Here is a 57671-nt window from a genome sequence, read left to right as displayed (position 1 = left end):
GCTTCGTACGCACCTCTAATGTACATATCGCTGACATCGTTGCCTGAAAACTCGACCACCTTGGCTGTGCCGTTCAGCACATCCTCCCCTGTCCCTCCAACAATCTCAGCAGGCTCTCTCGGAGTCACAAAGCCCCCCAAAAGCTCAGGACAGATTGTCATAGCCTTCTTTTCCTCTACCAACTTCTGAATATGTACATCCAGGCTATCCGTCCCGTTATATCGTACCTTCATGCCCGCCAAACACGAACTTACCAGAATCATTAGTTCCACCTCATATCCATTGCATTCACTATTAAGTAGTTAAAGTATAAACAAATTTTCTCGTAGAGTCATCGTGCGAAAATTTAGACTCGCCACTACGTCCGCGTTCCGTAAGGTTATTCGTCCAGCTGATGTCATAATCATGATCCTGCGCTCTACCCATACCCTTTTGAATTCTGTTCGAAATACAAGTAATGAAAAAAGGCCCTGATTAGGGCCTTCAAATACTGCGGGAGTTCAACGGATCTCCTTTGTCATTTATCCCTTCTGTTTGACTTTCAATGGCCTTGATCAGTCCGATGGTACCGAAGGATATGAGGTCCTCCAAATCTTCACTGGTTTATCAAATTTAAGGAAGGCGGAACGTGTACTCATCCAAAATAACCTGATAAAAACAAGCCGGAGGCGCATGTTGGGCAGCACTACGGCTTATTTTTATTGTTGAGGTTCACCCTGCTCGTAAGTAAGATAAATTCACTCTTGCTATAAGTCGTAATTTAAGATATATTATTAATTAAATAATCAATCATTTAATTAATAAAAGTTTAGTTTAGAGAGAGGGGAATACATTTGGCAAGACCCATCAATGAAGAAAAAAGACTGGAGCGGCGTAAACGTATCCTAGAAGAAGCTGTTGTCCTGTTCGCAGAAAGTGGATATTCTAATACCACAACGGCAATCATTGCGCAGAGTGTAGGAGTGACTCCTGGAACCATTTTTCAATATTTCCCTAGCAAAGAAGCTTTATACTACGCCGCTGTTCTTGAGCCGCTTGCTGATATTCAGGCGAAATCGCTTGCTTGTCTACAACAAGAGGAGACGCCGGGCGTATTGATTAAGAACATGGTGGCAGAACAATTCAACCATATCTACTTCTATATAAATGAATTGCGGCTTGTTCAATCTGTCTTAGGACAACGAATAAGATTCCCTGAACTTACACAGAAGGTCCTTGAAAGTATAAAGGTAATGACAGATGCGATCGAATGCGTCTATGCCAAGGGACAGTTAATGGGAGAATTCAACAAAAGCTTTTCTCCAGCAATGATCTCTCGTGCCTATATCTCTTTCTTAAATGGAGTGGGCTTAACTCTTGCAGAAAGTATTATTCATCATCCCGAGTGGGAAAATCTGAAGGGGCATGCCTTTTATTTGTTCGCACCCATACAACCTAAAGAAAAACTGGAGGAGTCTGAATGAGTCAGGCATCATTACAACCCGATCTGACATTTAACGTTCGTGTAAAAAAACGAAAGAAAATTTTATGGAGCCTAGGGATCGTGCTTTTGCTTGTGATGGCTCTTGTATTTTTTATATCTTATAAAGTAGTAGACACCTTGTTGCACCATCCTAGAGACACTAATGTCAGCTACGGATTGAATATCGATAAAACTCCCTACGAAGAGGTCGAGTTCAAGAGTTTGAAAAATGATAATACGATTAGAGGCTCCTTCTTTCCTGCAAGCGGTCTTTCTGGTAAAGAAAGTAATAAGACAATTATTGTCGTCCATGGATATACGAGCAATCGTTTAGTCAAAGGGCGGACCCAAAAGTTAGTAGAGCATTTCGTTCCGAAAGGCTACAATGTATTGGCATTTGACCTCAGCTCACAAGGTAAATCCGATGGTGATTTGATTACACTGGGCCTCAATGAAAAATACGATTTGCTAGGAGCTGTAAGCTATTTAAAATCGAGAGACCATACGGGTGATAACATTGGAGTTATTGGCTTTTCAATGGGTGCTGCTACTACTTTGCTGGCCGCAAATGAAAATGATGACATCAAAGCCGTAATTGCAGATAGTCCTTTTCGTAATGCTGGTCTATTTCTGAGAGAGGGTTTGCCCTTCTTTTCAGGTTTACCTGCGTTTCCATTCAGTTATACATCGACATGGATGGCAAGTTGGGCCTTTAAGGTTGATCTTGATTCCATATCTCCTATGGATGCGGTAAAAAAGATGCAAGACAAGCCAGTTATGCTTATTCATGGTACTGGAGATCAGCAAATTAGTTATAAAAATACAGAAATTATTTACGAGTCCTTAAAAGATAACCCAAAAGCAGAAGTATGGTACCCGCAAAATACGGAGCACATCGATGCCATCAACCATTACCCCACTGAATATTTCAAAAGAGTAGATCGCTTTTTGGATGAGTATGTAGGAAAATAAATTCAATCCAAGAGAGCCAACTAGCGAAGGAGCTTGTCCTGATGAAGTGAAAATACCCAATAATATCAAGCATTTTTATCCTGTAGTGTAGAAAAACACTACAGGCTTTTATTTGCGTTTTAAATGAAAATACATAGCAAAATAGTTATTATTTAAGCGAAAAAAAACAGTGTACGAGTACTGAGCATGTTGATAAAAACAAAAAGACAAGCGTATGCTGTTCACTGGTCAGGAGAAGATCCTTTTTAGAGATCATTTGAACAAAGACCCGGAATCGAATTAATGAACTAGAAAACAACGCGTTCTCTACATGAGCAACAAAGAATAGTTCATCTGATATTCCCCATCTTGACAGTATTAAAGATATTCGGGAATTAAAGCTTATTGAACGAGTAACCACACTTATAGAAAAATTGCCTAGCGCTTTTCAGCGTAAAGGAGCAGTTGTTTTTATAGGATAGCCTTATATAAGAATATTGGATGGGCAGAGGGGGATGCAATTTAAACACGCCTCTGAAAAGAAGCAAGTAATTGAACTATGAAAAAGACCTAAAAAGGCCCTGTTAAGGGCCTCAAGCGGCTTCATATATCTCCTTATCCATTACCCCTTCTGCTTGTAAAATTCATGGTACAGCTTCATTAATGCACGCTTTTCAATGCGGGACACATACGAACGCGAAATCCCCAGCTCTCTGGCAATTTCCCGCTGTGTTCGTTCCTCTCCTCCGGCTTCTAGGCCGAAACGGCCAATCACCACTTCTTTTTCACGCTCATCTAAAATATCCAGGTTGCGATAGATTTTACTCTTCTCGATTTTAAGTTGTACTTTATCTACAATATCGTCCGCCTCGGTGCCGAGGATATCAATCAAAGTAATTTCGTTTCCTTCCTTATCAGTCCCTATAGGATCGTGGAGAGATACGTCTTTGCGTGTTTTTTTCAGAGATCGCAAATGCATCAGGATTTCATTTTCTATACAACGGGCTGCAAATGTTGCCAGCTTGGTGCCTTTCCCGGTCTGAAAGCTTTCAATGGCCTTGATCAGTCCGATGGTGCCGATGGATATAAGATCCTCCAAATCTTCGCCAGTGTTATCGAATTTTTTCACAATATGGGCCACCAGCCGTAGGTTATGCTCAATGAGTGTGTTACGGGAGTGTGCATTGCCTTCGGCAAACAGCTTTAGGTGTCGAGCTTCCTCTTTCTCAGTCAATGGCTGCGGAAAGGCGTTGTTTTTCACGTAGGAAACGAGTAGCGTCAATTCCTTGATGAACAGAGCGATAGCGCTAAATAGTCCGGGCACGGATGACACCTCCTGAGGTAGTTGCGAACTTACCGGCCTTTGTTACTTACCGGGCTTGCGGTCTGTTTATTGTATGTAGGCAGGTGCCCATCCGTGCCTGTACTCCGAAAACTGCTCCGTAACAATTTGCCGGATATCTTTCTGGAGCAACCTCCAATACTTAATTCGAAGCATAGAGATCTCTTCGACACAAATCAACGCACTCCATATAGCCAGAGGAAAACCCGGGATACGCTTTACATTATTCATCACTTGGTTTCCCCATTTTCTTTCAGTAGAGTATTAACTTCTTTCTAGATATGACAATGGAAGTGGCGAATAGACCATTGTATCTCCATCTTCATCTCGTTTTAAAATAATAGCAAACTCAGCACCATTACTTTCATCGCCTCTTGGCAACGGAAATATCATAGCCGGACAACGCAACTCATAATTATGAGGAAATTCTTTTCGAAAGTTCTCTAAAGCATAATTCAGAATCGCATCTATTTTGTCGGTAAGCACATTAAATCCACCTATTACAAAATCATTATATTCTTGGGAAGCGGTGTACTTCTCAAATAATTTTCTTTTATATTCCTCAACAGTACTAAAACAAACTTCCCAATCCAAAGGGAAAATGCCATCTCCCAAATAATAAGTGTATATTTTCATATTCTATCCATTTCCTTTCTCGCACCTCAACTAGTTATTTATATTCTAAACATGCAACCCCCCGCCCACAATGAACTTGCTTTGCTATTATGATGTTGGACCGCTTAAACACTAGTATGCATTCCATCATCAAGGAATATATTCATAGAGAGTTTCATATAAATGATATGAATCAACCTTTTCGACACATTCAAAAATTAAACTTAAGGAGGAATTTCAACATGGCAAAATTCAGTCAAAATCCAGACGACTATACTTTTTCCGTGGATCCTGTTGTTATAGCAGAGGAAAATGTTTCAACGAACGGAGATTCTAAAAATACTTTTCCGAAAAATGTTTTAATCGATAATAATCTATATTGGGAAAGTAGTTTAAGCGGTAAAGGTGGAGAAATCATCTTCAAATTAGATACAGGTAAGACAATCAATGATATTCTTTTAGCTCAGCCATCTTCTCGAGCTTTTATACTTTCATTTTCTTTTCACGGCTCTAATGACGGAGAAAATTGGTTTAGGTTAGGTGAAGTCGAAGCTTTGCCAACCACTGCAAAAACAACCTATCAATTTAGTAATGAGATTCCTTTTTCATATTATAAAATAATTGTACTTTCATCCGGGATGAGTAGTACAACCTCCTATTATGGTATACGATATATTCAGCTAAAAACCGCACTCATTAATGGCGTTCCTGCCTACAGAGCATCCAATATAAACCCCGCTATTGCGGAATAAGTTAAGTTAGTACACACAAAAAAAGGGGCTGGCCAACGCCGCCCCTTGATTCGTTCTATTTCATTTGAAGCATGTTATAAATCATCTCAGCCGCTTCCGCACGTGTGACCTCCTGCTTGGCCCGAAAGCTACCATCTGGATATCCTTGTACTAAATTTATCTCCGTTAGACCAAGCACATCCTTTCTGGCCCACTCGACAATTTGAGAGGAATCCGAGTATGCACTGCTTTCTTGCTGTGGTGTAGCCTTGATAATGTTATTCACCATTTTAGCCGCCTGCTCACGGTTAATGACCCGATCTGGGCCAAATTCTCTAGTACTAAACCCGCGAGCGACCTGATCTTTAATCGCCGTTTTGAGAAGATCAACGTACCACGCCGATGGATTGATATCCTCGAAACCTAAAGTCACATCTGTTTCGAGCGGTAATTTCAAGGAACGGACCAGCATAGAAGTGAACTCTATACGCGTTACAGGTCTGTTCGGCTCAAACAGCGTGTGGGTTATTCCCTTTACTATACCCAAATCGGCAAGCACATTTATTTTTTCTTTATTAAATATCCGATCAATGTCACTAAAATGATTTGGCTTCTTCTCAACGGTTGAATCCTGAATGTGCTCTGTTTCTATCGGTTCCTTTATAACAGGCTGAATCGGTTTTACACTCTCCGCCCCTCCTGCTCCGCCACCTACGTCCACAGTATTACCCGTTGTTTTTCCATGCGCTTGTTTTGCCTCTGTGCGTTTTCCTTGACTATTTTCTGCCCAAAGTTGAACTGTATACAACTGCTTCTCTTTAAGTTGTCTCCAGATATAGCTTCGATCCTTACCACGATATAGCTCTGTTCCTCCTTCACTGGCAAGGACGAAAATATCATTCTCATGGTCTGATTCCCAATGGATGATAAATTCACTATTCGTTGTTTCCGTCTTCAAAAACGCAAACGCTGGAGACGGCAGCGTCTCGACCTGACCTTCTGTCTGCTTACCTTCACCACTTGTGTTCACTGGCTTAATGGTAATACGATACACTGTAGAACTGTCCAATCCATCTACTTTAAATTCATGGGTGGTCGTATGACCGATAAGCACCTCGTTTTGGTAGACATTGTAGGCATCTGCACCCGAAGCTTCTTTCCACGTAACAACCAAATCGGTATCTGTTACTTCTTTCACTGTCAATCTATTGTCTGGTATTTGACCTGGCAAAGCGCGAAGCGTAAAGGGAGCTATATTACCTACCCCCGTTGTATTCACGGCCTGTATACCAAACGAGTAAATCATACCAGGCTGGATATCTGAAAGCTTAATATGGGCATCTCTGGTGTTAAAAACTTCCCCCGTATCTTTACGGGTTACAGTATATTGAGAAGAGCTCTTGATTTCATCCCAGCTCAGTGAAATCTGGCCACCCTCAAGTTCTGTAACATTAACATTTTGTACTTCAGGAGGAAGTGTCAGCAGCTCACCCAACGCTGGCTGGCTGAAACCACTACTGTTCCCACTGCTCACTTGAAAATCATAGTTTCTCCCACCTGTTAAACCAGATACAACCACACGTGGTTCCGTACTATAATAATTTTGACCGTTGATCGTTACCTTATATTGAGTTGCCCCATCAACCGGGGCCCATATCAATGTGGCATCGTGCTCGCGAACATCTTCAGCTGCAAGTTGCACAGCCGAATCAGGTAGTGTTAATGCCTTGATAGATGTATCTTTACCCGTGCCACTTCGATTGTAGGCTCGTATTTTAATATTGGCAGATCTACCAGCAGGCAAGCCCTCAAACGTATAAGAATGGATACCACGCGCAACCCGCACCTTCGGTTCATCGTTAACATTCAAGATGTATCCTTCAGCCCCCTGCACATCCTGCCACGAAACACCGATAGCATACACATCCTTCGTCACACTCGATAATGTCGTTACTCGATCAGGTAAAGTGATAACTCCCAGATGGGCATAGTCTCCGAATCCTGTTGCATTTTCAGCGGAAACGTTATAACCATACTCTGTTCCCGCCTGAAGATCAGTATCGGTGAATTCTGTATACACATCGTTATAAACCGATACTTCGTCACGTTCTAGGGCGTAGTAGGTGGCAGTGATTACAGAATTCCACTTCAAGTCGATTCCATCTTCTCTTACAGTTACATTCCGAAATCCGTTCGGGCTGTCTGGTAGACTTAAAAAAGATACATGCTTTGCTGTACCCTCTCCAGTGTCATTAATAGCTGATACAGAAACATCGTAATATTTACCAGGCTTCATTCCCGTAATTGGATTATACACATCCTGTGTAACCGTATCCTTAAATATGATTTCTCCCGTACTTACGTCTGCTGCTGTAATATTATATTTGTTAGCTGATGAGACTGGCGTAAAGTCAGCCATGATTTCTGCAGAATGACGAGAGACAGGTCGTAACTGGACATGCTCAGGGGCATCAGGTAACGTTAATATATGGACTCGATTGGAATAGGCATTGCCTCCTACATGATTACTAGAACGGACTTCATATTCGTATTGCCGTCCTCCTTGTAGCCCTCTATCTGTAAAAGAATTTGTCGGATGCGTAACATCCCAAACCTCATTAGTTGTTAGATTTCGGACTGTATAAACGTAACCATTATCAAGACCAGACGGGAGAGTCCACTGCAAATCAGCTTCTGTATTTCGTATGGATGTCGCAGAGAGCACAACCGACTGGGGCTGCCTTTGAATGCGAAGTGCACTGCTGACCGTTTCATAAATGTTACCCACCCTGTCTTTGACCTTGGCATGAACATACCATTCACCTTCATCTGAAAGATCCATCTGGATTGTTGTATCGGCTGAAGCATCCCAGTTTTCTGGTGAATCAGGGCTGTTCGTGATTTTATACTGCATTGTGGATGACTCAATCCCCGAATGCTGATCGGCATATCGTATCCTCACATGAATATGGGTATCTTTCCATTCACGCGAATCCGGCGTCAGTTGAATCGTCGGTGGTTCCAAATCAATATAAGATATTGCGGATACTGGATCACTTCGATTCCCAGCTGCATCTACAGCTTGAGCAGTCAATTTTACGATACCCGAACCATTTAATATTCCAGACGAACCAGACACATAGGTGCCAGAACCCAATTGATATTCATAATGTACTGCTGTAGTATCCGTCGCACCCGATAGAGTAAACTGCACTGGCTTATTGGTATATCCGGTAGGTATCGTCACCTCGGAAAACGTAACTTTCGGAGGCGTTGGCTTGGTTCGATCAATCATGACCGATTGAGTCACGATTGGACTAGACACGTCGAGATTATTGATCGTCCGCGCTGATAATTCGTAAATCCCTTCTGCATTTAATGTAAAAGTACCCTTGTAGGTCAACCACTCCCCTGATGGAATCAAGCGATACTGTGTCATCTTAATTCCATTTGTAAGGTCACTTCCTGAATCAATGGTAATATTCACATCATGGTTCGTTGGGCCTGTTTCACTAGCCCGGATGACAGGAGCAGTCGGTCCCTTTTTATCAATGGTGACTTCTTTGCTTACTTCTTGGCTCACATTACCGACGCCGTCAATGGAGCGTGCATGTACCGTGCTTTTGCCATCTTTATTCACATGAAACACTCCATCATAGTCCTGCCAATCTTGATTCACAACGCCCGTCAAACGAAATTGAGTATGGGCTAGTCCAGAATAATCGTCTGTTCCCGGTTGTAATGAAATCGTATAGTCATTACTGTTTCCCGTTGCGTTTAGGATGGGTGGAGTTGGTGGCATCTTGTCTATTCGGACATTCCCGGAAGAAAGACCACTATACTGGTTATTCACGTCTACTGTCCGGGCATAGATCGTATTTACACCGTGATCATATACAGTAAAGGGACCTGTGTATGGCTGGAATGCTCCTCCATTCAGGCTATATTCATAGTATTTTAGCCCTTCAGGAGCCACGTCCCCATTTATCCACACGGTTACAGGTTCTTTGGTCCATTCTGTGACAGCCTGGCCCTCAGCGCCTGCATGAATCTGCGGTGGTTTAGGCATGAAATCCGATTTGGGAATAACACGGATTCCAAACTTGGATATTTCATTGCTTGTCTGTTGGTTAGTTCCCATCGCTCTGAAATATCGAACATCCCTTAATGTAATAGAGTCGGTGATATCTATCCATTTTCCCTGGTAAAATCTATCGGCATAGAATTTCGTTACATTAGTCCATGTGTATAAGTTCGTTCCGTTAGGCCTCCAACTGTCGCCTGCTGCGTTATTAGATGTATATATATCAGTATGATACGACCCTTCAATGTAAACAAAAATTCTATAATCAGAAGTCTTAATAGATCTTCCAATATCAATAAAACGATTTGTCGGCTGCGTAGTACCATCACATTTATACCTGGCCGAACCCATGCCAGTGTATACTTCCGTTGCTCCTATCCCACTTCCTGACCAAGAGCCCCAACTGTCGCCTCCACCCGGCAAATTGTTTTGGCAAAAAGGTCCTCCCATGATCTCCTGAGTAGCAGCTGATACCCTTTCCGGAAATATGGGAATTATCGTTAATAGTAGGACTACAGCCAAAAATCCGTACACCCACTTCCTATACTTCCTTACCTTTCGCTTATTTTTTCGATACATACACTTCTCCTTACTTTATTTTATTTTCAAAGAGTTTTACAAACTCGCTTCGGATAAAATAGAAAAAGCACCTCAAACGAAGGCGTTAATGCCTAAGTTTGAGGTGCTTCCTCTATATCACGAGTATGTTTTGAAGCTATTATACTTCGTTCCGAGCAAGTTGTAAACAGAACTGACAAATTATTTGAAAGTGTTAATGGACCTGAACGCCTAAGTTCCGAAAAAATCCTCGCATATTCTGCATGTAAGAATCCTGAGTAGCGGAAGATTCCTTAAGAAGATTTTGCATACTGTTCATAAAAGCAGAAGCTGATGTCGTATCCGCTTTGTCAAACCGATTGTTTAGCGGTGTGTTATTGAGCAACTCTGCGTTCTGTCCCGTACGTTCCTTGTATTTCTCAATCCAATCGGGATGTTGAGGAACCTTTTGCGCAAAATTTAACAGTTGGCTCAGCCCATTTCCTCCACCTTTAATATCATTCATGTACGCAGTATATTTTTGAGGATCAACCTGCTTCATCACTTCCGACAGCTTGACATAATCCTCAGGAGCACCTGACGGACGATCTATTGGAGTCGTGTAGCTAATATCTCCGGTCTCTGGATCAGTGGATCGTGTCAAAGCAATACTAGCAATCTGGTTCATGGTTTCCAGAAACTCTTTGGCCTTGTCGCCTTCCATGTAATGATCGGCAATATACTTGGATTGAGTAACTCCCATCTCCAGCAGCACAGCTCGTTGACTCTCATCCGTTACTGTTCCGTCGACGATAAAATTAGATTCAATCATACTGTACACTGCATTAGACACTTCTTCTGGCTGACCTTCCAAAACCCGGTTTAATGAATCATTGATCTGTGTTGTACCGAAATACTTGGCAGCCTGTGATACAATAGCTCCTTCCGCCAACTGTCTACCGGCTTCACTAATCTCCACGGAGTCTTGAACTACCACTCTGGAGACCTGTTCTTCATGAAGCTGGGGTGGTGGAGCTTGCTTGCTTGTCGGATTGATCCGTAAGCTACTTGCATTAAGAATCGCTTGCTGTGCTCTAAGAGGTCCAAAATTCATTCTATTTCCTCCTGTCATGTTTGTAACAGGCAATCTAAGGCGTATGTATAGTGTAATGTGACCCTGTTTCTATATATATCGGACAAAGCATATATGGAATGAACATATGCTTTGTCCTAAAATTGAACAAATATTGAAACGAACTACTTTTGTTTCAGATATAAAATATTCAAGCAACAAGTTACCTTAAGTGTTAGCTTAATAACCCGTCCATCAGCCGCCATAAATACTATAGGCAAAGTGATATACAATATCTGTGTCTATAATCGAAGTACCTGACACCTGAACGGCTACCCCTGATAGATCATAGTAGTGTGTAAAACTGATGGCTCCAGACAGGTATTCCGCTATACTTCCAGTGGAAGATGGCAGGGAAAGAGTCACACTAAAGGCTCCATTCTGGTCCGTATAAGCTGTGCCTGTACGAGTACGATTTCCGCTGCTTTCAGTCCAGTTCTGATTCAACCAAGTCACATCAACAGGCGCATTTGCCACTGGATAACCATCAGTTGTCTTAACTACCCCCTTCACGGTAAGGTTGCTGCGTTGATTAACCCGATAATGACGACCATATGAGTAGTTCGGATAATCATTAGGACCATTAACAGAATCATAGCCGGTAATTTCAATTTTGCCAGCCCGAAGCACTGGCTTCAGTGTAAGTGTGTATAAATGATTGGGTGAATACTGATTGGGTGTGTACACTCGCACATAGTAGGTTCCTGTATTTAAGCTGACATTATGGTTCGTTTGCGGCAAAAGCGCCATTTGGTTTCCTGTAAGAGCTCCGTAGACTTCCGCTTTGTAGCCATAACCGTCCGAAACACTATCAAGCTTTACGTTCAAAGCATCATAATTGCGGCTGGCAGGGATCGTAACTTGGTACCAGTCATTATCAATGCCTGAATGAATGGAGCGTGAATTAAGCGATGAACCGCCCGTACTAAAGGTAAAGTTATAGGCATGGAAAGCACTCTCATCTGGTTCATATGCATCGTAGCTGGAGCTTGTATCGACCGTTAGATAGAAAGGATCATTGATGCTGGAACCCTTTTTGGCATGAACAGCAATCGCATATGCCTTTTCATATCCGGTAGCGTTACGGGTTCCTACGTTCTCAGGAAGTGAGGCAGCCCCCTGTTCATAATTGTTAAAATAAGTACCATAGGTGGATGCGTCAATGGCATTAGGATTAATGTCACCTGTCGTCATATCAAACTCATATAAGTATAAGTCATAGTCAAGCTGGGCTGAAAATGGACCATCCAACTGGGACTGCAACAATTCACCAGGCTGCAAATAGATCGGATATAAAAATTGTGTGCCTCCCTCTTGCGTAATCGTACCGGAATACGTAGCAGAGGAAACTGTGGCTGATGCAGCCATTGGGTTTGCCTTCAGCGAAGAAATGGGTTCCCTTTTCAATGATGTTGTCTCTGGTGTCTTGAAGTTGAGATTTTCTTGCATGACATAAACCGAAGACGTAACGTTGTCTGGCTTGTCTGCTCGCGTTAAACGCTTAATCACGTCTTCATTTCCAGTTGTTAGCTGAATATCGGATTCCACTTTAATCGCTTGATCCGATGTAGCCTCCGTACTTTCACTCGCATTCGCAGTCATTCCGAAAGCAAACAGGAGCATCATGCTTAACATAACTGCAATAGCCTTTTTGAACCTCTTCATACTGAAATCCCCTCTCAAATGGTTTAAGGAATTCCCGCTATCCCCGGATAAACCAGGGTGATTTCTAGGCTGTATGGCTCTATCATAAATCATCTTTGGTTCTATTGGAATATATTATGCAAAACAATTTCTATTTGTAATCTATGAAAACAAGACCATTTTCTTATTCTTGGTGAATAAACATGAAAAGTCGCTCTTTCAGAAATGGAAAGCCTCAGCTAACCATTCAAAAAAAGCGACTCTCATGAATCAAAACTACATTAAAGCATATCTTAATTTCGCAAGCTATAAGCAAACAGATAAACAATGTCCGTCGCACTAATCGAAGTTCCATCGACCTGAGCGGCAACTCCTGTAAGATCATAGTAGTGTGTGGAACCAATTTCACTTATATAATCTACATTTTTTCCTGTCGATTGTGGAAGAGAAAGGGTCACACTGAATTTACCGCTATCATCGGTGTACGTAGAAGCCGTTCTCGTACGGTTACCGCTGCTCTCGGTCCAGTTCTTATCCAGCCATACGACCGTGACAGGAGCATTGGGAACCAGTTGACCATCTGTTGTTTTCACAACACCGTTCACGATCAGACTGCTGCCTCCGTTAATACGATAATGACGACCGTAAGAATATGTCGGATAATCATAATAGCCATTGGAGTTATAGCCGGTAATTTCAATTTTGCCAGCTCGAAGCACTGGTTTAATCGATAGTGTATACAAATGGTCGGCTGAATACTGACTTGTGCTGTACACTCGTACATAGTAGATCCCTGTGTTTAGGGTAACATTATGATTGGTTTGCGGTAGAAGCACCATTTGATTGCCAGTAAGAGCTGCATATACTTCCGCTTTGTACCCATAGCTTTCCGAAGTGCTGTCCAGCTTCACATTTAATGCATCATAATTACGACTGGCCGGCACTGTAACTTGATACCAATCGTTGTCTTTAGCGGAATGGATGGTGCGGAAGTTAATCGAGGAGCCTTTGTCGTTAACCGTAAAATTATAAGCATGAAAGGCACTGTCATCGGGCTCATAGGCATCATAGTTGGAGCTTACAGCTACAGTTAAATAGAAAAGGTCATTGATGCTAGCCCCCTTCTTGGCATGAACCGCAAGCGCGTAAGCCTTTTCAGCTCCGATCGAGTTGCGAGCTCCTACGTTTTCAGGAAGAGAAGCAGCTCCTTGCTCATAATTGTTAACATAATTCCCGTAGTTGGAAACATCTATTGGATTGGAATTAATATCGCCTGTCGCCATATCAAACTCATACAGGTATAAGTCATAGTCAAGCTGGGCTGAAAATGGACCATCCAACTGAGCCTGTAACAATTCACCCGGCTGCAAATAGATCGGATATAAAAACTGTGTGCCTCCCTCTTCTGTAATCGTACCGGAATATGTAGCAGTGGACGCTGTCGCTACGGTCGCTGCGGCTTTAGATGATACTGAGTTTGCACTGGCTTTGAGCGAAGGGGTAACTCTCTTTTTCAATACAGATTTCTGTGGTGTCGCCAAGTTAATATTTTCTGTAATGGTGTACACCGAATCTGTGATACTGGCAGGCTTGTCCGCGCGTGTTAATTGTTCAATAACACTTTCCTTATCAGTTGTTAGCTGCACATTGGAAACTGCTTGAATCGTTTGATCCGTCTTCACCTCTGGGCTTGCACTCGCGTTCGCCGTCATACCGAATGAAAGCAGGAGCATTGAGCTTAGTGTAACTGAAACCACCTTTTTAAATCTTTGCATACTGAAATCTCCTCTCAAATGTATTAAAAAAAATCAACCATTCTCCAAATATATACAGGGAAATTCTAGGATGTCCTTTTCTATCATAAAGTAATTCTGGTTCAAATGGAATATACTTCTTAAAACATTCTTATTTGTAATTCCATGTGAATAGGTTTAGGTTAATCAACTTAATTTTGACACTATTTTACCATAAAAATCCTACCATTCTCTTATTTATACGATATAATCAAATAATATGGATAGTTCTTTAAGACTATTAAATAAATCGAATTACCCATAACATACATAAAAAAGGGGAATACAGATGAAAAAACTTAGCGTGTTTATGTTAGTATTATGTTGCTTCTCCATTTTGGCAGCCTGCTCTACCGATCCGATAAAAAAAGATTTAATCACGTATGTAAATGATGGAATGCTTCCTTTGGCACAAGATGAAAAAGCAGTTACTGATAAGTATGAAGCTGTGACTGGAGATAACTTTACAGATGATGTTACACTATATAATGCTTTAAAAGACGATATCATCCCGGAATACACCAAATTTGTTGATAAGTTAGAAGCTGTAAAGACGGAAACTCCTGAGGTAAGAGCCGTCCACGAAACCTACATCAAGGCCGCCAGTACTCAAAAGGAAGCCTTCATTAAGATGCTCGATGCGTTGGATAAACAGGATCTGAACTTAGTCAATGAAAGTAACACCAAGCTCAGCGAAGGTAGAAAGCTATTCAGAGATTTTGGTGAACAAGTCAACACACTTGCTAAAGAGCATGATGTGGAGATGAATAAGAAATAAATAAAAAACTCCCTTTATGGGAGTTTTTTTATACTTCAGGATTTTGCAAAATCCTCACTTATGAATATTCGAAGCAAATTACCGCTTTACTTAATTCTTGGTCGTAAAATAAATAGACGGTATCCGCCCCACACGCTTGAAAATAATACCCGGTAATGGAACCGATATAGGCAAAAGTCTCACCATTGGGACATTTAGGCACATGAAGCAGATTGGTTTGCTCGAACTGGAGCATCTCTTCCAGAGATTCGTCATATTCCTTGATATAACTCTGAGCCTTGTCAGACTGAAAAGCGATATCATCCAAAATTCCGTTAACTTCAGGGAAATTCAGCCCCCAACCGCTGGTTTGCTTTTCCTCAAAATCACGGGTGAGCTCTTCCACAGACTTTTGGGCCTCCCCAAAGGAGGAATATGGATAAATTTTATTGTTTTCCAGGAAAAATGCTTTGCGAGCTTGGTAGTCTTGTTCATTAGCCATGTACACCTGTTCCAGTCCGTCCAACGCCATAACTTCTCTCTTCATACGTAGGTACGCTTTATCCCCAGTAGATTTCAGCGCTTCATAGGTAGCTTCCAATTGCTCTTTCCGATGAAGACTAAAATAATTCCAGTCTGCTTCGAATTTGTATTTGCCGTCAATTACATCGAAACCCAGCATATCTTCCTTGGTATATGAGGTATGAAATTGCTGAGTATTTTCACCCACACAGCCTTCGTGGATTTCTTTTACGGAAACAAAATGAAGCCACTCATTCTGTTCTGGAAATAAGAACTGGAGATTAATTGAGCAGATTGGCAGAAAGTGCTTGCGGTGATGTTCAAGATTACCAATAAATACGTCCTCATATGCTGGAAACCGTTTGATAAATCTCTCTGGTATGTTCATGGATGCTCCCCCTAAATTGTACGATTCTAGGTTCTATGGTTGCTTTTCGATCCGAAACGTCCCTTCACTGGAAATCACGCTGTAAATTTCATCAAATCCTTCTTCGTAACTTGGGACCTCTAGTTTACTCATTACACTTTTAATACCGATTTCAGGAATATACTCTTTGCCTGTGCGCTGCTCATTACGCTTAATAGATTCTGCAAAATCGGGCTCAAAATAGTAGCCAATAATTTTAAACCCCTTATTTTTACAAGCATCGATATATTTCTTCCGTTCTATAACAGTGGCATTTGTATTGTCTACAACAAAGCGCTGCATTGTTTCAATGGAGGCTTGCAGATAAATATTTTCCCTATTCCGTGTTTTAAGCATATCAAGATTTATTCGCATATGTGTTTTGAAGAAATGTTCTTTATAAAATGTCGACTTGCCCGAAGCCTGAATTCCTATAAAAATGACACACTCCAAATCTACACATCCTTGTCCAAGTATACATATTGGTTAATATAATCTCTATTCTGTGAAAAAATCGGTGTCTCATGATCAACATCCCACTTGCTTCTGACGGCTTCGCCTTTGTTGTACTGTTGTTTGGTAATGCAAATTCCCCGCTTTTGCCAGACTGGAATATCGTTCCAGTTTAGCCCTTTTTCCACAAAAAGCTTGTCTTGTAGCTGATTTCCGTTCAATCCTTCTAATTCTGAATGCCTGAAATGGGCTTGAGCCACCATAGAAATGCTGTTTTTAGTAGCATCTTGCTGTCTCCATAGAAAGTAGTTTGTAACCTCATCCTGGGGCAAGACCCATGCTCTCGCATCAAAAGTGGCTAAAGGCTGACCTGGGTAAACCTTTTGGATCTCCTCATTAAATTTGGCTGTAGCCAGAGAAGCAGATATGGACACCATCTTTTGAAGATTATTTTCAAACCAGGATTGCGTCGTTAATTTGTCATAATTCGTAAGAAGCAGTGAAATTTCATCGCTCTGATGATACACCAGTTTACATCCCATAATGTTATAGGCCAAATATTTACACGTCTCCCATAATGCAAAAATTAGTTTCTCATCAAAAGGTTTCGTCATCCCACGTGTAAAGGTATGAAAATGCGCACCATCAATTCTGATGATTACAGGTAAACGGCGTGGTAGGCTTAATCTATAGGCATTTTCATATTCCTTCATCCTATTTCCAAAATCATTTTTTTTCATAAACTATGTAGGTTCCTTTCATGATCCGTGATTTGCGCATAGAGTAAAACAATGTCTATCTTCCCCAATTGACATATATAAAAATTGTAACAAATTGGCTGATACATCGCTAGGAATTAAGAAAGACAAAAAAAACTTAGCAGATGGATTTGCAGAGTCTTTCATTTTTTCTTGGTATCTATTCTCCAAATGTTAGGCTATAATAATTTCAGATTTTACTTTATTCCGATATGAAAAGGATGATATATATGAGCCAAAATCCATCTTCCATTCCGCGTCCGTTAGTCAGGGCTAATCAATGGGTAATTGTTTTATCTGTAGTTTTCACTTGGATCACAGGGGGATATGGGGTGCTAGTTATTCCTCTTATTGCGGGGTTACTCGGCGTCCTTTTTAACTTCAATCCGGTAATGCGGATAGCCAAGCTTTTCTTGAAGAAAAGCCCCTCCTCGTATGTGCAGGAGGACCGAGAGCAGCAAAGGTTTAATCAGCTTCTTGCCGTCTTTTTTCTGTTGGTCGCTTGGGTAGGATTTATGCTCCAGTGGAGTATTGTCGCTTATGTATTCTCGGCCATGGTCCTGGTGGCGGCCTTGGTGGCTATCCTTGGTTTTTGCATAGGATGTTTTATTCTCTACCAATGGTCCCAATATCAATATCGAAGAAGAAAAAACGTGTAAACAGAAACAGCTCTCTTTTCATTCCATTCCATTAGGACATCGTTAATTAAATCGAAGGTGCAGCCGAACTCTCCGACAATATGGATGCTACGTCGGTTCCACCTTCTTTTTATTTTGCAGCAATATTATCTTCAAATACAAAAACGGATATGGCTATATCTTCCTCCACTTTAATATCTGAAAAGAGGTGCAGCAGCCGGGAATCCATGTAATCCTCCAGTTCTTTATTGAAGTGTGTGGGATATATTTTTTGAACCATTTTGGTTCGGGCTGCATGCACCATCTCTTTCCCGGATTCTTCTTGTGCTAGAAACTTTTCAGATGGGGTTAAATTTCCATACAGCATCGTGATAGCCATATTATCTACAAAGGTCGTATGTATGCGTTCCGGGCCTTTCCCAAACAGCTCTTTACGTACTTTTCGAATAATTTCGTTAAAACCTGTTTCCCTTCTCATATCGCACCGCTCTCCTAAAATCTACTAAAATCCCTATTACTATTTCCATCATAACCGATTCCTATCATATAAAACAGAGACTAGCGAAAGTGATTTTTGGAACATGATTTTATCTGCAATTATAAGCGTTCATTAATTTTGATTAACATTTCCTCTAAAATTCGCTTCTCCTCTTCGGTCAGGGCTTGAACAATTTCGTCCTCCACCTTTTGGAAAGAGTCACTAAAAGCTTCAATCAATTCAATGGCTTTTGGTAAAACATAAATATTTTTTTGCCGTTCATTATTGGCCGGGATTTTGCGCTCGATGAATCCTTTTTGCTCAAGACCTTGAAGTATGCTTGTAATGCTGGCTCCGCGCAGATGAAACCGATCGGCAAGATCCTTCTGAATTAAATCATTTTCTTGATTCTCGTAGATATATTTAATCATTTTTCCTTGTTGAGCATTTAATCCCAACTCTTTTATGCTCTCGTCCGCTCTTTTCTTTAACTTAAGACCAATAATCTGAAACAAATCCAGATAAACCGTATCCTTTTGGGTTTTCATAATCATATCTCCTCAAATTATTAGAAGTCTAATTGTCAGTAAATAAACTATATAAATCTCTAAACTGTTTGTCAAATGAAAATTAGTTTATTGACAGTTATAAAACTAATAGTTAGAATTCTAAGTGTTTAAGATTGAACACTAAGGAGGAACGACATGAAGAATGTAACTCAAAGCTCTACGGTAGAAAAAGTTACAGCGATTACGAATGTACGTATTTTCGATGGTGAAAAAGTTATTGAGCCCAGAAATGTTGTCATCCATGGGGAAACCATTATTTCGGTAGGCGGAGACCTTCCGACACATGCAACGATCATCGATGGGGAAAATGCGACATTATTGCCCGGCCTGATTGATGCGCATGTCCACACTTCAATCGGTGGGTTACGAGATGCTTTAAAATTCGGCGTCACGACAGAACTCGAAATGAACGGCAGTTTTACAGAAAGAGGGCGCAAGATCCAGTTGAAAAACGTGAATGACGTCGCCGAAGTCCGTTCTGCCGGCACAGCGATCACTGCTCCAGGTGGTCATCCAGATGAATTATTGCAGGATGAGGATGAAATTCCGGAGTTCGTATTAAAGGAATTGGAGAAGTTACCTAAGGAAGACCGGGAAGCTATGCTAGCCGCCTACGCTCACGATCACGAAGAGGTGCCCCAAGTGACGACAGTGGAAGAAGCGATCAAACATGTGCATACCCAGGTGGAGAGTGGCGCCGACTATATTAAAATCATGATTGAAGAAGGGACGGTCTTGGGTGCCCCTGGACTACCTATTTTAAGCGACGAGATTTTAAAAGCAGCCGTGGCAGAAGCCCATAAATTCGATAAAATTGTCATAGCCCACGTCTTGACGGCTGATTCTTCGCAAACCGCCATCGATATGGGAGTCGACGGATTGGGTCACTTATTTCTCGACAGGCCCGAATGCACATCCGAGTTGGTGAAATCCATAGCGGATTCAGGTGCATTTGTTATACCGTGCTTAGTATTGAACTCATCCATTCTGGGGAATCCGGCATCAGAATTGGCGAATGATCCACGTGTTTATTCCAAATTAAGTCCGGAATGGATCGATATGTTGAACTCAAGCTTCCATACTTTCCCGCAAGGCAATTTGGAGAATAGCTTTAAAAATGTGATGGATCTTCACCGTGCCGGTGTGGATATTCTGGTCGGGACGGATGTCGCCCCCGTTCCTGTTCCCAATCTTGGCGGCCTTGCTCATGGAGCCAGCGTTCATCATGAAATGCAATTGCTGGTTGAGGCCGGATTTACTCCCATAGAAGCGCTTCAGTCGGCTACTGCGAAACCGGCCCGTTGCTTTGGGCTTTACGATCGCGGCTGTATTACCGAAGGTGCGCTCGCTGACCTTATACTAGTAAACGGTGATCCGACAACCAACATCTCGGATACCTTGTCGATCAAGTCCGTATGGTTCAAAGGTGTACAACAACTATGTTAATCAGAGCCTCTCGAACAGAAACAACCATCTAATCTCATTTGTACGACTTCCATTTTTACTTTCCGAGGATAGCTTAATCTTGTTGCCAACGCAAAAACACCTCCAAAGTTTATCCTCATATCTTACGACATGGGGATTCTCTTTGAAGGTGTTTTAATTGCAAGGAACATTGTAAAAACGTACAAGCAGCGGCCCCACATAGTTTCGCTATGCACTAGTCATAAAATATAAGGCTTACTCGTAGGCACCGATGTTCACCGCGGCTCCCTGTACTCTGGGCTTCCCGTCAATATCCAGTGTTCCAATGATGGCACGGTCCGTGTTTCCGGCATCGATCGCCGGTGACGAAGACTGCAAATGGAAGTCGCTGTTCGCGGCATTCACGAATTTAGGATCGGCAAACAGAGAATGCGTATCGTTGCCGGTCCCCGATTTGTACGCGGAGAATCCCGTATACTCTTTATTTTTCCAGATCCAGTTAGCTTCCGAACTGCCGCTCGGAGCAAAGTATAAGTTATAATCCACAACATTGCCGGAATTTTTGGTGTATCCATTGGAGATCAGCATATCTGTGGAGCTAGCCACGAAAATATTGTTTTTGATCACGTTGTTTCGCGTATCGTACTGAACCAAAAGTTGGCCGCTTCCGTCGTCAAACGTATCGTTCTTGTATAGCGTATTGTTCACGATCTTGCAATTTACCGTTGAGCCGCGCTCCTCATTGTATCCCCCCATGGCAATGCCAGTCAGCCGGTTGGTATATATCACGTTGCTGCGAACCGTAATATTGCTGGTGGCTTTGCCGGCATGCTCGGAGGCCATTTCGACGCCGATGTCGTTGTTGTAACTGTAGTTCTGCTCGATAATGCTGTCCTTGCCTCCATCTACATAAATACCGCCGGCCGAGTTGTCATCGCTCTTGTAAGATGGGTTATTTTGAACAGAATTATTATACACCCGGTTGCTCTTCACCAGCCCGTTTCGCGCCTGATCGTAAGCAGTATTCGGCGCAGTTCCCTCAAAGCCGATCAGATCAATCCCGATGTTGTCATTATCGTGAATGAGGTTGTCGGTCACCGCAAAGCCGTCCACGTTGCCGTTTAAAACGAGCGATTCGCTGGAGCCCAGCACGAGATTGTACAGCTCATTACCGCTGATCGTAAGGTCGTGAATCGAAGCCGGAGCTTTCGTGCCATAAACAGCGATACCGTGAGCGTCCCGGCCCAGCCGATCTTTGCCGGTCGGGGTGACCGTGTTTTTGATGTCATGGATTTTGTTGTTGGACAAATTAATGAAGCCGCCCGAACCGTGGACATAAATACCTACGGGCACCGTGTTCTTGGAAGCAGTGGTAAAATTACGGATTTCAAACCCCTGAACGGTAACGTGATTGACATCGGCCAGTTCGATCAGCCCTTCGTTCCCGCTGACCGAAAGTCCAGTGCCGTCAATGATGGCGGTCTCCGTCCCATAGTTGGTAAACACAATGGAACCCTGCGAAGCGGAGCCAGAGCGGGTGATCTTCAGTTTCTGCTTGTACACACCGCCCCGGACGTAAACCGTGCTGCCCGCAGGAACCACGTCGGCCGCGTGCTGCAGCGTCTTCCACGGCGCGTCGCTCGTTCCTGCGTTGGAGTCGCTGCCGCTCGTGGACACATAATATTCTGTATCGGCCGCGGAGGCGGCGGGAAGCTCCACATTTCCTACCGCCAGACCAAGCCCGAAAACCATGGCTAAACCTACCAGAAACATTTGCCCGAATTTCTTCATGGTTCCCCATCTCCCTTTGCTTATTTTTTTGTAAATTATACCACAAAAATTCACCGAATCTGTTACGCCTGCAAACGGAGTACCGCCTCGACCTTCCGCGAGTCTCCAGTACCTCGAATGCCAAGAGTTGGAGAGTGAATGAAGAAGTCTAAGAGTTTTATTTTCTCAAGACAAATAAAACACAGCCTACCCTATCGGCAGACTGCGCATGTTCTTACTCCAAAAGAGCTAATCCTTTACCAGTCGATTTGAAAGCATCAACATGATAAAAGAGAATAAAATGATGACAGCTACCCAGCTCCAAGAGAGTGTCATATTTCCGACCTCGGACGCGGTGTAAATCGCTGTAGGCAGGGTTTGGGTCTGTTCAGGAATATTACCTGCAAGCATCAGCGTAGCGCCAAATTCCCCTAACCCTCGGGCAAATCCGAGAATGTATCCTGAAATGAGCGGTCGGTAGGCAAGGGGCATCGTAATGTGGCGAAACACTTGCCATTCGTTGGCACCTTGCGCACGTGCAGCCTGCTCTACCTCAGGGTCTACAGCTTCAAAACCTGCTTTAATGGTACGGTAAGCCAGTGGAAAAGCAACAACTACGGCCGCCACCACTGCAGCTCCCCATGTAAATACAATCGTCTGCTGGAACAGGCTTTCGAAGGCTGTGCCGATCCAGCTTTTCCTTCCCAGCAAGATGAGCAAAATAAAGCCGACAACAGTGGGAGGCAAAACGAGCGGAAGAAGTAGGACGGTCTCGATCACGCTGGTTCCCCTCCGCGGCGTGCAGTTCGCCATCATCCGCGCTACCACAGTAGCTAATAAAAAGACGATGATGCTGGCGACGACAGCAACTTTAACAGATACGATAACCGGAGGAAGAAAAGCTGACCAATCCAACGGAACCCCCTCCTTTATCTGTGAATTCTATTTTCCCGTCATTTCTGTAGGGGCTGAAAATCCATCTTTACTGAACACACTCATAGCTTCATCTGTCCGTAGAAAATTAAGAAACTCGCCTGCTTCCTGGCTGTGTTTGGTTGCTTTTACAATGCCTTCAGGATACAGGATGGGTGCATGCAATTCCTCAGGCACTTCCAGTGCTATGACCGTTTTATCAGATGATTTGGCATCCGTCAGATAGACGAGTCCTGCATCGGCGTTGCCTGTTTCAACATAATTTAATACCTGTCTTACGTCCTTGGCGAATACCATCTTAGGTTCCAGCTTGTCCCATAGTCCAGCCTTCGTTAACGATTCTTTGGAATACTGTCCGGCGGGAACGGTAGTAGGCTCCCCAACAGCCACTTTCAGGTAAGAAGGACCCATCAAGTCATTGAGCGTAATGCTTTTGTTATCTGTGCTTTTCGCCTTATCTTGCGGAACAACCACAACCAGTTTATTTTGAAGCAACACGTTATCCTTTTCCACCAATGAAGCATCCGTTAATGCCTTCATTTGCTTCATGCCCGCCGAAATAAATACGTCAGCGGGTGCGCCTTGTTCAATTTGTTTTTGTAATGTACCAGATGAAGCGTAGTTAAAGGTAAGTTTGATATCTGGGTGCTGTTTCTCATACTGGTCCTTGAGCGTATTCAGACTATCTTGAAGACTTGCAGCGGCAGATACGACTAGTTCTGTCTTAGGTGCGGACTGTGCCGACTGTACAGCAGCCGGAGACGAGCACCCCGCCAGAACCCATGCCAACAATCCAACGAACGTGAATATGTACCCAAATTTCTTTTTCAATTTGTTCTTCCCCTATCCTATAAATTCCAAAATGAGATGACGAAAATGTGATAGCGAAAATAAGAAAACATTGTACATCTCATAACGGGTCGAATCTATTGGGTCAACCCAAATATTTGTGATAAATCGATCTCGCCTCAGCGATGTCCTTCGTCCCATGAATTAAGACGCGTCCATCCTGAAAAAGAACGATTCGATGCGTTCCGATAACAACGGATACCAGGTATGGATTATGCTCCACCTTGCCCCCCTGACGGGATAACAAACGTGCCGCTTCATTCAGATCACGTACAGTACCCGGGGCCGGGCGGATTTGAACCGTATCTCGTCCGCACAAGACAGCCGTTTTAGCCTGATGCTCCGATTGTAAAAAAGGATACACAGGGTACTCACCACATGTTGGACAATCAGCTTTCTTCATGGCGCTGATTTGGATCGCCTGATGCTGATTGTTCCACAGATCGAAGGAAATCAGCTTACCCTGTAAGGCTGATTCGTTCCCGGTGAGCAGCTTCAATGCCTCGGCGCTTTGATAAGCCGCCACCATCTGTACAGCCGGGCTAATCACACCGACCGTATCACAGGTCGCACCGCCGAGCGGTACGGTTCCGAGCAGGCAATGCAGGCACGGTGTCTGCCCTGGCACGATGGTAAAGGTTGTCCCATAGCTGCCCACACACGCCCCGTAAATCCAAGGGATTCGATGCTTGACCGCATAATCGTTCATAAGCAGACGTGTATCGAAATTGTCGGTGGCATCTACGATGAGATCCACCCCTGCTGCGATATCGTCGATTTCATCTAGCGAGACGTCCCGGACTAGCGCACGAATGTCCACGTCCGAATTGATTTGCTGCAATCGCTTCTGCGCGGCCACTGCCTTGGGGATCTGATCACGGGCATCCGCTTCGTCATAGAGCTGTTGGCGCTGCAAATTGCTCCAATCTACATAATCGCGGTCTACCAACGTCAGCCGTCCGATGCCCGCTCGCACCAGCATGTCAGCATTGGCAGTGCCCAGTGCGCCGGCCCCCACCATCAGCACGTGCTTACTACGGATATTTTGCTGGCCTGTCGGTCCAATTTTCGAGAATAATTCCTGTCTAGAATAACGGGCATGAGACGCATGCGCATGTGCTTGTGCAGCAACTTCTATTTTCTGGATTTTGTCCATTTCTGACATCGTTGGTTTACCCTCCATACTTATCCATTGATAGCTACAAGTTGATCAGACAAGCTAAAAGCTCAGATGTCCTCGTCCTTATTCGAAAGCTTTGGGGTATTTTGAGGATTCCAGCCACCCAGCTGATGCCCCTTCCATTCTGAGCCGTCCTCCCACACTTCCTTTTTCCAAATCGGTACGATTTGCTTTAACTGTTCAATGGCATGGCGGCTGGCTTCGTAGCAAGTATCGCGGTGTGCAGCAGAGACAGCAATCACCACACTCGTCTCTCCAATTCTGACCGTGCCAAGCCGATGTGTAATCGCAGTACGTGTAGAAGGCCAACGCTCTGCAATTTCGTCACCAATCTGCTTCATCGTGTTCATGGCCATCGGGACATACGCCTCATATTCAAGCAGCACCGTTCGCTGACCTTGCGTGAATTCCCGAGTCGTACCATTAAAGGTCAGCGAGGCGCCATGAGAAGGGTCGAGCACCTTTGAGGTTACTTCATCGGCATCAATCGGGTCGTACGTAATGGCAAATAAACCACATTTTGAAACGACCGTCTCCATCCCGGGTGCTGACTGATGAAGAGCAATTGCATCTGATGGAAGCACAAGTTCATCTGGAGAAGCCAGCTTTTTATGATGGGTAAAAAAAGAACCTGGCAGTTGTGAAGTCACTTCCGGGTACAGCTCATTCAGCCTTTTTCGAATGTCTGCCATGGTCACCGTTTCATGTGAAAGTTCTACCGTGATCACATCACCAAGTTGCTCCGCCATACCTGCGAATAGCTGAATACGGTATTGCATATGATCTGCCCCCTTGCACCTATTCTATCGAATTCATCTATCTATATAATAGAATTTACCCTCCTGAAACCGGAGGAATAATCGCAATCTCATCATGTATACTCACGAGGTCCTCAGAAGCGGCGTAGACTTGATTTCTGGCAACAAAAGAACCCTGCAACTGAGCTGCCGATTCAGGGAAACACTCGGATAGCAAGTCTTTTAATGCGGCAACGGTCATCGTTTCTTGCTCAGTAGGCACCATAATTATAGGCCCTCCCATCTGTTCCGCAAGTCCGGCAAATACTTGAATATGATAGTTCATTTAACATGCCCTCCTTTTCAGTACAGTGAATGTCCACCACATATGTACCAAGAAAAACCAACATGAATGAATACCCCGAAAGGTTTTATTCCATGCTGGTTAACTATGACGGTGTACATTGTAGATTTTTATATTATATTTTAGATTCGACCAGTTCATCAATCCGTTCAGTATGCGTATACACATTCAGAGAACGACTGCGTATAAAGCCGACGGTCGTAATCCCCAGATCCTCAGCCAACTCAAGTGCAAGCTCTGTAGGAGCTGACTTGGACAAAACAACTTCACAGCCAATCTTCGCAACCTTCAACAAAATTTCAGACGAAATGCGTCCGCTGAATACTATGATTTTGTCTTGTAATACAATATCATGTTTTAAGCAATGTCCATAGATTTTATCCAGCGCATTGTGTCGGCCGATATCTATTCTGGACAGGATCATCCCGTCTTTATCGCACAACGCTGCATTATGAACACCACCGGTCTGTTGGAACGTAAGTGCCGAGCTTTGCATTAAATTCATCAAGCGGAAGCAATCGTCAAAGGACAGCGTAACATGGGTGTCATTCATTCTTTTTGCCACTTTGGCATCATTCATAAAATAAAAGCCCTGTCTACTTTTTCCGCAGCAGGAGGTAATGTACCGTTTGGAATGAAAGTTTTGATAAAACTCATTCATTCGACGGGTTTTAATATGAACAAAACCTTCTTTTTCCTGAACCCAAATATCTTCGATATCATCGTACCGTTGAATGACGCCTTCAGAGGCCAAAAAACCTACCGCCATATCCTCCACATACTCCGGTGTACAAACCATGGTAGCAAATTCCTGCTGATTGATTTTGATGGTCACCGGATGCTCCGTCACCACAGTGTCTTCAAAACGCTTGATCTGACCGTCGCGATAACGTAGAATCTCACGTTTTACCTCAGCTGGCTTTTCCATGTGCTCCACTCCCTTGTTTCTGACAGGCTGGCTCTTCGGCTCACCCGCCGATGTGTGACATTTCAATTTTAGATGTTGCTTGCTGTGTATGATTCAGCCGTTCCTCTGAATAGCGATCGGTACGTTCTCTCCAAACACGCTCAATGTAAGCTCTAATCTCGGCATCGGACTGTTCGGAACGCAGCATCGCGCGAAGCTTGTACCCTTGCGAGGCAAACAGGCACGTGTACAAGGAGCCTTCAGCAGAAATTCTCGCTCGTGTACATGTGGAGCAGAAGGCGTCCGTAACAGACGAAATAATGCCGATTTCCCCGTCTCTGTCCTGATACCTGTAGCGCGTCGCCACCTCACCTTTGTACTGGGGTGGGACAGGCTCTAACGGCATATGCTCGTGAATGGCTTCGATGATCTGCTGCTTGGAAACGACCTGATCCAATTTCCAGCCATTGGTGTTGCCTACATCCATAAACTCAACAAAACGTAAAATATGCTTTTTCTTTTGGAAATAGTCGGCCATGGGAACAATATCCTGATCGTTAAAGCCCTTTTGCACGACCATGTTTATTTTCACCTGCATCCCTGCTTGAGCCGCAGCCTCAATACCATCCAGCACCGCCTTTACACTGCTTCTGCCCCCGTTCATTTGGCGGAACCGATCATCATCGAGCGAATCCAGACTAACCGTCACTCTCTTTAGTCCCGCCTCTCGCAGTGCTACAGCATATTTAGGCAAAAATACGCCGTTTGTCGTCATTGCAATATCCTCAACCCCATCGAGTTGAGTTAACGAATGAATAAGCGAGGATAAATTTTTCCTCAGCAACGGCTCACCACCAGTAATGCGCAGCTTCGTAACACCCAGCGAGACAAAAATACGGGAAAGGCGCGTAATTTCCTCAAAGGTCAATATTTTTTCTTTTGGCAAAAACGGATAGTCATGGCCAAATATTTCTTCCGGCATACAATATCGGCACCGAAAATTACATCGGTCTATGACGGATATTCTTAAGTCCCGTAACGGACGATTCCATTGATCGTCGCTCCGGTTCGCCATCCTGTTCACCTCAATCCGTCTTCATTAATAAAACTCTTTACACTCTAAATTGGAACGGTATTTCCATTCATTTTATACTGAACCAAAAAAACCGGCATCACAACAACTTCTTCGCTTATGAATATCGAAGAATCTGCTAAATGCCGGTTAATTTATCTACATCAGGATTTTACGAATCCCACATCATGTGATATAGAAAAATCAAACTAACAAGCGCTGCGACAAATAAAATATACGCGATTCCCACGTACACTCCATTTACGATTGCTCTGAAATAGGTTACATTCCTATTGTTAGCAATCCTGGAACGTTTGTCAATGATTTTTCGATTTCTCAGACGATAATCATTATCAATTAAAAAATTAATAATGTACCGTTGAACTATCTTAAATTTTACGTTATAGTTACACGAGATGACATGCAGAAAATGACATATCTAAGTTATTCAGAAGTTATTGATATACAGACGGTGCGTACTGTTTGTTATTAATACATATTCAAATGGCGGATTGGCCTCCAGGACCTAGAGCTTGGTCACTACTCCACCATAAACACAAGTGCTGGAACACGAGCACTTGTGTTTATGGTGGAGTTTTTTTATTCCTAATTTTTAAATTTAAAATCTGAAAGGAGCCTGAACCGTGACTGATAGTGCGATCAAAATTACATTAAACGGACAGGAACTGAAAACGAAGAACAGCGCAACGATTCTTGAAGTGATTAACGAAAACAACATCGCCCATCCCCAGCTGTGTTACGTTCCCGAAGTCGATCCGATCCGTACCTGTGACACATGTATCGTGGAAGTGGACGGAAAACTTATGCGTTCCTGCTCGACACTGGCTTCCGATGGAATGAATATTCATTTACATTCGGATCGCGCGAAAGCAGCTCAAACCGAGGCTATGGACCGATTGCTGGAAAATCATCTCCTCTACTGCACAGTGTGCGATAACAACAACGGTAATTGTACTTTGCATAATACAGCAGAGCTAATGGAAATTGAACATCAAAAATATCCGTATCAACCGAAAGTTGACCCGACAGAAGTAGATATGTCTCATCCTTTCTATCGATATGACCCCAATCAATGTATTGCATGCGGCCAGTGCGTAGAGGTATGCCAAAACCTTCAGGTCAATGAAACGCTCTCCCTTGACTGGGAAGCTGAACGCCCTCGCGTCATATGGGACGACAGGGTTGCGATTAACGATTCCTCCTGCGTTAGCTGCGGTCAGTGTGTAACCGTCTGCCCATGCAATGCCTTGATGGAGAAATCCATGCTGGGAGAAGCAGGCTTCATGAGTGGCATGAACAAGGATTTATTAAATCCGATGGTGGATTTAATAAAGGAAGTGGAGCCGGGCTATAGTGGGATTTTTGCTATTTCCGAAGCCGAAGCAGCGATGCGTGAAACCCGTACGAAAAAAACGAAAACCGTCTGTACGTTTTGCGGTGTAGGTTGCAGCTTTGAAGTTTGGACCAAAGACCGCAAAATTTTGAAGGTACAACCTACCTCTGAGGGACCTGTTAACGGTATCTCGACATGCGTAAAAGGGAAATTTGGCTGGGATTTTGTGAACAGTGATCAGCGTCTGACCTCCCCTTTAATTCGTCAAGGTGACGAATTTGTGGAAGCAACCTGGGAAGAAGCCTTGAGCCTGATGGCCAGCAAAATGGGAGCTATTCAAGAAACTTACGGCGGTGAGGCACTCGGCTTTATTTCTTCGTCCAAATTTACCAATGAAGAAAACTATTTGATGCAGAAGTTGGCTCGTCAGGTCTTCCAAACGAATAACGTCGATAATTGCTCACGGTATTGCCAATCTCCTGCGTCATGGGGGCTGCAATACACCGGAGGCATCGGTGGGGACAGCGGTACGATTAAAGACATTGCCAAAGCAGGTTTGGTCATGCTGGTCGGTTGCGCGCCGGGAGAAGGACATCCAGTGCTGGCTACTCGTATCAAACGTGCGCATAAGCTGCACGGTCAAAAGTTGATCTCGGTCGACCTGCGCAAGCATGAAATGGCAGAACGCGCAGATCTGTTCATTCGTCCGAAGCAAGGTACTGATTATGTATGGTTATCCGCTGTAGCCAAATACATCATTGAGCAAAACTGGCATGATGCAAAATTCATTGAAGAGCATGTAAACTTCTATCCTGAATATTTGAAGTTGCTAGAGCGTTTCACCCTGGAATTTGCCGAACAGGAAACTGGTATTTCCAAAGAGACACTGATTGAGGTAGCGACTTTGATTCACGAAGCCGACGGCACTGCCATTTGTTGGGGCATGGGTGTGACGCAAAACATCGCAGGCTCTTACACTTCGATTGCAATTGCCAACCTGCTGCTGGTGACTGGAAACTTTATGCGTCCGGGTGCAGGCGCATATCCGCTTCGCGGACATAACAATGTTCAGGGTGCTGCCGATATGGGTACGATGCCGGATATTTTCCCGGGCTATCAGCCCGTGACGAACGATGTCATTCGTGCCAAGTTTGAAGCGGCCTACGGCGTACAAATTCCAGGTCAACGCGGACTGGACAACATTCAGATGCTGGAAGCCATTGAAACAGGTAAGCTCAAAGCGATGTATATCGCTGGAGAAGAGATGGCATGGGTGGATGCCGACTCCAACCATACCCAAGAAATGCTGGCGAACTTGGATTTCCTTGTCGTTCAGGATGTATTTCTGAGCAAGACAGCTGAATTCGCTGACGTTATTTTGCCAGCCGTACCTTCACTCGAAAAAGACGGAACCTTTACGAACACCGAACGTCGTGTTCAGCGTCTATATGAAGCACTCCGCCCTCTAGGAGACAGCAAACCAGATTGGTGGATTTTCAGCCAATTTGCCAAGCATATGGGATTTGATTGGGATTACAGCCATCCAAGTGAAATTTTTGAGGAAATGGCGTCGCTCACTCCATTTTTCTCCCAATGTAATTATGACGTTTTGGAAGGCTGGAATAGCTTCCACTGGGGATCGCCGGATGGTAGCAATACACCGTTGCTGCACAGCAACGGCTTTAACTTTCCGGATAAAAAAGCTCGATTGGGACTTTTCGAATATGTACCACCGAAAGAGTACCCCGTTGAATTCGATTTGACCTTAAATAATGGTCGACTGCTCGAACAGTTTCATGAAGGAAATATGACGACCAAATCAGCGGGTATTCAGCTCAAACTTCCAAAAGTATTTGTGGAAGTGTCACCTGAATTGGCTGAGGAGCGCGGAATCACTAATGGATCGCTGGTTCGATTGGAATCCCCTTATGGTGCGGTCAAGCTACGCGTTCTGGTTACAGACCGCGTGCAGGGAACTGAAATTTATGTGCCAATGCACTCTACCAGCCATGATGGTGCGGTCAATCTGTTAACTGGTGGAGCGTTCGATGTGGTCACCCGTACACCGGCCTATAAACAAGCCAAAGTACGGATGCAAATTTTGGAGGTAGACGGTCAAAATCCACTACCACGTATCAATCCGCGTTACAAAAAACGTCATCCGCAAAATGGGGTTGAAGTGGACCGTAAGTGGAACCGTCCCGGTTACGTCGATTTGGTGGATCAAAAATAAGGAGGTCAAACCGTGGCTAAGCCTATTTCAATTGTGAGAAAACGCGTTCTGACAGAAGAAGAACGGCAAAAACAATCGCTGGATCAGCTTACTGCTGATCTGGCGGACAATGGGGCGGCATTGCAGAAGACGCTTGAAATCGTACGCGAGCTGCACGACAGTGGTCTTCTCGAAGCAGCTCAGTCTATGCTAAAAGCCAAAGAAAGCATCGCCAAAATCGCTGTAGGACAAGCGACGCGTAAGCCTGTGGCGAACATCATCAATAATCTCATGGGAGCAGCAGGGATGCTGTCTGAGGTAGACCCCGAGCTGATGAAAAAGCTGACAAATAGCGTTACCAATGGCCTGAACGAAGCCGAAGAACATCTAAAGCAGAATAAAAAGACTCGTCTGCGCGATCTTATGAAGGCAATGAATGATCCAGATGTAAACCGGGCAATGGGATTTGGCATTCATTTTCTCAAAGGAGTGGGAAAAAGTTTGTCTGATAAATAACTCATAGAGCGTGAAGTTGGAAGACTAGTAACAACAGACAATAAAAAGAGCTGGCTCCGAAAACGGGGGCAGCTCTTTTTATTTATTTTTTATCCACCTGCAATAGCGTCACCGTTTTAAGAGAAACGGCATCTTTTATTTGCTCCTCTGCGATGACCTTGAGCTTAAGCAAACTGGCAATCTTCGACGTATCCGGCTTGGAAAACAAGCGCCATAGCTGCGGATCAGGCAGTGAATCATACAGCTTTGTATGATCGTATTCCTTGCGGTGCTGCTGTATAATCTTGACTCGGTAGTTGCCAATTTCCCAATCTGATACTTCCTGCTGTGCACAATGAGCGGTAATGTCATTACGCAAATCAGTCAGTTCACCTTCAATTTCTTTTTGCTTTTGCTTTAACTGGTAGTAGCGACGCACCTTGTTTTCCAATCCCATCACGCTCCTCTGCTTACATATGTATGTTTGCAGAAGCGTTTTAGGACAAGTTTTGTAATGTTAGGATTGAAGGTATAACTGCAAAAGCATTTCCCGGGTAATGGAAAGGTCCATAAGTTGAGAGCATCATCATCCAAACTTTATTTAGGCACATTCACACCTGGATTTACAGGCCCTGTTCCTTGGGATTTCCCCTTACGCTTCATATAATTGGCCCAGTATGCCGTCAAAATAGGTACCAAAATCGAGGTCACAATGACCGAAGCGGCAACTAATGCCGTTGCAGATTGCGCAACAGGCAGAAACTCAGGCTTGATATTGGCGACAATGACTGGATTGGCTACTGCTGCTCCTGCTGTACTAGAGGCTGCAATTCCTGCTGTACCGTTGCCACCACCGATATATTTGTCCGCCAAAATCAGTGGAATACCTGTAATGATAATGACAAAAACACCCAATAAAATACCAAGCATACCTGTCTGGACAATGACACTCAGGTCAATGGAACAACCAAGTGCAAAACCGAAAAATGGAATCAAAGCTTGCGTTGCGTTCCCAAAATATTTTCGGAAATCATGATCCAGATTGCCCAACATAAAGCCGACCAAAAATGGTAATACCGCCCCCACAAATGTCTGCGGTTCAAAAACGGCCAGCCCGGTGCTACCCAAAATAATCATGGTCACCAACGGACCCGATTCCAGTGACATCAGTACAAATGCTCCTGCCTCTTCCTTGGAGCCATACTGCTGCATAATGGAGGCGTATAACCCGCCGTTCGTCATATCCATAGCCGAGATCAGCGCCAGCACTGACAAACCTGCAAATAGTCCACTTTCTACACCACCAACAGGCAGCAATCTGGATGCAATGATCGCCACTACCCACGCAACCGCGATTTTAGTCAATACGAGCGTTCCTGATTTACGCAATACAGTACCCGTCGCTCGCACATCTATAGAAGCACCCATACAAAAAAACCACACTGCTAAAATGGGTACCGTACCTGTCATCAGCCCCTTGGTAAAAGATCCAAAATAGTCGCCTGCCCATGGAGTAAATGTATGAAAAAGTGCGCCAATAAACAGCGGCACCAGCATAATGCCCCCTGGAATTTTATCAATGTTTTGTTTGATTTTCATTACTTCGTTCAATCCTTTCGTTTTTGCCAATGCAAAAACAAGGCCGTATTACTTGCGGCTCAAGCCGAGCTCGGGAATCAGTCTTGCGAAGGTATCATGACTCTCCTTCAGTTGCTGCGCGAATGCCTCTGCATCCTGGACACGCAATCCCAACCCATGCTTACGCATTTCCTCCCTGAATTCCTCGTCTTTCGTCCCCTTGATCAGTGCATCCGTCAGCGTTTGAGCAACTTCATCCGGTGTATCCTTGGGTACAGCCAACCCTCTCCAAGTGCCGATAAAATGTACACGCAGCCCAGTGGCTTGCTGTAGTGTCGGCACTTTTGGAAACGCTTCCGAAATAGTGTCTGCCTGGATCGCCAGTATGCGAAGTTTCCCTTCGTCCACGTATTTCTTCACTTCTGCGGGACTGACGGGTACAGCATCCACGAATCCGCTCATCAAAGCGGAGACGGCTGGGCCTGCTCCCTCATAAGGGATATGGGTAAAGCGGACTCCGCTTTTCTGCTCCAGCATTGCGGCAGCAAGGTGCCATATGCTCCCCGTGCCTGCATTCCCCATTTTGAGCTTGCCGGGATGGGCCCCAGCATCCTCCAGAAATGCCTCCGCTGTCTTCCATGGTGCATCCGCCCGGACCGTAATGGCGGAAGGGTCCATATTGGTTTGAAGCAGCGGCTTAAATCGCTCATAGGTGAGCGGTAGCAGTCCCAAATGAGGCAACGTAGTCAGCTCAGCGACCAGATACGTTACGGTATAACCGTCCGCCTGCGCCTCAGCCCCTTCCATCAGCCCGACAGAACCGCCTCCTCCCGTTCGATTAACGACGATTATCGGCTGACCGAGATGCTTTTCGGCGGCTTTCGCCAACGCTCTCGCGGTAATATCTGTACCGCCTCCAGCCGCATAAGGAACGACGAGTGTTATTGGCTTCGTAGGAAATATACGGCTGTGATCCTGCAGGGTGCGGTGATCCACATATTCACTGATACTCAAGGCAGAAAGCATAGCTACTCCCGCCGCAACCAGCACATATTTTTGCCATGGCTTTTTCTTCATTATGTTTCCTCTTCTCCAAAAATGAACTGGGCCCGTCATGCGCCCGTTTTCACCTCCAACGTTTTCGGTCTTGTTGTTTGCGTTTACATGAAGTCAATGTACCGCAACGTGGAGGGCTACAGCTATCGCTTAATCTTCGTATTTATCTTCTATTTCGCCAAAGTATCGGCCTTTTGACCGATCTGCATATTCATTGGAAGATTTGCTGATTTGTCTGAATTTCCCTGGGGTCACTTGTTTGTGCTTGCGGAATACCCGAATAAAGCTGTTCTCATTTCGGTATCCGACCTGTTCTGCAATTTCACCGATTTTCAAATGGGTTTCACATAGTAATGTGCATGCCTTTTTTACGCGTAATCCAGTCAAATAATCGTAAACGGTGGTCCCCGTTTCTTCCTTGAACATGCTGCTCACCGAGGACACGCTCATGTGAACATGATCCGCAATTTCCTGAAGCCCGATGTTCAAATGCAAATGATGTTCCATATATTCGATCATCTCTTGTACACGCACAAAATCTTTGGACTGAATGCGACCGTGCCATTTTTCTTCGATATCAGTCAACATAATGACCAGCAATACCTCAATGTCTTGAAGGTCTAGTGTCAGAATCTGATTCCAGTGGTAATCAGCAAGCTGATCCGGCGGCGTCACACTCTGAGTGGTACACCATTTTAGCAAATCTTCCAGCAATTCATGAACAAACAAGTAGACCTGGGCTGGGGATGTTCTGTGGAGTCGAAGTTCTTCTACCCAGTGGCTGATTAACTTTACACTTGCACCAGGTTCCTGTGACTCCAGGGCACGAATCATTTCCACACGCCGATTGTCCAGCAATGTTGAATCCTGAATCTGCTCCTTTGACTGTTCATCCACTGTGTTATCCTTTTTCACACTTATGCTGCTGTCTATATTCGTATATGAACGTCCATACCCCTCATACAAACGCAAATTAAGGGCCTCTTTTCCTTTTATAAAAGACGCCCGTGCCTCTTGAATATCCGTGACCATATGACCAATCCCTATAGAAATAGTCAAAGGAAGATACTCACCGACAACCTGAATCAGCCTATCCACACTTTTCTGAAGCAAAATGCTCTCTTGGAGGTCAGTCTCTGTACCAACTTCATTCGAACTCTCACTGAACTGTAACAGCACAGTAAAACCACTTTCCTCCTCCGGCGAGCATACTGCTTTCCAGTGAGGTTCGAGCATCTCTAGCAAAATATTGTTCAGCGCATACTTGAGCAGCATTTTATCTTCTTCTGGAAAGCTTGCAGCCCACGCAGAATACCGGTCGATGGACACGATCATGACAAACAAAGAATGGCCGTCCCAATCGGAAAAATACTGTTCCCATTTCATACGCATTTCCTGTATGCCCATTCTACGCTGGATGACATCTTCCATATATTTGGAACGCAGCTCCGGCAGGCTTCGCTCTACCACCAATGATTTGCGGTGAAACTCTCCAACCAGTTTGCTAATCACAGGTTCCAGGTCATACAATCCTCCTTGGCGCGTTCCCTTATTGCCCGAATTTAATAGGCTATTAATTTTTTTCATGGGGCGAAAAGCTGCATAATTGTAATAGTAAACTGCTGAGCACCCAGCCAGTATGGAGATAAAGGCAAGCCACAGCATCATATTGCGCGCCAGCTTTACATTTTTCAGCAGCTTGTCCATCGGAACGAGCGATACTAGACGCCAGCCCGTTACATCTGAAAAGGTTTGGTTCGCCATATATTCCATGTCCCCTATCTCCACATAAGCATAGGGGCTCACATCCAGTTCTTTCAAAATCCTGCCCATATCATTTAAGGGTAAGGACGATCTCAGCTTGGGATAGATTAACTCGCCCTCCAGATCATACACGTATTGTGAGTTGGATAAATGAATATAGAGTTTGGAGAAAAAACGGTCATAATCCAGATTGATTAGCACCGCACCCATGACCTGACCATCCTCTACTATGGGCCTGGCCAGCGAAAGCAGCTCTACTGTCCCCTGCTCACGATCGGTGCCGTACCATCGCCGCTTAATCAACAACGGCTTTTTTTGAATGTCCTGAATCCAGGGAACCCATGTGGTATCCGGTGCCTGCTTCCAATCAGGCCTGTAACCATAATTGCTGGATACGAGAGCATGATTGTCCAAAGAAATAACTTCAACCGAATAAATTTCTTCGTGCGAAGAAAGGGTTTTCAAGTATTTGTGAAGCCGATCTATGACGGAGACGTTGTCTTCCAGCGATTTCCCGTCCGTTTGGACACGTACAAAAGCCTCTACATCCGGATGATAGGCTGCGTCCAGCGCCTTGTTATCAGACTCACGAAAAGCCCGATTGGTCACATCCAGATTGATTTGCAATAATTCTATATTGGGTGTGTTCAGCTCGGTATCCAAACCTTCACGGTATCCTGAATACGATAGCAAGCCGATCACGCTAATCACAAGCGACACGCACAGAGTAAGCAGTAGAATCAATCTTGTCTGTTTATTTTTCAGTATCAATCGAAGCTTAAGTCGCAGCATTCCCGTAACTTCATCCTTCCGGACTTCGTTGTCCATCTTCCTCTGACCCATATAATGGTGACATATTCTCCCTATTACTATTTGACGCAAGAGTCGGAATTCCCTGCCTATGTAATTCAAACTTAATATAAGGAACAACATTCATATAAAAAAGAAGAGGTCTCCCTGTACAAGGTAGAACTTCTTCTTTGGCACTGCTTGTATTCATTATTCAGCAAAAACAGATACTTGCTTCACAGGTTTTAGCTTGTCTTTTCCACCTGAAAACGATCTAGCTCCCGCTGCATTTCCTCGCGAATCTGACGAAGCTCTTTTACCTTCTCAGCCGATTCCTCAAATGAACGCTTCTGCTCTACCGTGGAAGCCGTAATCTCTTCACTGCCTGCGGCGGATTGCTGAGTGATTGCGCTGATATTTTCGATAGCTTGCTGTACCTGTACGCTCAGTTCTCGCGATACATTCATGTCCGTTGATAACTTGCTGACTTGGCCGGCAATTTGCTGCACTTTGCCACTAATCTCTGTAAACGATTCTCCGGTTGAGGAGGTTGCCTTCTCCTGCTCACGGAACAGCTCCTGACTTTGCGCCACAGAAGTCTTCACCTTATCCATAGCCTGCGTGATACTGTCAACAGCAGTATAAATTTTCTTTACAGCAGACTCTGATTGATTCGCCAGCTTTTTCACTTCATTGGCAACAACAGCAAAACCTTTTCCTGCTTCACCTGCACGTGCAGCTTCAATAGAAGCATTCAAGGACAACAGCGATGTTTGGCTGGCAATTTCGGATACGTATCCAGTCATGGTTGTAATCTCGGCTGCATTAGCCTCCAGCTCCTTGACCGTCTGCTCCACTTCGGACATGGCTGAACGATTTTCTGCAACAATACGCAGTTGATCGCTCATGACCCGCGTACCCTGCTCAATGACACGCAAAGCATCCTCACTATACGCGGTCGATTGTGTGGTTTCCAGTAGATTCGATTCAAACTTCTGCTGCATCTCGTCCACAACGCCAACTGTCGACGACAGATCCTCAGCAATTTTCTGACTGCCTATTGCCAGTTCCTCTGTTGACGTGCTGACTTGTGTCACAATTTCCTTCATGGCCTCATTATGCTGATCAATATCCCGAGCCATCAGATCGACACGATTACCCGCCTGATCAATGGAGAGTACAATGCTGCGCAAGTTCCCGATCATCACCCGGAAAGATTCATTGAGCTCGTCCAGCTCATCGCGTCCCTTGGTTTGGGCAAGCTGCACTGTCAGATTTCCCTCAGCAATTTGCTTTGCGGCATCCGTTAATTTGCGTGTTCTAAGGGCAAGCTGCCTGGATGTATATGTATTATATAGCCCAACCGCCACCAGAAGTATAACTGCACCTGCCAAGGCCAATTGCCATGTAAAACGAATGCTCTTGGTCAAATCTTCTGTGTATTGGTCATAACGTGCCTTGGTCAGCAGATCCAGCATAAATACATCGTTCTGAATCCCTTGGGCACGCATGGCCTCCCGCTTGGACTCCGGGCTGTTTTGGGTACTCATGGCTTTCTCCGTTGCTACTTTCAATTGGCTGAATTTTGTTTTAATCGTATTCAGTCGCTTTTGCTGCGCTTCGGTTTGCAACATGCCCTGTGAAAGCAAAGCAATCGTCTTTTCAGACTGAGTCAGTTGATTTTGCACATCGGCTTTGTTGCTCTCCGTCATGGAAGCTGAATAATTTTGCAGTGCCTGCCCTGACTGAATCAAATAGGCATTGAGCTGCTGTACATTCAACATAGCCGGAACCAGATTACTACTTTGCGAGTTAATACGAATTAATTCAAAAATGATATAAGCCACTAAAGCCAGGCAAGCGATCAAGGAAATCATCGCGTTCAGCACCAGTTTACCTTGCAGTTTCATCAGCTTTCATCCTCCGTTTGCGAAAATTTATTGGGTGGGAACAGTCAGTGTGCCGGATTTGATTTTTTCCTTTAAATCATCCAACAACTTTTGCTGATCCGGACTCAGTGTCACGACACGAATAGGCGCTAAACCTACACCATCTTCCGCAAGACCAAACACCATATCCTTCTCCGTAAATTTTCTTTGATGATCTGCAAAGCCTTTGACTGCTGTATAAATTGCAATGTCTACATTTTTAAACATCGAGGTCACTACCGCTTTTTCCGCAATAAAAAACTGGTCGCTATCGACCCCGATGGCGAATTTATGCTGCTTTTGCGCTTCCTGCAGCGCACCTACACCCGTAAGACCTGCGGCTGCAAAGATGACATCAATCTGATCCTGATTAATCATGTCATCTGCAATTTCCGTACCCAGTTCCGGCTTTCCAAAATCTCCTGCATACGTTGCAGTAACTTTGGCATTAGGCTTGACTGATTGCACCCCTGCGCGATACCCAATTTCAAATTTTTTCAACAAAGGAGATTCCGCACCTCCGAGAAAACCTACCTGTTCGGTTCGACTCGTCAAACCCGCAACGACTCCAGCCATAAAACTGCCCTCTTCTGCTTTGAAGCTAATAGAGGCCACATTCGGTAAATCTGATTTCTCATCCACGATTAAAAATTTACGGTCTGGATATTTTTTAGCAATGGATTCCAAGCTGTCCTTCACCATGTAACCCAGCCCAATGATTAAATCAGCTTTTTCTTGAGCAAGCTGTTCAAAAGCCGCATCATACGTCTTGGTCTCCGTTATTTCTCGGTATTCAAAAACAATTTTCCCCTCATCCCGTGCTTTGACCAAACCTCGAAAAGCAGCGTCGCTGTAAGATTGGTCACCCAGACCAATATCTGACAGTACGATTCCCACCTTAATGGGCTGAGCCTTGGTTTGTGCTGCCGATTGCCCACATGCACTTAGCAATAATGCAAAGATTGTGACAATGGGAATCCACCTAAAATTTAATAATTCAGCTCGCTTTTTCATGACATATCACCTCAGCATAATTTGGAAATCCCCAACATCTTTATATCGGTTATAAAAGCATATTTTTTCATAAGAGTTTCTGTAAATTCATTGTAAATAGAACATGATAAATAAGATTATTTTTTCTCTATATGTAAAAAATGTATATTTTTATGCTTCTTTTATTATACGAACTGTCCAAATTCACTTATTTTCGTTTATATCGTAAGAATAAAGTGTAATTTGGAAAACATAGGTACTCTGAAACCATCACTCTATTTCAATTCGAAAGGAGCAACATTAAAAATGACTTCGACAGATTTAATTCCACAGCCCAAAACTTATGGTCCCTTAGGTAATCTGCCCTTGATCGATACACATGCCCCTGTCCAGTCTCTGGTTAAGCTTTCTTATGAGTACGGTCCAATTTTTCGCATGGATCTGCCTGAAGGAACGAACATTTATATTTCCGGTCATAAGTTGGTCGCAGATGCTTGTGATGAATCCCGTTTCGACAAACAAGTGTGGGCTCCATTACAAAAAGTACGAGCTTTTGCAGGAGACGGACTATTCACAAGCTGGACTGAGGAACCGAACTGGCGCAAGGCCCACCAAATTTTGCTACCAAGCTTCAGTCAGAGGGCTATGAAGGGTTACCACAATATGATGCTTGATCTTGCTGTTCAGCTGATACAAAAATGGTCTCGGCTCAATCCCGATGAAAGTGTAGAGGTTCCGGAAGATATGACCCGGCTGACTTTGGATACGATCGGATTATGCGGCTTTAATTATCGTTTTAACAGTTTCTACCGCGATCAGCCCCATCCGTTCGTGACCAGTATGACACGCGCATTAGATGAAGCGATGGGTCAGCTGCAACGCCTCAATCTGCAAAACAAGCTGATGTTATCGAAGAAAAAGCAGTTTAAAAACGATATCGAAACGATGTTTTCGCTGGTAGACAGCATTATTCAAGAACGCAAAACCCTTGGCAACCAAGGAGAAGAGGATTTACTGGCACGTATGCTGGAAGGCAAGGACCCGGAAACTGGTGAGACGCTGGATGATGAAAATATCCGCTATCAGATCATCACTTTTCTCATCGCCGGTCATGAAACGACCAGTGGGCTTTTATCCTTTGCCATTTACTATTTGCTTAAGAATCCGCGAACGCTAACCAAGGCTTATGAAGAAGTGGATCGCGTGCTCACCGATTCGCTGCCTTCTTATACTCAGGTTCGTGAACTCAAGTACATAAGGATGATACTGAATGAAGCTCTGCGACTATGGCCGACAGCGCCCGCCTTCTCTCTCTTTGCCAAAGAAGATACGTTGCTCGACGGAACCTACCCACTTAAAAAAGGTGACAGCGTCAATGTACTCATTCCAAAACTGCACCGTGATACCGAGGCTTGGGGCGAAGATGTTGAGGAATTTCGACCGGAGCGCTTCGAGGACCCATCCGCCATTCCGCAAGATGCCTACAAACCGTTTGGCAACGGTCAACGCGCCTGTATTGGACAGCAGTTTGCCTTACAGGAGGCCACTCTTGTGCTGGGTATGGTACTGAAACATTTTGAGCTGATTGATCATACTCATTATGAGTTGAAAGTCAAAGAAACGCTCACACTCAAGCCGGAGGGCTTCACCATTCAAGTACGCCCGCGCAGCACACAGACTGCCGTTATGCTGCCAGGTGCCGTTCAAGAACTTCATGAACAAGAGGAACAAAAGGTTGCACCCCCCCATGCCGAAAAACATGATACTTCTTTGCTTTCTTTGTACGGCTCGAATCTGGGTACAGCTGAGGGACTTGCAGGTGAACTAGCCGATTTAGGTCGAAATTGGGGTTTCAACAGTAGCATAGCAACTCTGAATGATCGTGTGGACAATTTGCCTAAAGAAGGCGTGGTACTTATTACGACCGCATCTTATAATGGGCATCCGCCAGACAATGCTGATGCCTTTGTACAATGGTTGGAGCAGGCAGGCGAAGGGCAACTGGCAGGCGTAAGATATGCTGTATTCGGCTGCGGCGACCGCAATTGGGCCAGCACGTATCAGCGTATTCCAAGGCTGATCGACGAGCTGATGTCTGCCAAAGGGGCAAAGCAACTGTATGACCGGGGTGAGGGCGATGCCAGCGGTGACTTCGAGAAGGATTGGGAAGCCTGGAACCACGGCTTATGGCCGGATTTGTTGAATGCTTTCGGGGTAGAGCACAATGATACAGAACCGCAGGACAGCAACAGCCTGAGCATAGAGTTCGTCAGCGCCATACTCAGTACACCTCTTGCAGACAACTACGGAGCAGTTACCGCCGTCGTTACAGCGAATCGTGAGCTGCTTGCTGCTGAAAGTGAACGTAGTACACGACATCTGGAGCTCAAATTACCAACCGGATTGTCCTATCGCGAAGGTGACCACCTTGGTGTGTTGCCGCGTAATCCTGCTTCGCTAGTCAAAAGGGTGATGCAACGCTTTAAATTACAGGAACAGGATTACATCGTATTGAGAGGCAGTGACCGGGATGCGGCGCATCTCCCCTTAGATCGGCCTGTCAGCATAGAAGATTTGCTCACTCTCAGTGTGGAACTGCAAGAACCGGCAACGAGAGCCCAGCTACGGCAACTGGCATCCTTTACAGTGTGTCCACCGCACAAGAAAGAAATTGAAGCTTTGCTGGAGGATACTACCTTTGATCGAGAGATACGACAGAAGCGCGTCACGATGCTGGATATTCTGGAGAAGTATCCAGCCTGCGAGCTGCCATTCGAAAACTTTATCTCGCTGTTACCACCACTAAAGCCTAGGTACTACTCCATCTCAAGCTCTCCGCTTGAATCGGATAATTCGGTGAGTATAACAGTGGGCGTCGTGCGTGGACCAGCCCGTAGCGGACAGGGCGAATACCTAGGAATTGCCTCTAATTATTTGGCACAGCTCCAACCAGATGATCCTATTGTCATTTTTGTGCGTAAGCCTCAGTCGGGCTTCCGTTTACCGGAAGATCCAGCCGTGCCTGTCATCATGATCGGTCCGGGTACTGGAGTGGCACCATTCCGCGGATTCCTACAGACACGCTATGTACTTAAGGAGAGAGGAGAGCAGCTCGGCGAGGCTCATCTATACTATGGCTGCCGTAATCCTAAGCTCGACTATCTGTACAAGCAAGAGCTGCAAGCCTGGGAGCAAGAGGGAATCGTTACGCTTCATACAGCCTTTTCACGTCTGCCCGATCAACCCAAAAGATACGTGCAGCATGTCATGAAGGAAAATGCGGACGCTCTGATTCACTTGCTTGATGAAGGAGCGCATCTGTATGTATGCGGTGATGGTAGCCGGATGGCTCCCGATGTAGAAGACACCCTTTGTGCTGCTTACGCGGAAGCACACCATACCAGTAAAGAAGAAGCACAGCAATGGTTGGATCGTCTCCAACAGGAAAAACGCTATGCCAAGGATGTCTGGACAGGCATCTAATGATAACAGTATAAGAGCAAGCATTATGTTAAAAAATAAAAGGGACTGATTACTGGGCTTCGATCTCGTCGCAGTAGTTCAGTCCCTTTTATGATTATCTTTCACTCCATTTGGAAGCAATCACATCTACTTTGCTTTCTATTAGGTCCATAACCTCCTCGCGCTGCCTAGCCTTGAATAAATCAATCATGTCGATCAAGTCGTTGCGGTCTAATAATTTAACCCCGTTGACAGCAGCAAGTGTTTTACAGGATTCCGTATAACGGCCGGAGGTGATGACGAGGGACTTGTCAGCTGCATAATAACGCATAGAGGTATAAATCTCCTGCACTGCTCCCAAGCCTACCGGATGTTGTACCCCATAACGTTTGGCCTGTATGACAACTCTGACGCCTTCACGGTCTGTAAAAACCAGATCCGCTCCAAAATCCCGGCTACTGGTTGTTTTATAGATGTCCTTATAGCCAAGCGCGGATAATAACCGTTGCAAATAAAGTTCAAATTCCGAGCCATCCTCCATACGATCTATATCCTGAATTCCAATTTTGCGTGGGTCCAGATCACGTAAAATCCGATTTCTGCGACTACGTATCAGTCCTCTGATGATGAGCGCAAACAACACTAAAAGTACAATGAGTCCTATTCCTAATTCCTTGTATGCCAATAATTTCTCTAGCAACATCCAACTCTCCCTTTTCTACCATAAGCGTAGCCATATCATCCTTGACAGGACACTCCCCTATGCACGCTGGCACCCGTATTACATCTGTGTTATCACATAACAATAGCCCCGCCAGATTCGACGGGGCTATCTTCGTCTTGCCTCAAAGCTGTCTAAACTCCATACTCCGCATCATTATTCGCGATTCAGCAAAGATTCTCCGGCAATACCAGGCTGAGTCATTTGGTACGGGTCCAATATAATGTCCAGCTCCTCCTCGGTCAGTACATTGTACAGCAAGCACAACTCACGCACCGATTTCCCAGTCGTAATTGCTTCGCGAGCAATACGTGATACCACCTCATATCCAAGATGCGGATTAAGCGCTGTAATAATGCCTACACTGTTCTCTACATATTCACGACAACGCTCCACATTCGCTTCAATCCCTTCCACACAATGAATGCGGAAGACGTGGAAGCCCTGCTTCATAATTTCCAGCGATTGCAGCAGATTGTAGACCAGTACAGGCTCCATCACATTCAGCTCGAGCTGACCAGCCTCTGAAGCCAAGCAGATTGTATGATCATTACCAATGACCTGAAAAGCAATTTGGTTAATGACCTCACACATCACCGGATTTACCTTGCCCGGCATAATGGATGACCCTGGCTGACGAGCAGGCAGACTCAGTTCTCCCAGACCTGCACGAGGTCCGGAAGCCATTAACCGGATGTCATTTGCCACCTTAGACATATTCATCATACAAATTTTCAAGGCAGCAGACACTTCAGTATAAGCATCCGTATTTTGTGTAGCATCTACAAGATTTTCGTCAGCTTCCACAGGGAAGCCACTGACTTCTGCCAGTACCTCTGCGACACGCTGAATATAACGACGGTCTGCATTCAGGCCAGTACCCACCGCAGTTGCGCCCATATTAATCGTTAGCAGGTGCTGCTTGGTCGCACGGACGCGTCCGATATCACGACCCAGCACACGCGCATAAGCCTGAAACTCCTGCCCTAATCGTATGGGCACTGCATCCTGCAAGTGAGTCCGGCCCATTTTAATCACACTATCAAACTCATTTGCCTTCCGGGAAAATGCTTCCTGAAGCTCACTCATGGTGGCTAACAGCTTATCAATCATACTTAATACAGCCAAGTGTACGGCAGTAGGAAAAGCATCGTTCGTCGATTGCGCCATATTAACATGATTATTAGGACTGATCTCCTGATAATCTCCGCGTTGCTTGCCAATCAGCTCCAACGCGCGGTTCGCAATCACTTCATTTGTATTCATATTAATGGACGTGCCTGCGCCGCCCTGAATCGGATCGACGATGAAATGATCATGCAACTGTCCTTGTATAATCTCATCAGCAGCCTGAATAATGGCCTCTGCTTTGGGGCGATGTAAACGGGTTAGTTCCATATTTACCGTCGCTGCTCCCTTTTTCACGATCGCCATGGCTTTAATCAACTCAGGGTGCAGTCTTTGGCCTGTAATTGGAAAATTTTCTTTTGCTCTCAGCGTTTGTACACCGTAATAGGCATCTGATGGCACTTCCTTGGTACCTAAAAAATCATGCTCCAACCTCATATTCTCTGATTCCTCCGCTGTGTTTGCTACGTTCATCAATTCAGTACAGCCAAATTGACATAAAAAGACCTTTTCTGATCCCCTCTTTATTATACGTTTCTATTCCCGTGCTTTTCCAGTCGAATAAACGCGGAAAAAGCTATGTAATCCTATGACAAGTTATGATTACCCGTATATACCACAATTATTCGGTAAATGCTCAGCTATGACTAGAATACAGATTTAATGGCTTATAATAATATCGAGTGGCGTGCAGCTGACCATCGGCTGATTGAGCATAACCCGGAATAACACCAGCTTCTACGAACCCGATCGATTCGTATAGTCCATTGGAGGGGTCACCCACCCGCGTATCGAGCACCAGTAACGTTCTATCCCGACTTAGTGCCTCTTCTTCCGCTACCTTCATTAACTGTCGTGCGATCCCCAGTCTGCGTCCGGACGGATGCACCATAAGCTTTGCAATTTCCGCACGATGAATAGCGTTAGCTTTTTGAGCCAAATGAAGCTGTACCGTCCCTACAGGTACTCCGTCCTTCTCAGCAATCCACAGAACTACACCGTCCTCAAGTACATTGTTCCAATAAGTTGCTGCTTCCTCATAACCTAATGGAGGTAAGAAACCTATAGATGCACCGTCTGCAACCACGTCGATTAACAGTCGACTCAGTGAATCTGCCAGGGCTTCGCTCAGAGCTTGAACAGGGTAGACTCTTATTTCGTTGGACATTGTGATTCCTCCCGGTGAGTTCGATAACATACAATAAAGAAAGCAAACTATCTTTTGAGGATAGCTTACTTTCCATAATACTTCGTTTACTTCATCATTCTTATTTCCATTACTGCTCTGCCATATAAAAGAACTCCCACAGATGACCATCCAAATCCTGAAAGCTCCATCCATACATAAAACCATGATCTTGAGGTTCGTTCGAGGGCTTGCCGCCTGCTTCCAAAGCCTTGTGGACGATCTCGTCCACCTTTTCTCGGCTCTCTACCGATAAGGCAACAATCGCTTCTGTACTTTTTGTAGCATCTGAAATTTCTTTTGTCGTGAACGCTTTAAAACGTTCTTCAACCAATAACATGACAAAAATATGCTCACTAACAACCATACAGGTTGCATGTTCATCAGTGAACTGAGCGCTGAATTCAAATCCGATGGTAGTGAAAAAATCAATGGACTGTTGCAGGTTTTTAACTGGTAAATTCACAAAAATTTGTTTAGCTGTTACTCCCACGACATTTCACCTCTTCATTCGTCATTCATTCTACTTTATCATACTACCTCTCCACAAAAGATAACTTAACTATCGTATAAAGTCAATCAATCTGACATTTGTGTAGTGAAGTCTCCTATTCCCAATGTAGCTTATCCAGTGTGCGTGATAATACAGCCGCTGCTTCTGCCCTCGTCACAGATGTATCCGGGCCAAAACAGCCTTTCTCGTCTCCCTTCATAATACCTAGTCCAGACAAAGTCTTCACAGCCGGAGCTGCCCATGTAGAGATCTCCTGCGCATCCGATAATGATACGGATATACTTTCACTCACTTCTCCTGTATGTTCTTCTGTGTTCCCAGCGAAGCGCAAGGCTCTCTCTGTGATCACAGCCAGTTCCTCCCTCGATACCGGTGTATCAGGTCGGAAGCTTCCGTCAGCATAGCCGTTGATCAGCCCGGCTGCTGCTGCGGTACGTACGGAATCCGTATACCACGATTCGGTTAGAACGTCGTCAAAGCTCGTCAGCGTGCGATCTGTACGCTCCAGTCCAAGCACACGAACCAGCATCGCTGCCAGTTCAGAGCGTCGCACCTGGCCTTCAGGCTCAAAATGCATGTTCGCTAAGTCCCTTTCACGAGTCGCACTAGCTGTAGACGCTGTCGAATCGGTCCCCGTCACAAGCAGGCGAGTCGCCAGCCGTGTAATATCCTGCTGCGCCCAATGACCGGATATATCTATGAACGATCTGACTTCACCAGAAGCCCCGCCATCAAGCACAGCGTAAGTCCCTCCCGAACGTCCATACACGGTTATTTCCTCACTCGCAGCGTGAAAAGGAACAGGCTGATAGGACAGCTGTCCGGCTTGGTTGGTCGATACCTTCACTACAGCAAACTGGTCTGCATCGACCGTTGCAGGAACACGTAACAGATAACGTTCATACCCACTACCAGAATCTCCATTACCTGCCAAAAGTTGTTTCCGTCCATCCTCGTTTCTCAGCTCAGCGGCGATATCCAAAGCCTGTAACAGTTTGCGCCCTGTCGGAACATCCAAGCGTTTAGCCAGTTCTTCGTTCGAAGTGATGGAAAAACTCAAGGAAATTTGTTTTACAGGCACCTGCCAGGTATCAGCCAGTTTCTGAAGAGACAAACGACTTGTTGCTACTTCATATCCACCTTGTGGCGTTTCCACTCGAAGGGTATGAATACGGTCGTTCAAGACGGCTCCCAAAGCTTCCCCGCTTAAATGAACCTCATACGTCCTCGCTTCTACTTGCTCCCCTGCACGGATCACAAGCGTACCCTTCGCGCCATTTTGAATGGCCTTTTGTATTTCAGCAGCTGTTACTTGAGCAACTGCCTTTTTCAGTCCGTTTTGCTCCACTCCGATCATTACAGACTTGACTTGCACCACATTTGTACCAGACAGGCTGCTTCCATTGGGTTCACTACTGGCAGTCTGACCCTGCCCATTTACCGTTCCATTCATGTTACTGCTACTGCTATTCCCAGCGTTGGCGTTTCCAACGTTATCCTGCTGATCCTCATCGTCATTTCGGCCACTCCCACCATCTGTTGGTGGTTCTTCCGTTTTGCGCGGCAAATCTATTTGCGCAACCAACGGATCATGATCGCTGACCCGCCCGTCTGCCGTACTAAAGTCTGCATTCATATGAACGATATCCAGCACGGATGTTTTGCTTAGTGACGGGCTGACCAGCATATGATCCAATGTTTGCGAATTACCTTCATAAATATAGGAGTACCGTTCCTTTTCATCCAAATTGTCAATCAGATTGGTCAATTCATGCCCCCGTAGCAAAGCCAGCGTTTCAGAAAATTGAAAATCATTCAGGTCACCGAGCACCACCATATTGGCCTTGGGGTTTACTTGCAGTACCGACTTTACAAAGCCATTCACAATCGTTGCAATCTTCGCACGCTGTATTTCGCTGCTTCGCACAGGCGGCTGAATTCCTCCAAATGGCGCTTGATCGCCCCCTTTGGAATTAAAATGGTTAGAGACCACAATCACCTGCTGGCCTTCAAACTCAAATTCAGCGGCCAACGGCTTGCGCGAGTCTTCAAATGACGCATTCAGGGGATCAATCCGACCCGGGTTGAGAGAGAGTCCCTGCACTCCATAAGTGACAGACGTAACTGAATCCCCCTTGGGCTTGTCGGTCAGCGTAACACGTTGCGGATTGTACAAGAAGCCAACACGGATATTGCCACCGGGGGCACCGCCATCCTTATTATTTTCAGGGGCAATATCTGTAAAAGCGTACTCCGGGCCTCCATGAGCTCGAATCGCCTCTATGAGCACGCGGAAGCTTTCGGAAGCGTCTGTGGTCCCATCGTCTTTCTCACCGTTATTATCCTGCACTTCCAGCAATCCTATGATATCCGGATGATTCAAATTTACGGCAATAGCCTGCCCCAGCTGATCTATTCGTTTTCCATCACCGGGATCAAAGTTTTCCACATTAAAAGAAGCTACTGTCAGCTTACGATCATCGCGTATCAAACGCGTGTTGGTTGGCTGGAGGCCACCTGATACAATACCAGGCAGACGTTCTGGCAACAGCTTATAATTGCTAAAGCTATAGCTCACCACACCTGTGATAGGACCCGCAAAACGATCGCCTGTTTTCAAAGGAGCCGAAGGCTTCGCATCAATCAGAATCCGTTGCGGGTTCAGACTTCTTTCTGTCAGCATGAGTCCGCCTGCCTCCGTTACAACCTCACCTGTGTTTGGACCGTTATCAATTCGGACTGGAATTTCATAACCATAAGGACCAATCACAGTGGCATCCTTCAACTCTACACGCATGCCTTCCAGGCTTTCGAAAAAGTCCAAGCCATCCTCCTGTGGATCAAACACCGTCATTCCGTCATTATCCACAACAGATGTCGGCATCACACGTCCCTGTTCACCTAGCAAAATTGGAGATGGCAATGGACGGTCATTGGCAATTACCTTAACCGAAGAAGCCACAATTTCTGTGGTCGTCAAGTCGATTGGCTTACTTGCATATGTTCTTTCCGTGTATTCCTTCACCGAACCGCTAACCCTTACCTCATCCCCTACCTGTGCACCGTGACTAGGCTTGTACACTAAAATGGCCTCGGATGTTTTTTCATCCTGATCCACTTGATCATCCATCTCTTGGATATAGAAGCTGCTCCCCTTCACCATCGTGACAACGCCTTCAATATCCGCTACTTTTTGTCCTTCATATGGAGAACGGTGTGCTCCCCCCTGTATATCGTGGATGCGAGGCTTTTTAGGAAAATAGACATCTGCATATACACTTGCCCCTACAGTTACGGGTGAAGGTTGCACCTCTTTTCCTGCAAAAGATGCAGGCTCTGCCGAAGCTTTTCCACTGGACAACCCTACCGGCCCTCCAGCCGAAAGCACCAGTATGGCACTGAGCCATGTGATCCCGAACCTTTTTAATTTCGTGGGTAATATTTTTTCTATGTATTCTTGTTTCATCAAAAGATACTCCCCTCCCCATTTTCACTATGATTACGCTTACAAATATATTCTTCTTTTAAGATACCATAAATTAGTCAATTTAGTACCTTAATTATGTAAGGATTTTGCAAAATTCGATTCCAGTCGCTCCAAAGTGCAATATATAGACGCACTAGACCACTTCGGTCTATATATTGTTCATTGGAAGTCGCTTATTGGATGTTTGCAAAACCATCATATAAAAATGAATTCTTCTTGCCGTAGCATATTCAGATCAAATTATTGTAAACTTGTTCTAATACAGAAAAAGGTGGCACATAAGCTATGGAGCATTTGCTTAACGATCAGGTTAAAAACATTCAAATCAGCGGCATCCGCAAAATCGCCAACAAAGTTGCCGCATTACCCGGAACCCTGTCATTAACGATCGGACAGCCGGACTTCCCTACCCCTGCGCATATTATGGAAGCTGCCCATCGGGCGATTAACGAAGGACGCACCTCCTATACACCTAATCCGGGACTGCCGGAATTACGAGAAGCCGCAGCGGCGTTTGTAGCTCGTAAATACGGCCTAAATTACCGTGGACAGGATGAGGTTATCGTAACGAACGGAGCCAGTGAAGCGCTGGATATTACCTTACGCACGATTTTGTCACCCGGCGATGAAGTCATTCTGCCAGTGCCGATCTACCCAGGGTACGAGCCATTAATCCGTTTGTCAGGCGGCATTCCTGTGTTTGCCGATACCCGCAGTAGCGGCTTCAAGCTTACGGCCGAGGTGCTGGAACCTTATCTGACCGAACGGACAAAAGCAGTCATTCTCGGATATCCTTCGAATCCAACCGGACGAGTGATGAGCCGTGAAGAACTGGAAGCGGTCGCGGATTTACTGAAGGAGCGTGATCTGTTTATCATTTCGGATGAAATATACAGTGAACTGATTTACGATACCCCCCACGTGTCCATTGCAACTCTGCCAGGTATGCGGGAGCGTACCATCGTCATCAACGGTCTGTCCAAATCACATTCCATGACGGGATGGCGCATTGGTTTTACACTTGCACCCGCTGAAATTACACAGCACATGGTCAAAGTCCATCAGTACAACGTAACCTGTGCCAGCTCAATTAGCCAATATGCTGCCCTGGAAGCCTTGACCACTGGTGTCGATGATGCACTTCCGATGCGTGAGGAATACCGCAAGCGTCGTGATTATGTACATGGAAGGCTGACAGACATGGGTATCCCGCTGGAGAAACCCGAGGGAGCCTTTTACCTTTTCCCTTCCATCGCGCATTTTGGATTAAGCTCGATGGATTTTACCCTGAAGCTGCTGGAAGAGCATGGAGTGGCTGTCGTACCTGGAGATGCCTTTTCTTCCTATGGCGAAGGATACATTCGCTTGTCCTATGCTTACGGACAGGATGTGCTGGAGCAAGGGTTGGATAAAATAGAGAGGTTTGTTAGGGGAATTGTGAGGAGTTAAGGTGGGGGAGGCGCTACGCAGTCCATTTGATCTTCCGATCGCTGTTGCTGGGGGATTCTTGGATTGGATAAAACATTTATAGGTAAGAATCCCTCAGCAAAGGCGAACGCTACCGCTTCTCCAGATTCAAATGGCCCGCTTCGCTCACTGCCCACCTTAAAGTCCCTCATTACGCTAACATGTGTGTAGAGTAAGGGGAGCAGAAGTACAATACTCACCGCTTTGCGCGGTGAATAAACAAAACAGGCCCTTGAACCACCTGTACGGATGGTTCAAGGGCCTGTTCGCTCTTCCTCTACTCCCTCATCTGGTGTGGGATTAATGGGTGCGTACCTTTAAGCACGGTGCAGCGGAGGGGGCGGAATGGTGCTGGACAAGCGGAGCGGTCGCCTTTAAATTCCGATTTTCACCTTTAAATATTCAATCATAAAAATCGGAATTTAACAGCGATGGTAAGCACCATCCGCCACCGCAGCGACCTTTAAAGCACCAACCCCTAATCCCAACGCCACTCCCCTACTTTAAATGCATTTTGAATTGCAGGAACAATTCATTATAATGAGCGAGCATGCGCTTGCCTAGATTGTTGTATACTTCCAGCTTATCTGTAATTTCGGACGGAGGGTAAAAACGCTCGTCGCCAGAGATATCTTCAGGCAACAACTTCTTTCCATCCTCGTTGGGTGTGGAGTATCCTACAAACTCGGCATTTTGAGCGGCTACATCGGGCTGCATCATGAAATTGATGAACTTATGGGCCGCATCCACATGGGTAGCGGTTTTTGGAATAACCATATTATCAAACCACAAGTTGGAGCCTTCATCTGGCACGATGTAATCGAGCTTCTCGTTCTCATCCATGATTTCAGACGCATCACCGGACCATACAACCCCGGCAGCAGCTTCCTCGTTTGCCAGCAGCATTTTAATCTCGTCACCGACAACCGCTTTGACATTAGGCGCTAATTTCTCCAACTTCGTCAAAGCCTGCTGTAAATGTGCCTCATTCGTATCGTTCAAGGAATAGTGAAGGCTGTTCAGTGACATCCCTACGACTTCCCTCGCACCATCAACCAACAGTAGGTTATTACGCAGCTTTGGATTCCACAGACCGTTCCAGCTATGAAAATCAATGCCTTTCGTCAGCTCCGGGTTAAACACAATCCCGACTGTACCCCAAAAATATGGTACCGAGTATTCATTATTCGGGTCAAACGAAAGGTTTAGAAAATGAGAATCCACATGCTTCAAATTCGGCAGCTTGCTGTGGTCCAACGGGAGCAACAAGTGCTCCTGCTTCATTTTAGCCAAAGCATATTCCGAGGGAACCGCTACATCAAACGAAGTTCCTCCCTGCTCGATTTTCGTCAGCATCGCCTCATTGGAGTCAAAGGTCTGATAAATGACAGTAATCCCCGTCTCCTTCTGAAACCGTTCCAACAGCTCGGGGTCAATGTAGTCTCCCCAGTTATACACCGTCAGTGTGTTGCCACCGGAGTAGCCTTGACTGGAATTAAGCCATGCGGCCACCCCCATCAGACCAAACGAGATGATGAAAATGGACAGAAACACGCGCACAAGTGACTTCATCTAGGCACCCCCATTTCTGCCGCAGGCTCTTTTTTACCATTACGATTCGCCTTGCGCATAATAAAGTAGTAACCCACCACCAGCAGCACAGTAAACAGGAAAATGAGCGTGGATAGCGCATTGATGGACAAGGAAACCCCTTGACGGGCACGTGAGTATATTTCCACCGATAAGGTCGAATAGCCACTACCTGTCACAAAAAAGGTCACCGCAAAATCATCCAGCGAGTATGTTAACGCCATAAAGAAGCCCGCATAAATCCCTGGCTTGATAAAGGGTAGAATCACCTTGGTCAGCACATCCATTCGGCTGGCACCCAAATCACGCGCGGCATCGACCAGAGATGGACTCATTTCCTGCAACCTCGGCAGAATCATAATGACCGCAATCGGCACACTAAATGCAATATGGGATAATAAAACGGAGTAGAAACCCAGCTTAATCCCGACCATCGTGAACAAAATGAGGAAGGAAGCGCCAATAATGACGTCCGGGTTCACGATCAATACATTATTGAGCGACAGCATCGTGTTTTTGACTCGACGGTTCTGCATCTGATGAATAGCCAGTGCCCCCATAATGCCAATAATCGTAGCCAACGCAGACGACAGCAAAGCAATCACCAAGGTGTTAATGACAATAATGATCAAACGGGTGTCTGCAAACACCTCTTTGTAATATTGGAGTGTAAAACCTTCAAACTCATGCATCGTCCCGCCACTGTTGAAGGAATAGTACATCAAATACAAAATAGGTGCGTACAACACGAGAAAAACAATCACCAAATAAATATTCCCGAATCGGTTTTTATTTACCATGCCGCACCCTCCGTTTCGTTCCAGAGGTGAGCAGCATAATGATCCCCATCGCCAAAATCAGGAACACGGCAACCGTAGAGCCCATACCCCAATCCTGAGTAACCAGAAAATGCTGCTCTATCGCCGTCCCCAGTGTAATCACACGGTTACCTGCAATCAGGCGGGTAATCATAAACAGCGACAACGCTGGAATAAACACAGCCATGCAACCGGATCGCACACCCGCAAGCGTTAACGGGAAAATAACCCTGCGAAACGCGGTCCACTTGGAGGCTCCCAAATCACGGGCTGCGTCCAGCAATGAAGGGTTTAAACCTTCCAACGCGTTATAGATAGGCAAAATCATAAAAGGCACAAAAATATAAACCGACACAAACACAAAGCTGGAGCTGGTAAACAATAATTGCTGACCACCCAACCCAACCATACCTAACACCGCATTCACCGGGCCATAGGTACCAAAGATCCCGATAAAAGCATACGTTTTGAGTAGCAAGTTAATCCAGGTCGGCAAAATAATGAGCAACAGCCACAGTTGCTTATGCTTGGTGCGTGTGAGCAAATATGCTGCCGGGTAAGCAACTAACAGTGAAAATACAGTGATCAGAAATGCATACCAGAACGAGCTAAGCGTCATGCTCAAATAAACAGGTGTCAGAAACTGAGCGTAGTTGTTGAAGGTGAGATGACCATCCACATCAAATAATGAATAGTAAAACACAAGTACAACCGGAGCTGCCACGAACAGCACAATCCATAAATAGTAAGGCAGCAGATACGCTGCTCTTGTATTACCGGACATGCTGATCCACCTCTTCATAGGCTTCCAGACGCCGATCAAATTCTTCCTCTGTTTCCCCGAACCGCATCACATGGATCGCTTCCGGGTCAAATCGCAGACCGATTTCACTGCCCAGCTCCGCCTTTTTGGTAGAATGTACGAGCCACTCCTGACCCGAATCATCATAGCAGCTTATTTCATAGTGAACACCTCGGAACAATTGGGTATCCACTTTTACACGTAGCTTGCCTTCAGCCACACTCGTAATCTCCAAGTCCTCTGGCCGGATCACAATTTCAATGGGCTCGTTCGGACGTAATCCTCCGTCAACACATTCAAACTGTCGACCGTTAAATTCCACTTGGTAATCCGCAATCATCCGTCCTGGGACAATATTGGATTCGCCGATGAAATCAGCAACAAACCGATTAATCGGCTCATCATAAATATCATTAGGCGTACCACTCTGCTCAATCTTACCTTTGTTCATGACAAAAATTTCGTCCGACATGGCCAGCGCTTCCTCCTGATCATGCGTAACGAAAATAAAGGTAATTCCAAGACGCTGCTGCATTTCGCGCAAAATGTACTGCATTTCTGTACGCAGCTTTAAATCCAGTGCAGACAACGGTTCATCCAACAAAAGAACATCAGGCTCATTGACGATAGCCCGTGCGATGGCTACACGCTGACGCTGTCCCCCAGACATCTCAGAAATTTCTCGCTCACCGTAGCCTTCCAGATTGACAAAGGACAACGCCTGTGTCACCTTCTCCTGAATGTCCTTTTTGTTCATCTTTTTGATGCGCAGACCAAAGGCTACATTTTCAAACACATTCAGATGCGGAAATAGCGCATAATCTTGAAAAACCGTATTGACCTGCCGCTCATTGGCTGGAACACGATTAATGAGTTTTCCATTCAAATAAATAGAGCCTTCTGTCGGCTCCGCAAAACCTGCAATCATACGCAGAATCGTCGTTTTACCACAGCCGGAAGGACCCAGCAGTGTATAAAATTTACCACGCTCAATCTCAAAGCTAACGTCCGCCAGCACTGGGGGATCGTTGTCATATTGCTTGGTCACCCGTTCAAATCGGATGATGGTTTGCTCTCCCATAACACCCTCCTTCAAAAATTCGACTTCATTCCATTTCATTCTTTTCATTAAACATAATTATTCAGGGCGTATCATTTACCCTTGTGACTTCCATGTAAAATAGTCTGTCAGCACACGAATGGCTACACCAATCGCTTCCTCCGCAGGCTCCAGCTTCGCATGATGCAAACCATAAGGCGTATCAACACCAAGCCAGAACATTAGACCGGGAATTCGCTCCAGAAAATACCCGAAGTCTTCTCCGGTCATCGCTTCTCCGCATTCAATAAGCTGCACATCCTGCCGGTTACTGACCCAGTTCATAAATTCCTCGGTCACCTGAGCTTCATTGTACACTTGCAAATAGTTTGAGCCATAGTGAATCTCTGCATGGCATTCAAATCCAGCTTCAACACCGCGTACCAGCGCTTCAATCCGTGATTTAACCAGCATCATTGTATCGGCTGACAACGTTCGAATCGTACCCTCCAAACGGGCGGTTTCCGCTATAATATTTTGCTTCGTGCCTCCGCTAACCTTACCCACGGTAATGACCGCTGCATCGAGTGGATTCACATTACGGGCTACAACCGTCTGTAATTGTCCCACCAGTTGGCAAGCAGCTACTACCATATCATTCGCCTTGTGTGGATACGCAGCATGCCCGCCCATACCCTTCAGGTCGATGAAAAGCTCCGACGTATTGGCAAATAGGATGCCCGGGCGAGTCGCAATTGTACCGACAGGATATTCAGGTGCAACGTGCAGCGCGACAATTTCATCGGGTATCCAGTCTGCCAGCTCCGTGCTGTCCCGCATAGGCAAGGCTCCGCCCGGCCCTTCCTCAGCCGGTTGAAACAACACAACCAGGTCATCCTTAATCGGATGGCTTGCAAAGTGAGTAACAATTCCCAATCCAATCGTCATATGTAAATCGTGTCCACAAGCATGCATATAGCCGGGATGAGTCGAACGGAAATCGTAACCTGTCTCTTCTTCAATCGGCAAACCATCCATATCACAACGATATCCATAGCGGCGTTCAGGAGCTGTTCCATGAATGAACACTAACACGCCCGTACGCCATGTACGAATTTCCAACCGCTCCTGAGGGAGCGTTTCCAAATAATCCAGCAAATATTGTTGTGTTTTGTACTC

At 45.1% G+C, this 57671-nt stretch carries 47 protein-coding genes and 1 pseudogene (2 of these 48 cut by a window edge); 10 read left to right on the top strand and 38 right to left on the bottom strand.

Annotated features, from left to right (window positions below; all coding sequences use genetic code 11):
• Both NSS66_RS15085 and NSS66_RS15080 read right to left on the bottom strand, forming a co-directional pair.
• A protein-coding gene (locus tag NSS66_RS15085; RefSeq protein ID WP_053325809.1) for a DUF523 domain-containing protein crosses the window boundary here: on the bottom strand, positions 1-263 show its 5' portion. It extends 199 nt beyond the left edge of the window; only the first 263 of its 462 coding nucleotides appear in the window; the start codon lies at positions 261-263; its stop codon lies off the left edge, out of view.
• Between the two features lie 250 nt (positions 264-513).
• Positions 514-603 (bottom strand): annotated as a pseudogene (locus tag NSS66_RS15080) (RNA polymerase subunit sigma-70); the annotation flags it as partial.
• Positions 604-833: 230 nt separating this feature from the next.
• Between NSS66_RS15080 and NSS66_RS15075 the strand changes: the two are divergent.
• Together NSS66_RS15075 and NSS66_RS15070 are read left to right on the top strand one after the other, a co-directional pair.
• Positions 834-1463 carry a TetR/AcrR family transcriptional regulator gene (locus NSS66_RS15075; RefSeq protein WP_023989549.1) on the top strand — a complete coding sequence of 210 codons (630 nt, stop codon included), beginning with the start codon at positions 834-836 and terminating at the stop codon, positions 1461-1463.
• The gene (locus NSS66_RS15070; protein WP_209942960.1) at positions 1460-2434 is read left to right on the top strand and encodes an alpha/beta hydrolase; all 975 of its coding nucleotides are present in this window, start codon (positions 1460-1462) and stop codon (positions 2432-2434) included. Before NSS66_RS15075 ends, NSS66_RS15070 begins: the two co-directional genes overlap by 4 nt.
• A gap of 601 nt (positions 2435-3035) precedes the next feature.
• Here the strand turns inward: NSS66_RS15070 and sigK are convergent.
• The 3 genes from sigK to NSS66_RS15055 all read right to left on the bottom strand — a co-directional run bounded on the left by sigK (position 3036) and on the right by NSS66_RS15055 (position 4391).
• On the bottom strand, positions 3036-3737 hold the full coding sequence (gene sigK / locus NSS66_RS15065; RefSeq protein ID WP_013311218.1) for an RNA polymerase sporulation sigma factor SigK: 702 nt from the start codon (positions 3735-3737) through the stop codon (positions 3036-3038).
• A gap of 66 nt (positions 3738-3803) precedes the next feature.
• The gene (locus tag NSS66_RS15060; protein ID WP_023989551.1) at positions 3804-3986 is read right to left on the bottom strand and encodes a hypothetical protein; all 183 of its coding nucleotides are present in this window, start codon (positions 3984-3986) and stop codon (positions 3804-3806) included.
• A gap of 33 nt (positions 3987-4019) precedes the next feature.
• The gene (locus NSS66_RS15055; protein WP_023989552.1) at positions 4020-4391 is read right to left on the bottom strand and encodes a hypothetical protein; all 372 of its coding nucleotides are present in this window, start codon (positions 4389-4391) and stop codon (positions 4020-4022) included.
• Positions 4392-4612: 221 nt separating this feature from the next.
• On the opposite strand from NSS66_RS15055, the gene NSS66_RS15050 reads away from it, so the two are divergent.
• On the top strand, positions 4613-5122 hold the full coding sequence (locus NSS66_RS15050; RefSeq protein ID WP_053325811.1) for a discoidin domain-containing protein: 510 nt from the start codon (positions 4613-4615) through the stop codon (positions 5120-5122).
• A 55-nt stretch (positions 5123-5177) separates the two neighbouring features.
• Here the strand turns inward: NSS66_RS15050 and NSS66_RS15045 are convergent, their stop codons facing one another.
• The 4 genes from NSS66_RS15045 to NSS66_RS15030 all read right to left on the bottom strand — a co-directional run bounded on the left by NSS66_RS15045 (position 5178) and on the right by NSS66_RS15030 (position 14273).
• On the bottom strand, positions 5178-9764 hold the full coding sequence (locus NSS66_RS15045; RefSeq protein ID WP_340959284.1) for a fibronectin type III domain-containing protein: 4587 nt from the start codon (positions 9762-9764) through the stop codon (positions 5178-5180).
• Between the two features lie 193 nt (positions 9765-9957).
• Positions 9958-10836, bottom strand: a complete 879-nt coding sequence (locus NSS66_RS15040; RefSeq protein ID WP_023989555.1) for a hypothetical protein — start codon at positions 10834-10836, stop codon at positions 9958-9960.
• A gap of 213 nt (positions 10837-11049) precedes the next feature.
• On the bottom strand, positions 11050-12519 hold the full coding sequence (locus NSS66_RS15035; RefSeq protein WP_340959283.1) for a hypothetical protein: 1470 nt from the start codon (positions 12517-12519) through the stop codon (positions 11050-11052).
• Between the two features lie 272 nt (positions 12520-12791).
• A complete protein-coding gene (locus NSS66_RS15030) occupies positions 12792-14273 on the bottom strand; it encodes an Ig-like domain-containing protein (RefSeq protein WP_340959282.1) in 1482 nt (493 codons plus the stop codon).
• 307 nt (positions 14274-14580) lie between these two features.
• On the opposite strand from NSS66_RS15030, the gene NSS66_RS15025 reads away from it, so the two are divergent.
• Positions 14581-15069 carry a hypothetical protein gene (locus NSS66_RS15025; RefSeq protein ID WP_023989558.1) on the top strand — a complete coding sequence of 163 codons (489 nt, stop codon included), beginning with the start codon at positions 14581-14583 and terminating at the stop codon, positions 15067-15069.
• Between the two features lie 58 nt (positions 15070-15127).
• Here the strand turns inward: NSS66_RS15025 and NSS66_RS15020 are convergent, their stop codons facing one another.
• The 3 genes from NSS66_RS15020 to NSS66_RS15010 are packed head-to-tail and all read right to left on the bottom strand — an operon-like array spanning position 15128 to position 17169.
• Positions 15128-15958 (bottom strand): siderophore biosynthesis protein, encoded by an 831-nt coding sequence (locus NSS66_RS15020; protein ID WP_160789949.1) that lies wholly within the window; start codon positions 15956-15958, stop codon positions 15128-15130.
• Between the two features lie 33 nt (positions 15959-15991).
• A complete protein-coding gene (locus NSS66_RS15015) occupies positions 15992-16429 on the bottom strand; it encodes an AAA family ATPase (protein ID WP_340858299.1) in 438 nt (145 codons plus the stop codon).
• A gap of 2 nt (positions 16430-16431) precedes the next feature.
• The gene (locus NSS66_RS15010; protein WP_071558449.1) at positions 16432-17169 is read right to left on the bottom strand and encodes a tRNA(His) guanylyltransferase Thg1 family protein; all 738 of its coding nucleotides are present in this window, start codon (positions 17167-17169) and stop codon (positions 16432-16434) included.
• A 248-nt stretch (positions 17170-17417) separates the two neighbouring features.
• Between NSS66_RS15010 and NSS66_RS15005 the strand changes: the two genes are divergently transcribed.
• Positions 17418-17846, top strand: a complete 429-nt coding sequence (locus tag NSS66_RS15005; protein ID WP_160790745.1) for a DUF4395 domain-containing protein — start codon at positions 17418-17420, stop codon at positions 17844-17846.
• Between the two features lie 109 nt (positions 17847-17955).
• Here NSS66_RS15005 and NSS66_RS15000 read toward each other — a convergent pair whose 3' ends face one another.
• Entirely contained in the window at positions 17956-18303 is a 348-nt protein-coding gene (locus NSS66_RS15000) for a DUF2294 domain-containing protein (protein ID WP_025718210.1), read from the bottom strand.
• Between the two features lie 119 nt (positions 18304-18422).
• A complete protein-coding gene (locus NSS66_RS14995; protein WP_023989562.1) occupies positions 18423-18851 on the bottom strand; it encodes a MarR family winged helix-turn-helix transcriptional regulator in 429 nt (142 codons plus the stop codon).
• 156 nt (positions 18852-19007) lie between these two features.
• Between NSS66_RS14995 and NSS66_RS14990 the strand changes: the two genes are divergently transcribed.
• A complete protein-coding gene (locus NSS66_RS14990; protein WP_340959280.1) occupies positions 19008-20318 on the top strand; it encodes an amidohydrolase family protein in 1311 nt (436 codons plus the stop codon).
• Between the two features lie 234 nt (positions 20319-20552).
• Here the strand turns inward: NSS66_RS14990 and NSS66_RS14985 are convergent, their stop codons facing one another.
• From NSS66_RS14985 to moaA, 8 genes are all read right to left on the bottom strand, one after another.
• Complete coding sequence (locus NSS66_RS14985) at positions 20553-22088, bottom strand: choice-of-anchor Q domain-containing protein (RefSeq protein ID WP_340959279.1); 1536 nt, start codon at positions 22086-22088, stop codon at positions 20553-20555.
• Positions 22089-22316: 228 nt separating this feature from the next.
• Positions 22317-22982 (bottom strand): molybdate ABC transporter permease subunit, encoded by a 666-nt coding sequence (gene modB / locus NSS66_RS14980; RefSeq protein ID WP_028542525.1) that lies wholly within the window; start codon positions 22980-22982, stop codon positions 22317-22319.
• A 27-nt stretch (positions 22983-23009) separates the two neighbouring features.
• Positions 23010-23831, bottom strand: coding sequence for a molybdate ABC transporter substrate-binding protein (modA, locus tag NSS66_RS14975; protein WP_069080357.1), 822 nt, complete (start codon positions 23829-23831; stop codon positions 23010-23012).
• Positions 23832-23934: 103 nt separating this feature from the next.
• Positions 23935-25014, bottom strand: a complete 1080-nt coding sequence (locus tag NSS66_RS14970; protein WP_023989566.1) for a thiazole biosynthesis adenylyltransferase ThiF — start codon at positions 25012-25014, stop codon at positions 23935-23937.
• A 62-nt stretch (positions 25015-25076) separates the two neighbouring features.
• A complete protein-coding gene (locus tag NSS66_RS14965; RefSeq protein WP_075154520.1) occupies positions 25077-25808 on the bottom strand; it encodes a molybdenum cofactor biosynthesis protein MoaE in 732 nt (243 codons plus the stop codon).
• Between the two features lie 55 nt (positions 25809-25863).
• Positions 25864-26112, bottom strand: a complete 249-nt coding sequence (locus NSS66_RS14960; RefSeq protein ID WP_340959278.1) for a MoaD/ThiS family protein — start codon at positions 26110-26112, stop codon at positions 25864-25866.
• A 133-nt stretch (positions 26113-26245) separates the two neighbouring features.
• The gene (fdhD, locus tag NSS66_RS14955) at positions 26246-27058 is read right to left on the bottom strand and encodes a formate dehydrogenase accessory sulfurtransferase FdhD (protein ID WP_023989569.1); all 813 of its coding nucleotides are present in this window, start codon (positions 27056-27058) and stop codon (positions 26246-26248) included.
• 40 nt (positions 27059-27098) lie between these two features.
• On the bottom strand, positions 27099-28112 hold the full coding sequence (moaA, locus tag NSS66_RS14950) for a GTP 3',8-cyclase MoaA (RefSeq protein ID WP_071558446.1): 1014 nt from the start codon (positions 28110-28112) through the stop codon (positions 27099-27101).
• Positions 28113-28753: 641 nt separating this feature from the next.
• On the opposite strand from moaA, the gene fdhF reads away from it, so the two are divergent.
• Together fdhF and NSS66_RS14940 are read left to right on the top strand one after the other, a co-directional pair.
• Positions 28754-31696 carry a formate dehydrogenase subunit alpha gene (fdhF, locus tag NSS66_RS14945; RefSeq protein ID WP_069080354.1) on the top strand — a complete coding sequence of 981 codons (2943 nt, stop codon included), beginning with the start codon at positions 28754-28756 and terminating at the stop codon, positions 31694-31696.
• A gap of 12 nt (positions 31697-31708) precedes the next feature.
• The gene (locus tag NSS66_RS14940) at positions 31709-32191 is read left to right on the top strand and encodes a DUF1641 domain-containing protein (RefSeq protein WP_340959277.1); all 483 of its coding nucleotides are present in this window, start codon (positions 31709-31711) and stop codon (positions 32189-32191) included.
• Positions 32192-32273: 82 nt separating this feature from the next.
• On the opposite strand, the gene NSS66_RS14935 is transcribed toward NSS66_RS14940, so the two are convergent.
• From NSS66_RS14935 to NSS66_RS14910, 6 genes are all read right to left on the bottom strand, one after another.
• Positions 32274-32627, bottom strand: a complete 354-nt coding sequence (locus tag NSS66_RS14935; protein WP_013311244.1) for a hypothetical protein — start codon at positions 32625-32627, stop codon at positions 32274-32276.
• A gap of 140 nt (positions 32628-32767) precedes the next feature.
• Complete coding sequence (kdgT, locus tag NSS66_RS14930; protein WP_340959276.1) at positions 32768-33769, bottom strand: 2-keto-3-deoxygluconate transporter; 1002 nt, start codon at positions 33767-33769, stop codon at positions 32768-32770.
• 48 nt (positions 33770-33817) lie between these two features.
• A complete protein-coding gene (locus NSS66_RS14925) occupies positions 33818-34825 on the bottom strand; it encodes a tripartite tricarboxylate transporter substrate binding protein (RefSeq protein ID WP_023989574.1) in 1008 nt (335 codons plus the stop codon).
• 129 nt (positions 34826-34954) lie between these two features.
• The gene (locus NSS66_RS14920) at positions 34955-37396 is read right to left on the bottom strand and encodes an AraC family transcriptional regulator (protein WP_340959275.1); all 2442 of its coding nucleotides are present in this window, start codon (positions 37394-37396) and stop codon (positions 34955-34957) included.
• A gap of 206 nt (positions 37397-37602) precedes the next feature.
• A complete protein-coding gene (locus NSS66_RS14915) occupies positions 37603-39267 on the bottom strand; it encodes a methyl-accepting chemotaxis protein (protein WP_028542534.1) in 1665 nt (554 codons plus the stop codon).
• A gap of 27 nt (positions 39268-39294) precedes the next feature.
• Positions 39295-40299 carry a BMP family lipoprotein gene (locus NSS66_RS14910; protein ID WP_069080350.1) on the bottom strand — a complete coding sequence of 335 codons (1005 nt, stop codon included), beginning with the start codon at positions 40297-40299 and terminating at the stop codon, positions 39295-39297.
• A 285-nt stretch (positions 40300-40584) separates the two neighbouring features.
• Here NSS66_RS14910 and NSS66_RS14905 point away from each other — a divergent pair, with 285 nt between their 5' ends.
• Positions 40585-43761, top strand: coding sequence for a bifunctional cytochrome P450/NADPH--P450 reductase (locus tag NSS66_RS14905; RefSeq protein WP_340959274.1), 3177 nt, complete (start codon positions 40585-40587; stop codon positions 43759-43761).
• 94 nt (positions 43762-43855) lie between these two features.
• On the opposite strand, the gene NSS66_RS14900 is transcribed toward NSS66_RS14905, so the two are convergent.
• The 5 genes from NSS66_RS14900 to NSS66_RS14880 form a co-directional block, all read right to left on the bottom strand.
• The gene (locus NSS66_RS14900; RefSeq protein ID WP_023989579.1) at positions 43856-44443 is read right to left on the bottom strand and encodes a restriction endonuclease; all 588 of its coding nucleotides are present in this window, start codon (positions 44441-44443) and stop codon (positions 43856-43858) included.
• Between the two features lie 174 nt (positions 44444-44617).
• A complete protein-coding gene (gene aspA / locus NSS66_RS14895) occupies positions 44618-46027 on the bottom strand; it encodes an aspartate ammonia-lyase (RefSeq protein ID WP_013311251.1) in 1410 nt (469 codons plus the stop codon).
• Positions 46028-46226: 199 nt separating this feature from the next.
• Positions 46227-46757, bottom strand: coding sequence for a GNAT family N-acetyltransferase (locus NSS66_RS14890; protein WP_340959273.1), 531 nt, complete (start codon positions 46755-46757; stop codon positions 46227-46229).
• A 109-nt stretch (positions 46758-46866) separates the two neighbouring features.
• A complete protein-coding gene (locus NSS66_RS14885; protein ID WP_023989581.1) occupies positions 46867-47268 on the bottom strand; it encodes a VOC family protein in 402 nt (133 codons plus the stop codon).
• Between the two features lie 115 nt (positions 47269-47383).
• Positions 47384-50755 (bottom strand): S-layer homology domain-containing protein, encoded by a 3372-nt coding sequence (locus NSS66_RS14880; RefSeq protein WP_340959356.1) that lies wholly within the window; start codon positions 50753-50755, stop codon positions 47384-47386.
• A 306-nt stretch (positions 50756-51061) separates the two neighbouring features.
• On the opposite strand from NSS66_RS14880, the gene NSS66_RS14875 reads away from it, so the two are divergent.
• Positions 51062-52225: an aminotransferase A gene (locus NSS66_RS14875; RefSeq protein WP_340959272.1), complete on the top strand. Its 1164-nt coding sequence runs from the start codon at positions 51062-51064 to the stop codon at positions 52223-52225.
• A gap of 516 nt (positions 52226-52741) precedes the next feature.
• On the opposite strand, the gene NSS66_RS14870 is transcribed toward NSS66_RS14875, so the two are convergent.
• The 5 genes from NSS66_RS14870 to NSS66_RS14850 form a co-directional block, all read right to left on the bottom strand.
• On the bottom strand, positions 52742-53815 hold the full coding sequence (locus NSS66_RS14870; RefSeq protein WP_028542540.1) for an ABC transporter substrate-binding protein: 1074 nt from the start codon (positions 53813-53815) through the stop codon (positions 52742-52744).
• Positions 53812-54633 (bottom strand): ABC transporter permease, encoded by an 822-nt coding sequence (locus tag NSS66_RS14865; protein WP_023989585.1) that lies wholly within the window; start codon positions 54631-54633, stop codon positions 53812-53814. Before NSS66_RS14865 ends, NSS66_RS14870 begins: the two co-directional genes overlap by 4 nt.
• The gene (locus tag NSS66_RS14860; RefSeq protein WP_023989586.1) at positions 54623-55435 is read right to left on the bottom strand and encodes an ABC transporter permease; all 813 of its coding nucleotides are present in this window, start codon (positions 55433-55435) and stop codon (positions 54623-54625) included. The genes NSS66_RS14865 and NSS66_RS14860 overlap by 11 nt, the downstream gene beginning before the upstream one ends.
• The gene (locus NSS66_RS14855; protein ID WP_028542542.1) at positions 55425-56534 is read right to left on the bottom strand and encodes an ABC transporter ATP-binding protein; all 1110 of its coding nucleotides are present in this window, start codon (positions 56532-56534) and stop codon (positions 55425-55427) included. Before NSS66_RS14855 ends, NSS66_RS14860 begins: the two co-directional genes overlap by 11 nt.
• A gap of 75 nt (positions 56535-56609) precedes the next feature.
• On the bottom strand, positions 56610-57671 hold the 3' portion of the coding sequence (locus tag NSS66_RS14850) for an N-acetyldiaminopimelate deacetylase (RefSeq protein ID WP_028542543.1). The gene runs 75 nt beyond the window's last position; only the last 1062 of its 1137 coding nucleotides appear in the window; its start codon lies off the right edge, out of view — the gene reads right to left on this strand; its stop codon occupies positions 56610-56612.

Source organism: Paenibacillus sp. FSL R10-2748 (assembly GCF_038005565.1).
Taxonomy (GTDB): Bacteria; Bacillota; Bacilli; order Paenibacillales; family Paenibacillaceae; genus Paenibacillus; species Paenibacillus polymyxa_B.
Note: the sequence above shows the minus strand (reverse complement) of the source record. Positions and strands in the feature narration are given on the sequence as shown.

Coding starts and splice junctions, on each gene's coding strand:
- NSS66_RS14860 (WP_023989586.1), bottom strand. CDS start 55,435: ATGTCCGGTAATACAAGAGCAGCGTATCTGCTGCCTTACTATTTATGG.
- NSS66_RS14920 (WP_340959275.1), bottom strand. CDS start 37,396: ATGGACAACGAAGTCCGGAAGGATGAAGTTACGGGAATGCTGCGACTT.
- fdhD (WP_023989569.1), bottom strand. CDS start 27,058: ATGGAAAAGCCAGCTGAGGTAAAACGTGAGATTCTACGTTATCGCGAC.
- NSS66_RS14865 (WP_023989585.1), bottom strand. CDS start 54,633: ATGGTAAATAAAAACCGATTCGGGAATATTTATTTGGTGATTGTTTTT.
- NSS66_RS15025 (WP_023989558.1), top strand. CDS start 14,581: ATGAAAAAACTTAGCGTGTTTATGTTAGTATTATGTTGCTTCTCCATT.
- NSS66_RS15030 (WP_340959282.1), bottom strand. CDS start 14,273: ATGCAAAGATTTAAAAAGGTGGTTTCAGTTACACTAAGCTCAATGCTC.
- NSS66_RS14900 (WP_023989579.1), bottom strand. CDS start 44,443: ATGTTGCTAGAGAAATTATTGGCATACAAGGAATTAGGAATAGGACTC.
- NSS66_RS14875 (WP_340959272.1), top strand. CDS start 51,062: ATGGAGCATTTGCTTAACGATCAGGTTAAAAACATTCAAATCAGCGGC.
- NSS66_RS15005 (WP_160790745.1), top strand. CDS start 17,418: ATGAGCCAAAATCCATCTTCCATTCCGCGTCCGTTAGTCAGGGCTAAT.
- kdgT (WP_340959276.1), bottom strand. CDS start 33,769: ATGAAAATCAAACAAAACATTGATAAAATTCCAGGGGGCATTATGCTG.
- NSS66_RS14855 (WP_028542542.1), bottom strand. CDS start 56,534: ATGGGAGAGCAAACCATCATCCGATTTGAACGGGTGACCAAGCAATAT.
- NSS66_RS14985 (WP_340959279.1), bottom strand. CDS start 22,088: ATGAAGAAATTCGGGCAAATGTTTCTGGTAGGTTTAGCCATGGTTTTC.
- NSS66_RS15040 (WP_023989555.1), bottom strand. CDS start 10,836: ATGAATTTTGGACCTCTTAGAGCACAGCAAGCGATTCTTAATGCAAGT.
- NSS66_RS15035 (WP_340959283.1), bottom strand. CDS start 12,519: ATGAAGAGGTTCAAAAAGGCTATTGCAGTTATGTTAAGCATGATGCTC.
- NSS66_RS15060 (WP_023989551.1), bottom strand. CDS start 3,986: ATGAATAATGTAAAGCGTATCCCGGGTTTTCCTCTGGCTATATGGAGT.
- NSS66_RS14935 (WP_013311244.1), bottom strand. CDS start 32,627: ATGGGATTGGAAAACAAGGTGCGTCGCTACTACCAGTTAAAGCAAAAG.
- NSS66_RS15010 (WP_071558449.1), bottom strand. CDS start 17,169: ATGAAAAAAAATGATTTTGGAAATAGGATGAAGGAATATGAAAATGCC.
- NSS66_RS14915 (WP_028542534.1), bottom strand. CDS start 39,267: ATGAAACTGCAAGGTAAACTGGTGCTGAACGCGATGATTTCCTTGATC.
- NSS66_RS14965 (WP_075154520.1), bottom strand. CDS start 25,808: ATGCAATACCGTATTCAGCTATTCGCAGGTATGGCGGAGCAACTTGGT.
- moaA (WP_071558446.1), bottom strand. CDS start 28,112: ATGGCGAACCGGAGCGACGATCAATGGAATCGTCCGTTACGGGACTTA.
- NSS66_RS14910 (WP_069080350.1), bottom strand. CDS start 40,299: ATGAAAAAGCGAGCTGAATTATTAAATTTTAGGTGGATTCCCATTGTC.
- NSS66_RS14890 (WP_340959273.1), bottom strand. CDS start 46,757: ATGTCCAACGAAATAAGAGTCTACCCTGTTCAAGCTCTGAGCGAAGCC.
- NSS66_RS15020 (WP_160789949.1), bottom strand. CDS start 15,958: ATGAACATACCAGAGAGATTTATCAAACGGTTTCCAGCATATGAGGAC.
- NSS66_RS14870 (WP_028542540.1), bottom strand. CDS start 53,815: ATGAAGTCACTTGTGCGCGTGTTTCTGTCCATTTTCATCATCTCGTTT.
- NSS66_RS14990 (WP_340959280.1), top strand. CDS start 19,008: ATGAAGAATGTAACTCAAAGCTCTACGGTAGAAAAAGTTACAGCGATT.
- NSS66_RS14880 (WP_340959356.1), bottom strand. CDS start 50,755: ATGAAACAAGAATACATAGAAAAAATATTACCCACGAAATTAAAAAGG.
- NSS66_RS15050 (WP_053325811.1), top strand. CDS start 4,613: ATGGCAAAATTCAGTCAAAATCCAGACGACTATACTTTTTCCGTGGAT.
- NSS66_RS15055 (WP_023989552.1), bottom strand. CDS start 4,391: ATGAAAATATACACTTATTATTTGGGAGATGGCATTTTCCCTTTGGAT.
- NSS66_RS14925 (WP_023989574.1), bottom strand. CDS start 34,825: ATGAAGAAAAAGCCATGGCAAAAATATGTGCTGGTTGCGGCGGGAGTA.
- NSS66_RS14970 (WP_023989566.1), bottom strand. CDS start 25,014: ATGTCAGAAATGGACAAAATCCAGAAAATAGAAGTTGCTGCACAAGCA.
- NSS66_RS14905 (WP_340959274.1), top strand. CDS start 40,585: ATGACTTCGACAGATTTAATTCCACAGCCCAAAACTTATGGTCCCTTA.
- NSS66_RS14960 (WP_340959278.1), bottom strand. CDS start 26,112: ATGAACTATCATATTCAAGTATTTGCCGGACTTGCGGAACAGATGGGA.
- NSS66_RS14995 (WP_023989562.1), bottom strand. CDS start 18,851: ATGAAAACCCAAAAGGATACGGTTTATCTGGATTTGTTTCAGATTATT.
- NSS66_RS15045 (WP_340959284.1), bottom strand. CDS start 9,764: ATGTATCGAAAAAATAAGCGAAAGGTAAGGAAGTATAGGAAGTGGGTG.
- aspA (WP_013311251.1), bottom strand. CDS start 46,027: ATGAGGTTGGAGCATGATTTTTTAGGTACCAAGGAAGTGCCATCAGAT.
- NSS66_RS15000 (WP_025718210.1), bottom strand. CDS start 18,303: ATGAGAAGGGAAACAGGTTTTAACGAAATTATTCGAAAAGTACGTAAA.
- NSS66_RS15070 (WP_209942960.1), top strand. CDS start 1,460: ATGAGTCAGGCATCATTACAACCCGATCTGACATTTAACGTTCGTGTA.